At 65.2% G+C, this 51,966-nt stretch carries 50 protein-coding genes and 1 tRNA gene (1 of these 51 only partly in view); 21 read left to right on the top strand and 30 right to left on the bottom strand.

Annotation, left to right across the window (positions count from 1 at the left end):
• A partial coding sequence (locus B6V72_RS06130) for a biotin/lipoyl-containing protein (RefSeq protein WP_146696173.1) occupies window positions 1-1,371 on the top strand: 1,371 nt, incomplete at its 5' end.
• 377 nt (window positions 1,372-1,748) lie between these two features.
• Here the strand turns inward: B6V72_RS06130 and B6V72_RS06125 are convergent.
• The 4 genes from B6V72_RS06125 to B6V72_RS06110 all read right to left on the bottom strand — a co-directional run bounded on the left by B6V72_RS06125 (window position 1,749) and on the right by B6V72_RS06110 (window position 6,882).
• Window positions 1,749-2,300, bottom strand: a complete 552-nt coding sequence (locus B6V72_RS06125) for a sarcosine oxidase subunit gamma family protein (protein WP_088735078.1) — start codon at window positions 2,298-2,300, stop codon at window positions 1,749-1,751.
• Window positions 2,293-5,247 carry a sarcosine oxidase subunit alpha family protein gene (locus B6V72_RS06120; RefSeq protein WP_088735077.1) on the bottom strand — a complete coding sequence of 985 codons (2,955 nt, stop codon included), beginning with the start codon at window positions 5,245-5,247 and terminating at the stop codon, window positions 2,293-2,295. Before B6V72_RS06120 ends, B6V72_RS06125 begins: the two co-directional genes overlap by 8 nt.
• On the bottom strand, window positions 5,244-5,567 hold the full coding sequence (locus B6V72_RS06115; RefSeq protein WP_088720084.1) for a sarcosine oxidase subunit delta: 324 nt from the start codon (window positions 5,565-5,567) through the stop codon (window positions 5,244-5,246). Before B6V72_RS06115 ends, B6V72_RS06120 begins: the two co-directional genes overlap by 4 nt.
• A gap of 70 nt (window positions 5,568-5,637) precedes the next feature.
• On the bottom strand, window positions 5,638-6,882 hold the full coding sequence (locus B6V72_RS06110; protein WP_075776998.1) for a sarcosine oxidase subunit beta family protein: 1,245 nt from the start codon (window positions 6,880-6,882) through the stop codon (window positions 5,638-5,640).
• Window positions 6,883-7,074: 192 nt separating this feature from the next.
• Between B6V72_RS06110 and ccmI the strand changes: the two genes are divergently transcribed.
• The 3 genes from ccmI to B6V72_RS06095 are packed head-to-tail and all read left to right on the top strand — an operon-like array spanning window position 7,075 to window position 9,358.
• On the top strand, window positions 7,075-8,646 hold the full coding sequence (ccmI, locus tag B6V72_RS06105; protein WP_088724801.1) for a c-type cytochrome biogenesis protein CcmI: 1,572 nt from the start codon (window positions 7,075-7,077) through the stop codon (window positions 8,644-8,646).
• Window positions 8,643-9,116, top strand: coding sequence for a Holliday junction resolvase RuvX (gene ruvX, locus B6V72_RS06100; RefSeq protein ID WP_088720082.1), 474 nt, complete (start codon window positions 8,643-8,645; stop codon window positions 9,114-9,116). Before ccmI ends, ruvX begins: the two co-directional genes overlap by 4 nt.
• The gene (locus tag B6V72_RS06095) at window positions 9,113-9,358 is read left to right on the top strand and encodes a DUF1289 domain-containing protein (protein ID WP_078548071.1); all 246 of its coding nucleotides are present in this window, start codon (window positions 9,113-9,115) and stop codon (window positions 9,356-9,358) included. The genes ruvX and B6V72_RS06095 overlap by 4 nt, the downstream gene beginning before the upstream one ends.
• Window positions 9,359-9,362: 4 nt before the next feature.
• On the opposite strand, the gene B6V72_RS06090 is transcribed toward B6V72_RS06095, so the two are convergent.
• Together B6V72_RS06090 and B6V72_RS06085 are read right to left on the bottom strand one after the other, a co-directional pair.
• On the bottom strand, window positions 9,363-10,463 hold the full coding sequence (locus B6V72_RS06090) for an ABC transporter ATP-binding protein (RefSeq protein WP_088735075.1): 1,101 nt from the start codon (window positions 10,461-10,463) through the stop codon (window positions 9,363-9,365).
• A 99-nt stretch (window positions 10,464-10,562) separates the two neighbouring features.
• Window positions 10,563-11,342, bottom strand: a complete 780-nt coding sequence (locus B6V72_RS06085; RefSeq protein ID WP_088735074.1) for an SDR family oxidoreductase — start codon at window positions 11,340-11,342, stop codon at window positions 10,563-10,565.
• Between the two features lie 211 nt (window positions 11,343-11,553).
• Between B6V72_RS06085 and B6V72_RS06080 the strand changes: the two genes are divergently transcribed.
• Window positions 11,554-12,537: a Hint domain-containing protein gene (locus B6V72_RS06080; RefSeq protein ID WP_088735073.1), complete on the top strand. Its 984-nt coding sequence runs from the start codon at window positions 11,554-11,556 to the stop codon at window positions 12,535-12,537.
• Window positions 12,538-12,669: 132 nt separating this feature from the next.
• Here B6V72_RS06080 and B6V72_RS06075 read toward each other — a convergent pair whose 3' ends face one another.
• Window positions 12,670-13,488, bottom strand: coding sequence for an inositol monophosphatase family protein (locus tag B6V72_RS06075; RefSeq protein ID WP_088735072.1), 819 nt, complete (start codon window positions 13,486-13,488; stop codon window positions 12,670-12,672).
• Window positions 13,489-13,634: 146 nt separating this feature from the next.
• Window positions 13,635-13,997, bottom strand: coding sequence for a helix-turn-helix transcriptional regulator (locus B6V72_RS06070; RefSeq protein WP_075776971.1), 363 nt, complete (start codon window positions 13,995-13,997; stop codon window positions 13,635-13,637).
• Window positions 13,998-14,393: 396 nt separating this feature from the next.
• Here B6V72_RS06070 and B6V72_RS06065 point away from each other — a divergent pair, with 396 nt between their 5' ends.
• Entirely contained in the window at window positions 14,394-15,362 is a 969-nt protein-coding gene (locus tag B6V72_RS06065; RefSeq protein WP_088735070.1) for an NADPH:quinone oxidoreductase family protein, read from the top strand.
• On the opposite strand, the gene B6V72_RS06060 is transcribed toward B6V72_RS06065, so the two are convergent.
• The gene (locus tag B6V72_RS06060) at window positions 15,353-16,201 is read right to left on the bottom strand and encodes a LysR family transcriptional regulator (RefSeq protein ID WP_088735069.1); all 849 of its coding nucleotides are present in this window, start codon (window positions 16,199-16,201) and stop codon (window positions 15,353-15,355) included. The genes B6V72_RS06065 and B6V72_RS06060 overlap by 10 nt on opposite strands.
• A 114-nt stretch (window positions 16,202-16,315) precedes the next feature.
• On the opposite strand from B6V72_RS06060, the gene B6V72_RS06055 reads away from it, so the two are divergent.
• Complete coding sequence (locus tag B6V72_RS06055; RefSeq protein WP_088728066.1) at window positions 16,316-16,546, top strand: DUF1127 domain-containing protein; 231 nt, start codon at window positions 16,316-16,318, stop codon at window positions 16,544-16,546.
• A gap of 134 nt (window positions 16,547-16,680) precedes the next feature.
• Window positions 16,681-17,400, top strand: a complete 720-nt coding sequence (locus B6V72_RS06050) for a Bax inhibitor-1/YccA family protein (protein ID WP_075776975.1) — start codon at window positions 16,681-16,683, stop codon at window positions 17,398-17,400.
• Between the two features lie 56 nt (window positions 17,401-17,456).
• Here the strand turns inward: B6V72_RS06050 and B6V72_RS06045 are convergent, their stop codons facing one another.
• The 8 genes from B6V72_RS06045 to B6V72_RS06010 all read right to left on the bottom strand — a co-directional run bounded on the left by B6V72_RS06045 (window position 17,457) and on the right by B6V72_RS06010 (window position 26,512).
• Window positions 17,457-18,431: a glyceraldehyde 3-phosphate dehydrogenase NAD-binding domain-containing protein gene (locus B6V72_RS06045; RefSeq protein WP_088735067.1), complete on the bottom strand. Its 975-nt coding sequence runs from the start codon at window positions 18,429-18,431 to the stop codon at window positions 17,457-17,459.
• Window positions 18,432-18,515: 84 nt separating this feature from the next.
• Window positions 18,516-19,613: a transglutaminase domain-containing protein gene (locus B6V72_RS06040; RefSeq protein WP_088735065.1), complete on the bottom strand. Its 1,098-nt coding sequence runs from the start codon at window positions 19,611-19,613 to the stop codon at window positions 18,516-18,518.
• 69 nt (window positions 19,614-19,682) lie between these two features.
• The gene (gene pstB, locus B6V72_RS06035) at window positions 19,683-20,462 is read right to left on the bottom strand and encodes a phosphate ABC transporter ATP-binding protein PstB (RefSeq protein ID WP_075776999.1); all 780 of its coding nucleotides are present in this window, start codon (window positions 20,460-20,462) and stop codon (window positions 19,683-19,685) included.
• 29 nt (window positions 20,463-20,491) lie between these two features.
• Window positions 20,492-21,331 (bottom strand): phosphate ABC transporter permease PstA, encoded by an 840-nt coding sequence (pstA, locus tag B6V72_RS06030; protein WP_075776978.1) that lies wholly within the window; start codon window positions 21,329-21,331, stop codon window positions 20,492-20,494.
• 3 nt (window positions 21,332-21,334) lie between these two features.
• Window positions 21,335-22,303, bottom strand: coding sequence for a phosphate ABC transporter permease subunit PstC (pstC, locus tag B6V72_RS06025; protein WP_088735064.1), 969 nt, complete (start codon window positions 22,301-22,303; stop codon window positions 21,335-21,337).
• Window positions 22,304-22,380: 77 nt separating this feature from the next.
• Window positions 22,381-23,433 carry a phosphate ABC transporter substrate-binding protein PstS gene (gene pstS / locus B6V72_RS06020; protein WP_088720071.1) on the bottom strand — a complete coding sequence of 351 codons (1,053 nt, stop codon included), beginning with the start codon at window positions 23,431-23,433 and terminating at the stop codon, window positions 22,381-22,383.
• Window positions 23,434-23,908: 475 nt separating this feature from the next.
• Window positions 23,909-24,751: an SMP-30/gluconolactonase/LRE family protein gene (locus B6V72_RS06015; RefSeq protein WP_075776981.1), complete on the bottom strand. Its 843-nt coding sequence runs from the start codon at window positions 24,749-24,751 to the stop codon at window positions 23,909-23,911.
• 123 nt (window positions 24,752-24,874) lie between these two features.
• Window positions 24,875-26,512 carry a Na/Pi cotransporter family protein gene (locus tag B6V72_RS06010; protein ID WP_088720069.1) on the bottom strand — a complete coding sequence of 546 codons (1,638 nt, stop codon included), beginning with the start codon at window positions 26,510-26,512 and terminating at the stop codon, window positions 24,875-24,877.
• Window positions 26,513-26,683: 171 nt separating this feature from the next.
• On the opposite strand from B6V72_RS06010, the gene B6V72_RS06005 reads away from it, so the two are divergent.
• The 5 genes from B6V72_RS06005 (at window position 26,684) to B6V72_RS05985 (ending at window position 33,062) form a co-directional block, all read left to right on the top strand.
• On the top strand, window positions 26,684-27,478 hold the full coding sequence (locus B6V72_RS06005; RefSeq protein WP_088728060.1) for a DeoR/GlpR family DNA-binding transcription regulator: 795 nt from the start codon (window positions 26,684-26,686) through the stop codon (window positions 27,476-27,478).
• Window positions 27,479-27,576: 98 nt separating this feature from the next.
• Entirely contained in the window at window positions 27,577-28,476 is a 900-nt protein-coding gene (locus B6V72_RS06000; RefSeq protein ID WP_346394064.1) for an HAD hydrolase-like protein, read from the top strand.
• Window positions 28,477-28,692: 216 nt separating this feature from the next.
• Entirely contained in the window at window positions 28,693-29,682 is a 990-nt protein-coding gene (locus tag B6V72_RS05995) for a PAS domain S-box protein (protein ID WP_168173015.1), read from the top strand.
• Window positions 29,683-29,798: 116 nt separating this feature from the next.
• The gene (locus tag B6V72_RS05990; RefSeq protein ID WP_206185770.1) at window positions 29,799-31,094 is read left to right on the top strand and encodes an MFS transporter; all 1,296 of its coding nucleotides are present in this window, start codon (window positions 29,799-29,801) and stop codon (window positions 31,092-31,094) included.
• Window positions 31,095-31,223: 129 nt separating this feature from the next.
• The gene (locus tag B6V72_RS05985) at window positions 31,224-33,062 is read left to right on the top strand and encodes a heavy metal translocating P-type ATPase (protein WP_088735058.1); all 1,839 of its coding nucleotides are present in this window, start codon (window positions 31,224-31,226) and stop codon (window positions 33,060-33,062) included.
• 48 nt (window positions 33,063-33,110) lie between these two features.
• On the opposite strand, the gene B6V72_RS05980 is transcribed toward B6V72_RS05985, so the two are convergent.
• The 5 genes from B6V72_RS05980 to B6V72_RS05960 form a co-directional block, all read right to left on the bottom strand.
• Window positions 33,111-33,584 carry a glycine zipper 2TM domain-containing protein gene (locus B6V72_RS05980; RefSeq protein WP_088735056.1) on the bottom strand — a complete coding sequence of 158 codons (474 nt, stop codon included), beginning with the start codon at window positions 33,582-33,584 and terminating at the stop codon, window positions 33,111-33,113.
• A gap of 146 nt (window positions 33,585-33,730) precedes the next feature.
• Window positions 33,731-33,807, bottom strand: a tRNA-Arg gene (locus B6V72_RS05975).
• 41 nt (window positions 33,808-33,848) lie between these two features.
• Window positions 33,849-34,316 (bottom strand): GNAT family N-acetyltransferase, encoded by a 468-nt coding sequence (locus tag B6V72_RS05970; protein ID WP_075774298.1) that lies wholly within the window; start codon window positions 34,314-34,316, stop codon window positions 33,849-33,851.
• 68 nt (window positions 34,317-34,384) lie between these two features.
• Complete coding sequence (locus tag B6V72_RS05965) at window positions 34,385-35,206, bottom strand: lytic transglycosylase domain-containing protein (protein WP_088735107.1); 822 nt, start codon at window positions 35,204-35,206, stop codon at window positions 34,385-34,387.
• Between the two features lie 189 nt (window positions 35,207-35,395).
• The gene (locus B6V72_RS05960) at window positions 35,396-36,244 is read right to left on the bottom strand and encodes a hypothetical protein (RefSeq protein WP_088735054.1); all 849 of its coding nucleotides are present in this window, start codon (window positions 36,242-36,244) and stop codon (window positions 35,396-35,398) included.
• Window positions 36,245-36,404: 160 nt separating this feature from the next.
• Between B6V72_RS05960 and B6V72_RS05955 the strand changes: the two genes are divergently transcribed.
• The 4 genes from B6V72_RS05955 to B6V72_RS05940 all read left to right on the top strand — a co-directional run bounded on the left by B6V72_RS05955 (window position 36,405) and on the right by B6V72_RS05940 (window position 41,823).
• Window positions 36,405-38,477, top strand: coding sequence for a [FeFe] hydrogenase, group A (locus B6V72_RS05955; protein ID WP_088735053.1), 2,073 nt, complete (start codon window positions 36,405-36,407; stop codon window positions 38,475-38,477).
• A 189-nt stretch (window positions 38,478-38,666) separates the two neighbouring features.
• Entirely contained in the window at window positions 38,667-39,917 is a 1,251-nt protein-coding gene (locus tag B6V72_RS05950) for an efflux RND transporter periplasmic adaptor subunit (RefSeq protein ID WP_088735051.1), read from the top strand.
• The gene (locus tag B6V72_RS05945) at window positions 39,914-40,618 is read left to right on the top strand and encodes an ABC transporter ATP-binding protein (protein WP_088720062.1); all 705 of its coding nucleotides are present in this window, start codon (window positions 39,914-39,916) and stop codon (window positions 40,616-40,618) included. Before B6V72_RS05950 ends, B6V72_RS05945 begins: the two co-directional genes overlap by 4 nt.
• Window positions 40,618-41,823 (top strand): ABC transporter permease, encoded by a 1,206-nt coding sequence (locus B6V72_RS05940; protein WP_088735049.1) that lies wholly within the window; start codon window positions 40,618-40,620, stop codon window positions 41,821-41,823. The genes B6V72_RS05945 and B6V72_RS05940 overlap by 1 nt, the downstream gene beginning before the upstream one ends.
• 87 nt (window positions 41,824-41,910) lie before the next feature.
• Here B6V72_RS05940 and B6V72_RS05935 read toward each other — a convergent pair whose 3' ends face one another.
• On the bottom strand, window positions 41,911-42,222 hold the full coding sequence (locus B6V72_RS05935; RefSeq protein WP_075774291.1) for an ETC complex I subunit: 312 nt from the start codon (window positions 42,220-42,222) through the stop codon (window positions 41,911-41,913).
• Window positions 42,223-42,635: 413 nt separating this feature from the next.
• Between B6V72_RS05935 and uvrB the strand changes: the two genes are divergently transcribed.
• Window positions 42,636-44,819 (top strand): excinuclease ABC subunit UvrB, encoded by a 2,184-nt coding sequence (uvrB, locus tag B6V72_RS05930; protein WP_075774290.1) that lies wholly within the window; start codon window positions 42,636-42,638, stop codon window positions 44,817-44,819.
• A complete protein-coding gene (locus tag B6V72_RS05925; protein WP_146696172.1) occupies window positions 44,816-45,574 on the top strand; it encodes a DUF6782 family putative metallopeptidase in 759 nt (252 codons plus the stop codon). The genes uvrB and B6V72_RS05925 overlap by 4 nt, the downstream gene beginning before the upstream one ends.
• Before the next feature lie 3 nt (window positions 45,575-45,577).
• Here B6V72_RS05925 and B6V72_RS05920 read toward each other — a convergent pair whose 3' ends face one another.
• A complete protein-coding gene (locus B6V72_RS05920) occupies window positions 45,578-46,177 on the bottom strand; it encodes a rhodanese-like domain-containing protein (protein WP_075774288.1) in 600 nt (199 codons plus the stop codon).
• Window positions 46,178-46,253: 76 nt separating this feature from the next.
• Here B6V72_RS05920 and B6V72_RS05915 point away from each other — a divergent pair, with 76 nt between their 5' ends.
• Entirely contained in the window at window positions 46,254-46,718 is a 465-nt protein-coding gene (locus B6V72_RS05915; RefSeq protein ID WP_088722470.1) for a YdcF family protein, read from the top strand.
• Window positions 46,719-46,733: 15 nt separating this feature from the next.
• On the opposite strand, the gene B6V72_RS05910 is transcribed toward B6V72_RS05915, so the two are convergent.
• The 6 genes from B6V72_RS05910 to B6V72_RS05885 form a co-directional block, all read right to left on the bottom strand.
• A complete protein-coding gene (locus B6V72_RS05910) occupies window positions 46,734-47,006 on the bottom strand; it encodes a hypothetical protein (RefSeq protein ID WP_075774286.1) in 273 nt (90 codons plus the stop codon).
• 100 nt (window positions 47,007-47,106) lie between these two features.
• A complete protein-coding gene (locus tag B6V72_RS05905; protein ID WP_075774285.1) occupies window positions 47,107-47,424 on the bottom strand; it encodes an antibiotic biosynthesis monooxygenase in 318 nt (105 codons plus the stop codon).
• Window positions 47,425-47,493: 69 nt separating this feature from the next.
• The gene (locus tag B6V72_RS05900) at window positions 47,494-48,807 is read right to left on the bottom strand and encodes a TRAP transporter large permease (RefSeq protein WP_088735046.1); all 1,314 of its coding nucleotides are present in this window, start codon (window positions 48,805-48,807) and stop codon (window positions 47,494-47,496) included.
• The gene (locus B6V72_RS05895; RefSeq protein WP_088735044.1) at window positions 48,800-49,312 is read right to left on the bottom strand and encodes a TRAP transporter small permease; all 513 of its coding nucleotides are present in this window, start codon (window positions 49,310-49,312) and stop codon (window positions 48,800-48,802) included. The genes B6V72_RS05900 and B6V72_RS05895 overlap by 8 nt, the downstream gene beginning before the upstream one ends.
• A 2-nt stretch (window positions 49,313-49,314) precedes the next feature.
• Window positions 49,315-50,358 (bottom strand): TRAP transporter substrate-binding protein, encoded by a 1,044-nt coding sequence (locus tag B6V72_RS05890; RefSeq protein WP_075774282.1) that lies wholly within the window; start codon window positions 50,356-50,358, stop codon window positions 49,315-49,317.
• 271 nt (window positions 50,359-50,629) lie between these two features.
• The gene (locus B6V72_RS05885) at window positions 50,630-50,818 is read right to left on the bottom strand and encodes a hypothetical protein (protein ID WP_172976163.1); all 189 of its coding nucleotides are present in this window, start codon (window positions 50,816-50,818) and stop codon (window positions 50,630-50,632) included.
• Window positions 50,819-51,129: 311 nt separating this feature from the next.
• Between B6V72_RS05885 and B6V72_RS05880 the strand changes: the two genes are divergently transcribed.
• Window positions 51,130-51,966: the 5' portion of a UDP-glucose/GDP-mannose dehydrogenase family protein gene (locus tag B6V72_RS05880; RefSeq protein ID WP_075774281.1), read on the top strand. The gene runs 468 nt beyond the window's last position; only the first 837 of its 1,305 coding nucleotides appear in the window; it begins with the start codon at window positions 51,130-51,132; the stop codon falls past the right edge of the window.

The following is a 51,966-nucleotide window of genomic DNA, read 5'->3' as shown; positions in this document are numbered from 1 at the left end:
AAATACTATATCGGCATGGCGAAAGAGCTGGAAGCGGCGGGCGCCCATATCCTCGGCCTCAAGGACATGGCGGGCCTTCTGAAACCGGCCGCCGCGCGTCAGCTGATCTCGGCGCTCAAGGAAGAGGTCGATATCCCGATCCACTTCCACACCCATGACACCTCTGGCATCGCAGGCGCGACGATCCTTGCTGCCGCCGATGCGGGCGTCGATGCGGTGGACGCGGCGATGGACGCGTTCTCGGGCGGCACTTCGCAGCCCTGCCTCGGCTCCATCGTGGAGGCGCTGGCCCATACCGAGCGCGATACCGGCCTCGATATTCACGCGATCCGGATGATCTCGAACTACTGGGAGGCCGTGCGCCACCAATACGCGGCCTTCGAGAGCGGTCTCGAGGCTCCCGCCTCCGAGGTCTACCTGCACGAAATGCCCGGCGGCCAGTTCACCAACCTCAAGGCGCAGGCGCGCTCGCTGGGGCTGGAAGAGCGTTGGCACGAGGTGGCGCAGGCCTATGCCGATGCCAACCAGATCTTCGGCGATATCGTAAAGGTCACGCCGTCCTCGAAAGTCGTAGGCGACATGGCGCTGATGATGGTCGCGCAGGGCCTGTCCAAGGAAGACGTGCTCGATCCGGCCAAGGACGTCTCCTTCCCGGATTCGGTCATCGACATGATGCGCGGCAATCTCGGCCAACCGCCCGGCGGCTGGCCCGAGGGGATCGTGGCGAAGGTGCTCAAGGGCGAAACGCCTTCGACCGAGCGTCCCGGTAAAAACCTGCCCCCGGTGGATCTGGAAGCCGCCCGCAAGGAGGCCTCCGAACAGCTCGACGGGCGCGAGATCGATAACGAGGATCTGGCGGGTTACCTGATGTATCCCAAGGTCTTCACCGATTACGCAAGTCGCCACGAAGCCTATGGCCCGGTGCGCACCCTGCCGACCCCGGTCTTCTTCTACGGGATGGAGCCGCAGGACGAGATTTCCGCCGAGATCGACCCCGGCAAAACGCTGGAGATCCGCTATCTCACCACCGGCGACACCGACGAGCTGGGCGAGGTGAAAGTCTATTTCGAGCTCAACGGCCAGCCCCGCGCCGTGCGCGTTCCGAACCGCGCGGTGAAGGCGACGACCGCGGCGAAACCGAAGGCCGAGGCGGGTAACCCGGATCATATCGGTGCGCCTATGCCGGGTTCGATCGCCTCGATCGCGGTCAATGTCGGCCAGAAGGTGAAGCCGGGCGATATGCTCCTGACCATCGAGGCGATGAAGATGGAAACCGGCATCCACTCCGAGCGCGACGCCACCGTGAAAGCGATCCACGTTTCGCCGGGCGCCCAGATCGACGCGAAGGATTTGCTGATCGAGCTGGAGTAAACCGATCCTGATCGAGACCGAACCGCGCGCCAAGGCCCCGCCCCGGCGCGCGGTTTCATTTTCGGACCGACCGTGGAGTTCGAGGGGACTGCCCCGCGCCCGCACGGGATATTTAGGTTCATTGGAAGCGAAAAACGCCCGGCTCTAGCCTCAGAGGGGAGGGAAAGCCGGGCGTCTCGCACTGCGCGGCAATCGGCATCCCGCCTGCACCGCAGCGGCAGCATAGACGGACCGAGGTTTAGTAATTATTTCGGCCTTCCAATTGCTTGATATTCCCCTGGGGCGTGAGACGGAGTGAGAATTCGTCGTTTCAAACGACACGACCCCGAACACTGAATAGCCTGGACTGAGGGACGGCGGGCGCCAGTCCCCGCACCTCAGAACAATTCCGACCCGGGGCGCGAGGAGACCTCCAGAAGACCCATCACGTAGCCCGCGACGGAGCGGAAGGAGACCAGCGAGATCTCGTCTTCCCCCGATCGCCAGAACGCCGCCGCCACTTGTGCCGCACGGGAGCGGCGGATTTCGCCTTTGGGTAGAGTCGCGACATCGGCGGGGGAAAGCTTCATCACCACTTGGTCGGCCTTCTCGCCGCGGATGGTGAACATCGCGCGGGCGTCAGAGACGTTGACGACCAGCGCATGCTCTGCGGCAAGCGCCTCGGCCAGCCGGTCGGTAAGCGCGGGCGCCTCGTCATGGGCGCAGATCAGCAACAGCTCATCCGGGCTCATCCACGCGATGGAGCGCCCGTCGACGGTCTCGATCCGGCGCGGACCGGGGACGGGCAGCCCCTCGGCCTTGAGCGCCTTAGCCAGCGCCTTCGCGCCCAGATCGCAGCGGATGGAGATCATGCCCACCAGTCCGGCCTCGGACACGGTGACGAAACCTTCGTGGCTCTGCCCGGAAAGGGCGCTGACGGCCTCAGACATTCTGCTTCTCCCCGTCTTTGTCGTAGAAGACCGGATCGACGATCCGCGCCTTGACCATGTCCTCGCCCTCACCGGTGAACTCGATCACCTCGCCCATCCGGTCGGGCCCGTTCAGCACCAGCCCCATTGCGATGCCTTTGCCGATCGTCGGCGAGTAATAGGTCGAGGTGACGCGGCCTTGCGTGTTGCGCTGACCGTTGGCGTTGAACCCGTCCGCGGGCGCGTGGCTGCCATCGGGGATCACCGATCCGTCGAGCGTCTCGAGGCCGACGAGCTTCCAGCGGTTCGGGTCGGTCATGTGGGACCGCTCCTGCGCGCGCTTGCCCAGATAGTCGGTCTTCTTCTTCGAGATCGCCCAGTTGAGGCCCAGATCCTGCGGGATCACGGTGCCGTCGGTCTCGTCGCCGATCATGATGAAGCCCTTCTCGGCGCGCATCACGTGCAGCGCCTCGGTGCCGTAGGGCATCACGCCAAGCGCTTCGCCCTCGGTCATCAGTTTCTCCCACAGCGCGAGGCCCTGCGACGCGGGAACCGCGATCTCGTAGCTCAGCTCGCCCGAGAAGGAGATGCGGAAGATGCGCGCGTCGAAACCGCCCAGCGTGCCGTCCGCCCATTGCATGAAGGGCAGCGTCTCCTTGCTGACATCCATGCCACCCAGTCGCTCCAGCAGTTCGCGCGACTTCGGGCCGACGACGGCGATCTGGGCATATTGCTCGGTCAGGTTGGCGGTGTAGACCTTCCAGTCCCACCACTCGCATTGCAGCCAGTCTTCCATCCAGCCATGGATGTGATCCGCCCCGCCCGAGGTCGTGTGGCACAGCCACGTATCTTCGGACAGGCGCGCCACGACCCCGTCATCCATCAGGAAGCCGTTCTCGTTGCACATCAGCCCGTAGCGGCATTTGCCGACTTTCAGCGTCGACATCATGTTGGTGTAGAGCATGTCGAGGAATTTCCCCGCATCCGGCCCTTTCACCACGATCTTGCCCAGCGTCGAGGCGTCGAGCATGCCCACATTCTTGCGGGTATTGGTGATCTCGCGATTGACCGCCTCGCGGTGGCTCTCGCCCGATTTCGGGTAGCAATAGGGACGACGCCAATGGCCGACCGGCTCCCAATGCGCGCCCTTGGCTTCGTGCCAGGACTGGATCGGGGTGCGGCGCAGCGGCTGGAACAGCTCGCCCTTGGCTTCCGCCGTCACGGCGCCGAGCGAAATCGGCGTGTAGGGCGGGCGGAAGGTGGTCGTGCCAGTGGCCGGGATCGGTTGGCCAAGCGCATTCGAGAGAATAGCGAGTCCGTTGATATTGCTCAGCTTTCCCTGATCGGTCGCCATACCGAGCGTGGTGTAGCGCTTGGTATGTTCGACCGACTCGTAGCCCTCGCGGGCGGCCAGCTGCACATCGGAGACCTTCACGTCGTTCTGGTAGTCGAGGAAGCTCTTGAAGCGCAGCGCATCGGGCGCGCCCGCGGGCATCATCCAGACGGGGGCGAGCGGCGCTTCCTCCTCGGAAGCCGCGCCGATGCCCAGACCGCCCATCGCCTCGGAGAGCGTCAGATCGCCATTGGCGGCCCCCACGACCGTCGCCATGCCGGTCCCATCCGCGCCGGTCGGCGGACGGTTCGGATCGGGGCGGAACATCGCACGCGCATCGTCCCAGGTCAGCTTGCCGCCGCAATGCGACCACAGGTGCACGACCGGCGACCAGCCGCCCGACATCGCGACGCAATCGCAGTCGATCGTCTCGACCGCCCCGCCCTCGCCTGCCTGTGCGCAGATCTCGACGCCGGAGACGCGTTTGCGACCGAGCACTTTCGCGATGCCGCGGCCTTCAAGCACACGCACACCGCGCGCCTTCACGGCTTCGGGCAGCGCGCCATGGGTTTCCTCACGCGCATCGACGACGGCCGAGATCGTCAGCCCCGCATCGAGGATCGCGAGCGCCGTGCGATAGGCGTCGTCGTTGTTGGTCACGATCACCGTGCGATCGCCGGGCGAGACCGCCCAGTTCACGATGTAATCGCGCACCGCCGAGGCCAGCATCACGCCGGGCACGTCGTTGCCCGCGAAAGCAAGCGGGCGTTCGATCGCGCCGGTCGCGGTGATCGTGTGGCCTGCACGGATGCGCCAGAGCCGGTGGCGCGGACGGCCATCGCCGGGAGTGGTGTCGGCGAGGTTCTCGTAGCCGATGACATAGCCATGATCGTGCAGGCCCGCCGCCATCAGGCGGGTCCGCATCGTGACATTCTCCATCGAGGACAGTTCGACCAGCGCGCTGTCGATCCAATTCTGCGCGTCGTGACCGTCGATTTGACCGCCATCGACCGGCGTGCGCCCGCCCCAGTTGGGGGTCTGCTCGATCAGCCAGACGCGTTTACCGGCGCGGCCTTCCTTGAGCGCCGCGGCAAGACCCGCCACACCGCCGCCCACGACGAGCACGTCGCAATGGGCGTAGACCTGCTCGTAGCGATCCGGGTCGGCCTCTTTCGGCACGCCGCCCAAGCCCGCCGATTTGCGGATGATCGGCTCGAACAGGTGCTTCCACGCAGCCCGCGGTGCCATGAAGGTCTTGTAGTAGAAACCCGCAGGCAGGAATTTGTAGAAGGTGTTGTTGATCTCGCCGATGTCGAAGTCGAGCGACGGCCAGTGGTTCTGGCTGGTGGTCTCGGCCCCCTCGAACAGCTCGGTTGTGGTGGTCCGCTGATCGGGCTCGAACCGCGCGTTGCGGCCCAGACCGACGAGCGCGTTCGGCTCTTCCGCGCCCGAGGCCACGATGCCGCGCGGGCGGTGATATTTGAACGACCGGCCCACCATGACCTGACCGCCGCCCAGCAGTGCCGAGGCCAGCGTATCGCCCGCAAAGCCACGCATCGGCTTGCCGTTGAAGGTGAAGGCGAGCGGTTTCGCGCGGTCGATCAGACGACCACCCTTGGAAAGACGCGTGCTCATTTATAGCCCTCCCAGTCGGGGCGTTTCGCTTTGATCTTCGCGATCACATCGGCGGGGGGCTCGGTGGTCTGCGCCTTGTAGGTCGCAAATACCTCGAGCGTGCCCGTGTCTCGCGCCGCCAGGAACCACTTGCCGCAGCCATAGGCATGGCGCCAGCGCTCGAAATGGACACCTTTCGGGTTCTTGCGGGCGAACAGGTATCCCTCGAACTCGTCATCCGACGAGCCCGGCCCGAAGCGCTTGAGATGCGCCTCTCCGCCCGGGGCGAATTCGGTTTCCTCGGCGGTGACGCCGCAGCAGGGACAGGTGAGGGTCAGCATGTCGGATGCACCTCTTTACTGGAGAGCGCCGGGAGGGATTTGAAGCAGGTCGAAAGGGAGGTCGTCTTCATCAGTGCGCCACCCCTGCGGCGACGCTTTCGTCGATGAAGCGGCCTTCCTTGAAACGGTCGAGCCCGAATTGGTCGGTCAGCGGCGAGTGGCCGCGTGCGATCAGCTCGGCCATGCCATAGCCCGAGCCCGGGATCGCCTTGAACCCGCCCGTGCCCCAGCCGCAATTGACGAAGATGCCCTCGACCGGCGTTTTCGACAGGATGGGCGAGCGGTCGCCGGTCATGTCCACGATGCCGCCCCATTGGCGCAACATCTTGAGGCGCGAGATGATCGGGAAGGTCTCGACCAGCGCGCGGGTGGTTTCCTCGACATGGTGCCACGAGCCGCGTTGGGTGTAGTTATTGAACCCGTCCGTGCCGCCGCCGATCACCATCTCGCCCTTGTCGGATTGCGACATGTAGCCGTGCACGGTGTTGGCCATCACGACCACATCCATGCAGGGTTTGATCGGCTCGGACACCCACGCCTGCAGCGCCACGCTCTCGATCGGCAGACGGAAGCCCGCCATTTCGGCCAGGACCGAGGAATGCCCCGCGACGATGATGGCGAGCTGTTCGCAGTCGATCTCGCCCTTGGTGGTCGAGATGCCCTGCACCTTGCCGCCTTCGGTGCGCACACCGGTCACTTCGCATTTCTGGATGATGTCCATGCCCATGTCCGAGCACGCCCGCGCATAGCCCCAGGCTACCGCGTCGTGCCGCGCCGTGCCGCCGCGCTTTTGCAGCAGAGCGCCCAACACCGGGTAACGCGGCCCGTCGATATTGATGATCGGCACCAGCTCCTTGACCTGCTCCGGTCCGATCCATTCGGTGTCGATGCCCTGCAGGCGGTTGGCGTGCACCGTGCGCTTGTAGCCGCGCACCTCGTGCTCGGTCTGGCCCAGCATCAAAAGACCGCGCGGCGAGAACATCACGTTGTAGTTCAGATCCTGGCTCAGATCCTCGTACAGCGCGCGGGCTTTCTCGTAGATCGCCGCCGACGGATCCTGCAGGTAGTTCGAGCGGATGATCGTGGTGTTGCGGCCGGTATTGCCGCCGCCCAGCCAGCCCTTCTCGATCACCGCGACATCGGTGATCCCATGCACCTTGCCAAGGTAATAGGCGGTGGCGAGGCCATGCCCCCCTGCCCCCACGACAATGACCTTGTAGCGTTTCTTCGGCTCGGGCGAGCGCCAGGCCCGCTCCCAACCGCGATGGAAGCGCATCGCCTCACGCGCAACGGCAAACATCGAATAGCGTTTCATGAGCGCGCCTCCGAGCAGTCTCGACTCTTTCGCCTTTGTGATGGACCGGGGCGGCGGGCGAAAGCCCCCCTGTTGCGGCATCGCAGGGAAAAAAGCGACATGGGCCTGCGACATCGGGTTCCATTCACGCGCTAGACCCTTTCGGCGCGGCGTCATCTCGCCTAAATGGGAGGCGAAGGATGAGGAGACGCCATGCTGTTCTGGATTATCGCCGCCGCGCTCGTTGCGGTCATTGCGCTTCTGTTTGCGCTTGCCCTGTTGCGCGGACGTGGGGAAGACGAGATGGCACCGGCGGCCTCGTATGACGTGCAGGTCTATCGCGACCAGCTGCGCGATCTGGAACGCGACGTCGAGCGTGGAGTCACATCGCGCGAGGAAGCCGACCGGGCAAAGCTGGAAATTTCGCGCCGGATGCTCGAGGCGGACCGCAAGGCGCAGGCAGGCTCCGATCTGGGCCGGGCACCGAAAGGGCCGACCATCGCGCTGGTGATCGGTGGCGTCGTGATCTTCGGCGCGGCGTTCTGGCTCTATACCCGGATGGGCGCGGAGGGCTATCAGGACCAGCCGATCGCGCAGCGTTTCGCGGATGCCGACAAGCTCTATGACAGCCGCCCCTCGCAGGCCGAGGCCGAGAAGATGCAGAAGGCCCGTGCGACCCCCCCGGCCAATCCGGACCCGAAATTCCTCGAACTGATGAAGAAGCTGCGCGAAGCGGTGGCGAAGAAGCCCGACGATCCGAAGGGCCTCGAACTGCTTGCACGCAACGAGGCGGCGCTGGGCAATTTCGACGCCGCATGGAAAGCGCAGCAGCGGCTCGTCGCGACAAAGGGCGATGCCGCCACCGCTCAGGATTACGCCGAGCTGGGTGAGATGATGGCCGTGGCCGCTGGCGGGCTGATCACGCCCGAGGCGGAGAAAGTCTTCGCGACCGCGCTGAAGATGGACCAGAATAACGGGCTCGCGCTCTATTACGTTGGCCTGATGATGGCGCAGAACGGGCGCGGCGACCGGGCGTTCCGCCTCTGGGACAACCTGCTGCGCAACTCGGAAAGCAGCGATCCGTGGGTGCCGCTGGTGCAGCAGAACATCGAGGAGCTGGCATGGCTCGCGGGCGAGAAGGATTACACCCCGCCGAGACCGCGCGGCGCGCCCGGCCCGTCGCAGGCAGATGTCGCGGCGGCGGCGGACATGTCGCCCGAGGCGCGTCAGCAGATGATCCGCTCGATGGTGGAGCGCCTGAACGACCGGCTGGCGCAGGAAGGCGGCAGCGCAGATGACTGGGCACGCCTGATTTCGTCGCTGCGCATGATCGGTGAGGTCGACCGCGCAGATGCGGTCTATGGCGAAGCGAAGGGCAAATTCGGCTCGCGCCCGGACGACATGGCGAAGATCGACGCGGCCCATCAGGCCCCGGCCGGTCAGGCGCTGCAGGACATGGGTGGCGCGCAGGCGGGGCAAAGCGCCCCGCAGGCGGCCCCCGCCCTGCCCGGTCCGAGCGCGCAGCAGATGAAGGACGCGGCCTCGATGACGCCCGAGGAGCGCCAGCAGATGATCCAGGGCATGGTCGATGGTCTCTTTGACCGCCTGACCACCGAGGGTGGCACGCCGCAGGAATGGGCGCGGGTGATCTCGTCCCTCGCCACGTTGGGCCAAACCGACCGCGCCAAGGAAGCCTGGGGCGAGGCGCAGAAGGCGTTGGCCGACAAACCGGATGCGCTGGCTCAGGTCGAGGCGGCGGCGAAATCGGCAGGTGTGGCGCAATGATCTGCGAGACGATCGAAGAATTCGCCGATGCGATCCCGCGCATGGGCGGCGTCGCAGGGCTCGATCTGGGCACCAAGACCATCGGCGTCGCGGTGTCCGACGGGCTGCGCTCGGTCGCGACGCCGCTATCGACGATCAAGCGCAGGAAGTTCGGCCTAGATGCCGAGGCGCTTCTGAAGATCGTGGCGGAGCGTGATTTGAAGGGGCTGATCCTCGGCCTGCCGAAGAACATGGACGGGACCGAAGGAGCGCGCTGCCAATCAACCCGCGCCTTCGCTCGCAACCTCAGCCGCCTCACCGATCTGCCGATCAGCTACTGGGACGAGCGGCTGAGCACGGTCGCCGCCGAACGCGCGATGCTGGAGGCCGATATGTCGCGCGCCAAACGCGCAGAGGCGATCGACCACGTCGCGGCAAGCTTCATTCTGCAAGGCGCGCTGGATCGGCTGCGCTATCTGGGGGCGGCATGAACGATCCGCAAAACACCGACGACATCTGGAAACGCGCCGAGATCGAGAGCCCCTGCGTCAAGCTCTGCCAGATTCACCCCGAGGCGCGGATCTGCATCGGCTGCTACCGCACGATGGAAGAAATCGGCGCGTGGTCTCGGATGACGCCCGAGGCGCGCCGCGAGGTGATGGCGGAGCTGCCCGAGCGAGCGCCGCAACTGCGCAAGCGCCGGGGCGGACGTGCGGGGCGACAGGACCGCTGAGCGCTTAAGCGCCGCCCCCTTTCGCCGGGAAGACAAAGCAGCGATCGCGCCGGATCATCAGCCACATCGGCGTGCCGGGCTTCGGCAGGAATACGTTCGGGACGCTGGCGCGCAGGATCGTGCCGTCGAAATCCATCCGGAACTCGACGAGGCTCTCGCGGCCCAAGAAGCGTGCGCGTTCGACGACGCCCCGCGCGGGCGTGCCGTCCTGCGGCGTCGGGGACGGGCCGAGCCCTGCCCGGTCGAAATCGATCTTCAGATGCTGCGGGCGGATCACGATGTCGATCTCGGTCCCGTCCGCATGGCCCGGCGTCAGGAAATCGCCGAACGCAGTCTCGGTCAGCGCGTCCTTCACACGGCCCTTGAGCACATTCACATCCGAGAAGAACGCCGCCGCCGCCCGGTCCACAGGCGCGTTATAGAGGTTATAGGGCGCGCCGCGCTGCACGATCTTCCCGCCGCGCATCAGCAGGATCTCATCGGCCATCCGCATCGCCTCATGCGGCTCATGCGTGACCAGCAGAACGGCGGTGTTTTCCTCTTTCAGAAGCGCCAGAGTCTCGTCGCGGATATCGTCGCGCAGGCGTTCGTCCAGTCCCGAGAAAGGCTCGTCCATCAAGAGGATACGCGGTCGGGGTGCAAGCGCACGTGCCAGCGCCACGCGCTGCTGCTCGCCGCCCGAAAGCCCGTGCGGATAGCTGTCGCGATGGCGCAGCAGGCGGACCTTCTCGAGCAATTCCGTCACGCGGGCGCGCTTTGCCGCCGCATCGCCCTTGAGGCCGAAGGCGATATTTTCGGCAACCGTCAGATGCGGAAACAGCGCAAAATCCTGAAACATCAGCCCGATCGCGCGTTGCTCGGGCGGGACGTGAACGGAGCCGTCGCTGATCGCGGCTCCGTCGACGTAGATCTCGCCCGCATCCTGCGTATCGACTCCCGCGATCAGCCGGAGCGTCGTCGATTTGCCGCAGCCCGAGGGGCCCAGCAGACAGGTCACCTGCCCCGCTGGGATCGCAAAGGACACGTCGTCGACCACGGCCAACCCGTCGAACACGCGGCCAAGCGCGCGAACTTCGAGGCGCGGAGGGGGTAATTGTGCGCTCATGCAGCGAAATCTCGACCGAAAGTGTCAGGCAATGCAGGGCGGGAGATAACAGCCCCCCGCCCCCCAAGCAAGCCCGGTAGGTCGTCCGGCAGATCCGGCTCAGATCGAGATGTTGTTCAGCCCGCCGTCGAGCATCACGTTCTGCCCGACCATGAACCCGGCGTGAACCGAACACATGAAGGCACAGGTCGCACCGAACTCCTCGGGCGTGCCGTAGCGACGCACCGGGATCGATGCCTCGCGCTGCGCTTTGGCTTCCTCTACCGAGATGCCCTTCGCCTTCGCCGCCGCCGTATCGAGCGACACCGCGCGGTCGGTCGCATGCAGGCCCGGCAACAGGTTGTTAATGTTCACGCCATATTCCGCGACCTGCCGCGAAGTGCCGGCGACGAAGCCGGTCAGGCCGGAACGTGCAGAGTTCGACAGGCCGAGCTGCGCGATCGGCGCGCGCACGGATTGCGAGGTGATATTGACCACCCGCCCCCAGCGCTGCTCGATCATGGCCGGCAGCACCGCCTGCATCATCGCGATCGGGGCCAGCATGTTCGCATCGAGCGCCGCGATGAAATCGTCGCGCGACCAGTCGCGCCAGTTGCCCGGAGGCGGCCCGCCCGCATTGGTCACCAGAATGTCGACCTCGCCCGCTTCGCCCAGCACCGCCGCGCGTCCCTCGGGCGTGGTGATGTCGGCGGCCACGGGCGTCACGGTGACCCCGGTCGCGGCCATGATCTCGTTCGCCGTCGCGGCCAGCGTGTCGGCGCCGCGCGCATTCAGCACGATGTTGACACCTGCCTGCGCGAGCGCCATCGCGCAGCCCCGTCCAAGCCCTTTCGAGCCCGCACATACGATCGCCTTGCGGCCCCTGATACCAAGATCCATCGCGCCCTCTCCTTTGCTTTCATTCTCCGGCGTGATCCGGCGAGCCCATCGCGCGAAACATCGCGCGCGGCCCTGCCAGCTACGCCTCGCACAGTAGCTTGCCCGAATGGGAGGACAAGCGCGCTGTGGCCGCTTGACCATCACGAGCGGCCCGCGGTAAGCCGATGCGATCCAGCAGTTTCAGACGGCCCGACAGGGCTAGGGAGAGCGCGTGTCAAACCCGAGCCAGATCGTTCACGTCTTCGAGGCAGAGGATATCTGGGTCACTTCCGGGGCCAATCAGGGCGACGCGCTCGGCCTTGCCGAAGATTGCGAACCCGGCGACATTTATCAGCTCCATCGCGCCGCCAAACCGCGCCGCCTCGTGCTGGCCCAGCAAGGCGCCGCGCCGACCGTTGCTGAAGGCTCCGAGATCGGCGCGCCGGGGGATGCGCTCGAGCTGATCGCGCGGCACCTGCTGATCACGCCCGAGGGCGACACGGTCGACATCCTGATGATCTGCCACGAGGCCACGGGCGCGCATTACGCGTTGCCGCTCTCACCGATGGCAGCGCGCTTCGACTACACGTTGCTGGAGGCGCGCGACGATCCCGGCGAGGTGCGGCTGTCGGACCTCGTCTGCGTGGCCTTCACCACCGGCACGATGATCACGCTGGCCGGCGGCGCGCAGATGCCGATCGAGCAGCTGACGCCCGGCGCGCGGGTGCTGACCCGCGACAATGGCCCGCAGCCGGTGAAGCTGGTGGCGAAGGCGACGATGCGCGCGCTGGGGTCTTTCGCGCCGGTCGTGATTTCGGCGGGCGTACTGGGCAATGAAGGCGACCTGGTGATCTCGCCCCATCACCGCGTGTTCCTCTATCGCCGCGGCGCGCAGAAGTTGGGCGACACGTCGGAAATCCTCGTGCAGGCGAAGCATCTCGTCGATGGCGAGAATGTCTGGCAGCGCGAGGGCGGGTTCGTCGATTACTTCGCGCTGGTCTTCGACCGGCATGAGATCATCTATGCCGAAGGCGTTCCGGTCGAGAGCCTGATGGTGTCCGAGGCGACGCTGTCACTTCTACCCGAAGAATTGGGCCGCGAGATATCCGAGCGTTTGCCCGACCTCGCCCACCGCCAGCATTTCGGCACCGAGGCGACGCGCGATCTTCTCGATCGGATCGGGCGCGAGAAACTGTTCCGCAAGCGCAAGGATTGAAGCACGAGGGGGCGCGGCCCCCGCTCTTTTCTGCCCTCCGCTTGCGCTTCGGGCGTTCGGCGGGGCGTCCTTCCACTGAAAGGCCGCTGTTCTCGCCTCATCCGGCGGGATCTTTTCAGAAAGAGGAAGAGATTAGCCGTTCAGCGCTTCGAGCGCGGCGGCATGAATCTCCGGCGAGGCGGCGGCGAGCACCTGCCCGCCGCGATGCGCCGGACCACCCTGCCAGTTGGTGACAAGGCCTCCCGCCGCTTCGATCACCGCGATCGGAGCCGCCACGTCATAGGGCTGCAGGCCGGCTTCGACCACCAGATCGATCTGGCCGGCGGCAAGCAGCGCATAGGCGTAGCAATCCATGCCGTAACGCGTCAGCCGCACCTGCTTCGACAGCCGAGCGAAGGCCGCGCCCTCTTCCGCCGTGCCGACTTCGGGGAAGGTGGTGAAAAGCGTCGCGCTGTCGATCCCGCGCCCGGTCCGCACGCCAAGCTGGCGCGCGCCATGCGGACCGTCGAGCGTCGCGCGTCCGAAGCCGCCGGTAAAACGTTCGCCGATATAAGGTTGGTCGATCACGCCCATGAGCGGCGCGCCGGGGCCGTCCGGTTCCTCGGCGCACAAGGCGATTAGCACGCCCCAGGTCGGCGTTCCCGACAGGTAGCCGCGGGTGCCGTCGATCGGGTCGAGTACCCAGGTCAGTCCGCTTTGCCCGCGGGTGACGCCATGCTCTTCGCCGTAGATGCCGTCTTGCGGACGACGCTCCATGATCAGGGCACGCATCGCGGCCTCGGCGGCACGGTCGGCCTCGGTCACCGGATCGAACCCACCTTCGAGCTTGTTATCCGCGCCGATCCCGCCCACGGGACGGAACTGCGCCAAGGTCTCCCGCCGCGCGCAATCGGCAAGCTCAGCGGCCAAGGCCGAAAGCTCCGCGCGGGTATCGGTGTCGAGATCAAGCATCAGTGTCCTCCCCGGGCCGCGCCGTCACCGCAACCGACCCCCAGAAATGAGATAAGGGGAGCGGTAACCGCCCCCCTTCTCCGGGTCAAGCTGCCGACCGCCCCACATTCGGTCGCCAGTTGCGCCTAAAGGCGTCCGCGTAGCGCTCAGGCCGCGTCGGAGAGCACCTTGGCCAGTTCGAACAGCCGGCGGCGCTGCGCCTCCGGGATCGAGTAATAGGAGCGCACGAGCGCGAGCGCCTCCTTGTCGGACAGAATATCTCCCGCCACTTCCGGTTGCATCCCGCTATCTTCCGCGAGCCCTTCGAAGAAGAAGGAGATCGGAACTTCGAGCGCATCCGCGATATCCCAGAGTCGAGATGCCGAAACCCGGTTCATCCCGGTTTCGTATTTCTGGATCTGCTGGAATTTGATCCCAACTTTGTCCGCGAGCTGTTGTTGGGTCATCCCAATCATCCAGCGGCGATGCCGGATCCGCTTGCCTACATGGACATCAACCGGATGCTTCATACTCTTTCCCCTTCAAGCCAATTTCACCCACAAACTACCGTGCGCTGAGTGTGGCCCGCGCGGGTAAAATCGCAAACCTGTCTAAAAAGACAGGGAAATTGCGGCTTTCCGCAGCACACCTAACCTAAAGGATAGGTGCCCCCCTATTCGCCTTCCGCGTGTTTTGCGATTTGCAACTCGAAGAATTGGGTTCCGCTACGGAAACCTATGGTGCCAACCGCCCTCTCACGGAGGATTGATTCGCCGGTCAATGCCCGGCGGCGACCCTGCCGCGACGTCCCGCTCCGGGCTCTGGCAGGCGGGCTGGCCCTGATCGGCTGCGCGGTCTATCACGGGCGACGTAGGGTCCGCTTTGCTGGCCAACCAACCCCGCGACACAACTTGCCGGAGCATTCGATGCGCGCCTATGTTCAAGCCGCCCCCGGGCAAAACCCCGAGCTGACCGAAATCCCCCTTCCCGCCCCGGCAGCGGGCGAGGTGCAGGTGGCCATCCGAGCCTGCGGTCTGAACTTTGCCGACCTGCTGATGATCGAGGGGAAATATCAGGACACCCCCACCCCGCCCTTCACCCTCGGCATGGAGCTCGCGGGAGAGGTCATCGCAGCAGGCGAGGGCTGCACCCTCGCCACGGGCACCCGCGTCGCCGTCTTCTCAGGTCAAGGCGGGCTGGCCGAGGCGGGCAATTTCCCCGAAAGCCGCTGCACGCCGATGCCGGACGCGATGAGCTACGCGCAGGCGGCGGCCTTCCAGATCGCCTATGGCACCAGCCATGTGGCCTTGGGGACGCGTGCAGGCCTCGCCGAGGGCGAGACGCTGGTGGTTCTGGGCGCGGCCGGTGGAGTCGGCCTCACGGCGGTCGAGATCGGCAAGAAGATGGGCGCGCGGGTGATTGCCTGTGCGCGCGGCGAGGCGAAGCAGCAGATCGCGCGCGCCGCCGGGGCCGATGAGACGCTCGATAGCGAGAGCGACGATCTGAAAAGCGCGATCAAGGCCCTTGGCGGTTGCGACGTAGTTTACGACGCGATCGGCGGCCCCGCAGGCGAAGCCGCCTTCCGCGCCCTGAAACCCGGCGGGCGCTATCTGATGATCGGGTTCGCCAGCGGCAGCCAGCCGAAGTTGCCCCTCAACCACGCGTTGGTGAAGAATATCGCGATCCACGGGCTTTACTGGGGTGGCTATCTCAAGCTCGATCCGCAGGTTCTGACCGGGTCGATGGCGCGGCTCTTCGACTGGTTCGCGCAGGGCGGCCTTAGCCCCCATATCGGCGCGACCTATCCGATGGAGCAGATCCCGGACGCGCTGGAAGATCTGCGCGCGCGCCGCTCCACCGGCAAGCTGGTCATCGAGATCGACGCTCAGGCATAGGCCTCCCGGATCAGCGCACGCAGCCCCTCGACCGGATCGCCGGTCAGCCGGCCTGTGTCGTAGAAGCAGATCCGCGAGCGGCCGAGCGGCGGCAGACCGCTTTCCGGTCCTAGCGCCACGCAGCCCGGCGGGATGTCACGCGACAGCCGCACCGCGACGCCCATATCGGCGGCCACCGCCGCGCTCGCCATCTCGTCTGATTGCCCGTCGAAAGCCGGTTTGGACTCGATCTCGACCGCCTCGAGCGCCGCCAAGGCCGCGCCGTAGAACGCGCATCCTTCCTCGATCGACAGCATCAGAGGGCGCGCGCAAAAGGCGCGCCCGAGCTGCGCGCCGATCCAAACCAGTTGATCGGCAGAGAGCACCTCGGCCTCCGGACCGGGCGTCTCCTCCGTTGTCAGGATCATGTCCAGCTCGCCCGCATCCAGCATTCGCCGCAGGGTCTGCGAGCGGCGCGAGGCGAGTTGCAGCCGGACCATCGGCCATTGCTCTGAGAGCGCGCGCAACAGATGCGGCATCTGCGGGCTGACCAGATCATGCGGCAGACCGAACCGCACGGTCACCTCGGCATCCGCCGCGCGCAGCCGCGCCAGAGCCGCGTCATTCTCGGCGCAGATCCGGCGCGCATGGTCCAGAAGAGAGCGCCCCGCACGGGTCAGCGCCATCTTCCGGTTCGCCCGATCGAAGAGCACCTTGTCAAGCGCCTCCTCCAAGCGGCGGATCTGCATCGAGACTGCCGATTGGGTCAGGTTCAGAAGCCGCGCCGCCTGCGTCACCGAGCCGGTTTCCGAAACGGTCAGAAGCGCACGCAGCGCTGCGATATCGAGGTTTTGTGCCATGTCGGCCTATCCATCACGTTTCGTGATACTCATTAGCACAATCATTCGTTTTCATCATTAAAAAACTTGCGTCATCCTTCCGGGCAGAAACGATCACCCACGGAGGATAAGACGATGACCTTCCTGACCCAGCGCAACGCCGCCTGCTGCGCCCCTGCCCGCCCCGCCCGGCGGAGCGTCCTTGCCACGCTCGCCGCGATTGTCACCCATTACCGCTCGCGCCGGGCGTTGGCGCGGCTCGATGCAAGGCTTCTTGAGGATATCGGGCTGACCGAGTCCGAAGCCGCGTTCGAAGTCCGGCGCCGGATTTGGGACGCCCCCGACCACTGGCGCGCGGGTCGCTGAGGCACAACCTGTGAAAACCATGTGAAACGACGCATTTTCCGGCAGCCCCAAATCTTGAATTCCGGGGCTGCTCTGCCAATATCGGTCGGGAAACCGGTCCGAGGGACGACCGGACGACATAGTTGGAGGTGCTGATGGCTGATTTCGAAACGATGCGGACCCCTCGCGCGGGCACGCGTCAGGCTGCGATTGACGAGGGTCTTCGCGCACATATGAACAAGGTCTACGGGCTTATGTCGCTGGCGATGCTGGTGACCGGGGCCGTGGCGTTTGGTGTGGGTACGAACCCGGCGCTCGTTGCCGCGATCTTCGGCTCGGGCCTCAAATGGGTTGTCATGCTGGCCCCGCTGGCGATCGTCTTCGCCTTCGGCGCGATGATCAACAAGATGTCGACCAGCACGGCGCAGATCGTGTTCTTCGTCTATGCCGCGCTGATGGGCCTGTCGATCAGCTTCATCTTCGCCGCCTATACCGGCATCTCGATCGCGCAGACCTTCCTCGTGACGGCGATCTCCTTCGCGGGTCTCTCGCTTTACGGCTACACCACGAAGCGTAACCTTTCCGCGATGGGCTCGTTCCTGATGATGGGTCTGATCGGCCTGATCGTCGCCTCGATCGTGAACATCTTCCTCGCCTCCTCGGCGATGGCCTTCGCGATCTCGGTGATCGGCGTTCTGATCTTCGCGGGCCTCACGGCTTACGACACGCAGAACATCAAGAACACCTACCTGCAGCTCGCTGCCAGCGACTCGGAGTTCATGGGCAAGGCCGCCATCATCGGCGCGCTGCAGCTCTACCTGGACTTCCTGAACCTGTTCATGTTCCTGCTGCAATTCATGGGCAACCGCCAGTAATCGGCACGCTCACGAGACATTCGAAAGCCCCGCCCTTCCGGCGGGGCTTTTTCATGTCAGCCCATCCGTAGCGCCATATCCAGCATCCGGTTGGAGAAGCCCCACTCATTGTCATACCAGCCGAAGACCCGGATCAGCCCGTGCGCGGTCGCCCGCGTCTCGGGCAGCGCCATGACGACGCTCTCGGGGCGCGCGCGCAGATCGGTGGAGACGAGCGGCTTCCCGGTCGTGCCGATCACCCCGCCTGCGTCCCGCAGCATCGCGTTGACCTGTTCGACCGTGGCGGGATTTTTCACCGTCACCGCCAGATCAACCGCCGAGACGGAGGCCGTGGGCACCCGCACCGCCTGCGCGATCAGGCGACCGGCGAGATCGGGCAGCACCTCTTCCATCAGCTTGCCCGCAGAGGTCGTCGTCGGCACCATCGACAACGCCGCCGCGCGCGAGCGTTCCATCGGGCCGCGCGGCTTGTCGACCGTGGGCTGCGAGCCGGTATAGCAATGCACCGTCGTCATCGAGCCGGTGACGATCCCGAATTCCACATCGATCAGCCGCGCAAGCGGCGCCAGCGCATTCGTCGTGCAACTGGCGTTGGAGACGATCTTCTGCCCGTTCAGCGCCGCGTCATTCGCGCCCAGAACCACCGTGATCTCCGCCGCTTTCGCAGGTCCCGAGATCAGCACGCGAGACGCGCCGCCCGCGATCCCCTGCCCCGCAATCTGCGGGCTGTCGGCCCGACCGGTGCATTCCATCACCAGATCGACATCCGACAGATCGAGCGTGGAGATATCATCCGCGCGGTGCAGCGCGATCCGGGTGCCGTTGATCACCAGCGCGCCCTCTTCCAGCGCGACCGTGCCGCGCCACGGGCCGAAGACGCTGTCATATTCGAAGAGGTAAGCCAGCATCTCGGGCGCTTCGATATCGTTCACGCCCACGATCTCCAGCCCCGGCCAGCGCGCAGGCGCCTCCGCCCAGGCGCGCAGCACCGAGCGACCGATCCGTCCGAACCCGTTTATGAAAACACGCATCTGGCGCACCTCCTGCAACCGCCCTTAGCGCCGCAAGGCGCCAAGGGAAAGCGCGCGATTGTCACCGATACGGCAGAGACCGCCTCAGGCGGACAATTCGCGCGCGGTGATCTGGTAGGTGAAGTCCTTGGCGTCGAGATAGTCGCGGCGTTTGCCGTCGATCTCGGCCTGCGGATACATAAGATAGGGCAGCTCCGGCCCGTCCGAACCCGGCAGATCCACGTCATGCGCATAGTTATAGGCGACCCAGTTGCCTTCCCATGCGCCGAAGAGCTTCGCACGCACATCGACCACTTTGGGGTCTTTGAGGCCCAGATGCCCCTTGCCTTCCTGCAGCATCACCTTGCGCACATCGGCGGCGTCGGCAGGCACCCAGCCGAAGCCGCTCAGCCAAACCTCCGAGCGGCAATGCTGCGCGCCGGTGGCGTCGTCGGATTTCAGACCGAGGCTCTTATAGCCGAAACGCGAGGGCGCGACGCGGATGCCATAGACATCGCGCGCAGGGAGCCCGGCGGCACGCGCCAGACCCACGAAGAGCGCGTTGAGGTCGGCGCATTTGCCCGACAGATCGCCCGAGGTCAGCATGAAGGCGATATCGCCCAAGCCGCAGCCCGGCGTCTTCGGGTTGCGCACGGTGTTCTCGACGATCCACTCGTAGATCGCGCGGGCTTTCTCCAGATCGCCGGTCTTTCCACGGGTGATCGAGTCGGCGGTCTGCTTCACGATCCCGTCGGTCGGCAGCAGCTTGGTCGCGGCGGTGAAACGCGCACGCTCGACCTCGTCCAGCGGCTCGACATCGCCCGGCTTGCTCAGATCGACCACGAAGTCCTGCGTCTGGGCCTGTGCGGTCACGGTCAGCTTGCGCGGGCCCTCGGAAGCGCCCCAGACCGCGTGCACCATCGGAGTGCCGCTATCGGGCGCGTTCACGATCTGCACCTCGTCCGCATCGCTTTCCCAGTTCACCGCGCCGGGCTTCATCCAGCCGTCGCCATGCACGGAGGGTACCGGCACCCAGAGCTGCGCCGTCTCGCCGCCGCCGGGCAGGCTGACTTTGGTGACCAGCCCGAAGTTGCGCCAGCCCGTGGGCTTGGGATCGAACGCCGCCATCGCGCCGCGCGGGCTGGCCGCCAGCGCCACCGAAGCCGCGCCGAGTTGCAGAAGACGCCGTCTGTTCAAAGCCATGTCACCACTCCGCTGAATTCTGGCCGCGTTCTACGCCCGCGTCCCTGCAAGAACAAGGCATCCGTGCGCTCAGCCGAAACGGCCAGTGATGTAATCCGACGTGCGTTCGACCCGCGGGCGGGTGAAAATCTGAGCGGTCTCGCCCTCTTCGATCAGCTCGCCCAGATACATGAAGGCGGTACGGTCGCTGACGCGGCTCGCCTGCTGCATGTTGTGGGTGACGATGGCGATGGTGAACTGCTCCTTGAGCTGGTGGATCGTCTCCTCCAGCTTGCCGGTCGAGATCGGGTCGAGCGCGGAAGCCGGTTCGTCGAGCAGGATCACCTCCGGTTCCACCGCGATGGTACGCGCGACGCACAGGCGCTGCTGCTGACCACCCGAGAGCGACTGGCCCGAGCTTTGCAGCTTGTCCTTCACCTCGTCCCAGAGCGCCGCGCCTTTCAGCGCCGCCTGCACCCGGTCGTCGATCTCGGATTTCGCGTAATTCGCGAGGCGCAGGCCGAAAGCGATATTCTCGTGGATCGTCATCGGGAAGGGCGTGGGTTTCTGGAACACCATGCCCACCTTCGCGCGCAGCCGGTTCAGATCAACCTTCTTGCCGAGGATATTCTCGCCATCGAGCAGCACTTCCCCCGTCGCGGTCTGCTTCGGATAGAGGTCATACATCCGGTTGAGCACGCGCAGGAGCGTGGACTTGCCGCAACCCGACGGGCCGATGAAGGCCGTCACGCGGTTCTCGGGCAGGTCCAGATTGATCGACTTCAGGGCTTTGAAATCACCGTAGAAGAAATCGAGATTCTTGATCGAGATGCGCGGTTTCGGCGCGGGATCGACCCCGTCGAAGGTCATCGGCGAGCGTTCTCGGGTGAGGGTATCCATCAGTGTTTCTCCTTCTTGGAGGTGACGAGGCGGGCGACAATCGACAGCGCCAGCACCGCGACGGTGATGAGAAGCGCGCCTGCCCAGGCAAGGGCCTGCCAGTTATCGTAGGGCGAGAGCGCGAATTGGAAGATGGTGATCGGTAGCGAGGCCATCGGCTGCGTCAGATCGAGGCTGAAGAAATTGTTGCTGAGCGCCGTGAACAGAAGCGGCGCTGTCTCGCCCGAAATCCGGGCGATGGCCAGCAGCACGCCGGTCACGATCCCCGCCATCGCCGCCTTGTAAGCGACCGTGCGGATCACGATCCAGCGCGGCCAGCCCATCGCAAGCCCCGCTTCGCGCAGCTGATCGGGCACGAGGCGCAGCATGTCCTCTGTGGTGCGCACGACGATCGGGATCACGAGGATCGCCAGCGCGACCGAGCCCGCAAGCGCGGAGAAATGCCCAAGGCTGACGACGAGCACCTGATAGACGAAGAGGCCGACGATGATCGAGGGCGCCGACAGCAGGATGTCGTTCACGAAACGGATCACTTTGGACAGCTTCGCATAGCGCCCGTATTCCGCCATGTAGGTTCCGGCTAGGATGCCAATCGGCGTCCCGATCGCCACCGCGATCACCGACATGATCACCGAGCCGAGGATCGCGTTGCGCAAGCCGCCCGGCTCCATCGGCGAGGGCGTGTCTTGCGTGAAGACGGCTAGGTTCAGCGCGCTCGCTCCCTTGTAGAGCAGGTAGAGCAGGATCACGGCCAGCACGAAGAGGCCGAGCGCCGCCGCCCCCGTGGACAGCGTCATCATCACCGCGTTGACGGTCTTTCTGCGGGTCATCGAAGCCATGCGTTACGCTCCCGACTTTTGCTTCATGCGCTTGAGCATCCACTGGGCAGCGGCGAGCACGATGAAGGTGAGGATGAACAGAACGAGGCCCAGCGCGATAAGCGACGAGGTGTAGATCGGCGTCGTGGCCTCGGTGAATTCGTTGGCGATGGCCGCCGAGATTGTCGTGCCCGGCGCGAGGATCGAGCCCGAGATGCGATGCGCGTTGCCGATCACGAAGGTCACGGCCATCGTCTCGCCCAGCGCGCGGCCGAGCGACAGCATGATACCGCCCACCAGCGCGGTGCGCACATGCGGGATCACGATGTGGCGGTTCACCTCCCAACGGGTCATGCCCATGCCATAGGCGCTTTCACGCAGCATCGGCGGCACCGTCTGGAAGATGTCGCGCGCGAGCGAGGCGATGAAGGGCAGGATCATCATCGCGAGGATCAGCCCCGCCGTCAGCATCCCGATCCCGTAGGGCGGGCCTGCGAAGAGGCCACCGATCACCGGGACATTGCCCAGCGTGTCGATCAGGAAGGGCTGGATATAGCTCTGCATGAAGGGCGCAAAGACGAAGAGGCCCCAGATGCCGTAAATGATAGAGGGGATGCCCGCGAGCAGCTCGATCGCGATCCCCAACGGGCGACGCAACATGCGCGGGCAGGTCTCCGTCAGGAAGATCGCGATGCCAAGCCCGACCGGCACCGCTATGACCATCGCGATGATCGAGGTGACGACCGTGCCGTAGAGCGGTGCCAGCGCGCCGAACTTTTCGGTCACCGGGTTCCATTTCTCGGTCCACAGGAACGGCAGCCCGTATTCCTTGAGTGCAGGCCACGCCCCCATTATGAGCGAGACGAACACGCCCAGAAGGACCAGCAGCACCACCACCGCGGCGGCCAGCGTCAAGGTTCCGAAAATCCGATCGGACTGGGCTACCGGGCGCGCGCTCTTCACGCCTCTCTCGTAATCGCTTGTCGCCGTCATCGCGCACTCCACTCAAAATCGCAGAAAGGGAGGGCCGCAGTCACGGCCCTCCCCCGAAGGTGTTTATGAAGGAAGGATCAGTTGTTCATGGCCCAGACGGGGTTGCCGTCCTTGCCCTTGATCTGGCCCCATTCCTTCTTGATCTGGGCCACGACATTGTCGGGCATCGGGATGTAGTCCAGCTTCGCCGCGGCGTCGTCGCCGTTGGCGTAGGCCCAGTCGAAGAACTTCAGCGCCTCTTTCGACGCTGCGCCGTCCTTGGCATCCTTGTGCATCAGGATGAAGGTCGCCGCGGTCATCGGCCAGGTCTTGTCGCCCGGCTGGTTGGCGAGGATCACGCCGAAGCCCGGCTGGCTCGACCAGTCGGCATTGGCGGCGGCAGCGGCGAAGGCTTCGGCCTTCGGCGCGACTTTCTTGCCTGCTTTGTTGATCATGTCCGTGTAGGTCATGTTGTTCTGCAGCGCGTAGGCATATTCGACATAGCCGATCGAGTTCTTCGTCTGATCGACATTCGCGGCCACGCCCTGGTTACCCTTGGCGCCAAGACCCACCGGCCATTCGACCGAGGTCGAGACGCCGATATCGTTCTTCCAGGTCTCGTCGACCGAGGCGAGGTAATAGGTGTAGTTGAAGGTGGTGCCCGAGCCGTCCGAACGGTGGACAACGGCGATCGCCGCGTCGGGGAGCTTCACGCCGTCATTGAGCTTCGCGATGGCCGGATCGTTCCACTTGGTGATCTTGCCTTCGTAGATTTTCGCCAGCGTCTCGCCGTCGAGAACCAGCTCGCCCGGCTTGATGCCTTCGACGTTCACGACCGGAACGATGCCGCCCATGACGGTCGGGAACTGAACCAGCGTGTTCTTCTCCAGCTCGTCGCCGCCCAGCGGCTTGTCGGACGCGCCGAAGGTCACGGTGCGGGACTCGATCTGCTTGATGCCGCCGCCCGAGCCGATGGCCTGGTAGTTGAGACCGGTGCCGGTCTTCTCTTTGTAGGTTTTCGCCCAGTCCGAGTAGATCGGGTAGGGGAAGGTCGCGCCGGCGCCGGAGATATCGGCGGCCTGAACGGCGGCGGCCGAAGCCAGCGTCGCACCGGCGATCGCGGCGGAGAGGGTGAGGCGGGTGATGAACATTGAACAGTCCTCGCTGTCAGAATTCGGATACTGTGAACGCGGTAACGAAACTCGTCCCGTCCGCTGGGGGGACTAATGACGGGGCTTCTTGACAGCTATGTAACAGTCGCGACTGCGTGAAGGGCCGTGATATCCGGACGTTTTCGCGGACTTCGGGATCACGAGGCGCGGCGCACGGACGCCCCGAAAATGACGACCTGCAAGACGCTTTCGCGTGCTGCTGGCGATCACGAAAAAATCGCAAGGTCGCGAGGCACGCGCGTTTTGGGCCACCCCTCGTGTAAATTTCCCCGAGAAAATGACAGGTGGCAGGCGTTTTTTGTGACGGTTTCTCTCTCAAGCAGCGTCCGTGAGGGCCGGATTGTTCATCTCCGGCGACCCCGAGTCGCGGCGCCACAGCCCTGCGGCGACCGGCTGAATCGCCATGCCCGGCCTCCGCAGGCCAACTACGCGACCTGCCGGGCCGCCGGGCCGCTCACAAGATCACGCACGGCTCGGGAATGCCCACGAACGGCGCGCGCAGAAGATAGGTCAACCCTTGCGCCGCATCCGGGTCGGTCATGCCCTCCAGCGCGCTCGTAACCAGCAGGTCGCGCATATCCGCGCCGCCGAAGGCCGGACAGGTGCTGTTCTTCCCGGGCAGATCGAGATGGTGGGTCATACGACCTTCCGCATCGAAGCGGGCCACGCGCCCGGAACTCCACAGCGCACACCAGAGGCCACCCTCGGCATCGACCACCGCGCCGTCGGGATAGAGGCCCTCGGCCGAGAGGTCGAGAAAAGGTCTCCGCTCCCCCTCGGGCCAGCCATCCGCATCCAGCGGCTGACGCCAGACCTTGTGGCTGGGCGTATCCGCGAAATAGGCAGTCCGGCCATCCGGCGTGAAGCAGATCGCGTTGGGGATCGAAATCTCCGTGACCAGACGACGTAGCTCGCCGCGGTAATAGCGGTAGATCGCACCGCGCCGTCGCTCGGCCTTTTTGCCCATCGTGCCGAACCAGAAGCCGCCCTGCCGATCCGCGCGCCCGTCATTCGAGCGGGTGCCGGGATCGTCGCCTTCCACCTCGATGAGCGGCTCGAGCGTCCCCTCGGCAATGTTGAACAGAGACAGCCCGATCTCGGTCGCGAGGATCATCCGCTCGCGGTCCACCCAGCCCGCCGCCGAGGCCATACCCTCGAACTGCCATTCGCTCGGCCCGTTGGCATCGCGCGTCAGCAGCCGGCGGTTCAGGATGTCGAACCAGAAGAACTGGCTACGCTCGGGATGCCAGAACGGCCCCTCGCCCAGTTCGCAAACCCTGTCGTCAAACACGCTCATCTATTTCCTCCCGCAATTTGCGGAACCCTCTCACTCCTGCAAGTCCTCGGGCAAGAGGGTCCAGGACTTGTTCCGGCAATCGACCCTCCGCAAGGCGCGACGGGTCTCCAGGCTGCGCTAGGCTCACCCGGTCAGCCGCGTCGCCCGCAGATCGCCCGCCTGTTCGAGGATCGGGTAGGCGACATAGGTCATGTCCGTGTTGATCTGCTTCAGCGCGCGCACGGTTTCCTGATGGATATTCGTGGTCTCGATGGAGGCGCTGTTATTCGCACGCAGCCGGGCGAGGTGTGCGGCCTGCAATTCGGCCTCGGCGGCGCGGGTGCGGTCTTTCTCCTCCACGAGCTGTCGCGCGTCGTCGATCTCGCCCGACATCAGGACGTTCAGCGCAACCCGCGCATTCGACGCGACTCGGTCGTGGAAATCGGTCAGCTCACGCAGCCCCTCTTCGGAGAAGGTCAGGCCGCGTTCGTGGATACGCTGCGCGAGATCCACGAGATTGGTCGAGATCTGGTCGCCCGCATCCTCGAGATGGTTCGCGACCATCGCGATCTCCATCGCGCGCCGGGATTGCTCGGTGCTCAGCCGTGTCTCGTTGAGCCGCGCGACATAGAGCTTGATCTCGTAATGCATCCGGTCGACTTCGTTCTCGGTGCGCTTGATGCGGGCGGCGATTTCCGGATCCCAATGCACGAAGAGCCCCAAGGCGGGTTGCAGCATCTCGAAGACCGACTCGCCCATGCGCAACAGCTCGCGTGCCGCATTGCCGAGCGCATGCCCCGGATCGCCGAGCCCCTTTTGATCGAGGGCGCTGATCCGAGTGGGCGACATCTCCTTGCGGTCCGCCACGACCGCTCCGGCAAGGCGCAGCACCGACGGGATCAGCGGAAGCGAGAGGATTGCGACGCCGAGGTTGAAGACGAGGTGCAGATTGATCACCCGCCGCGCCATCGTGCCACCCAAGAAGTCGAGCGCTTGCGGATAGAAAATCAGGCCGAGCAGCACAAGCATGGCCCCGCCCCCGCGCAGGACGAAATTCGACACCATGATCCGGCGCGGGATCGGATCGGCCGAGAGGGTCAGCATCACCGGGATGATCGCCCCGCCGAGATTGGCGCCGAGCACCATCGCCGCAGCGCCCGGCCCCGGCAGCAGGCCTTGCCCGGCGAAGGTCACGAACATCAGCACCGCCGCAATCGAGGAATGCATCGCCCAGGTCAGCAGGGCTCCGAGGACGAAGGCCGAGACCAGATCGCTGCCCAACCGCGTCAGCACCGCATTGACGAGCGCGCTTTCGCGCAGGGGCGCCGTCGCCTCGCCGATCAGACCGAGCGAGAGCAGCACCAGCGCCAGCCCCACGAAGATACGCCCCGCCTGCCGCGGCCGCCGGGCTTTCGATTTGAGAAACAGCGTCACCCCGATCACCAGCAGCGCGGGCACCAGCACATGGATCGGCGAGAGCAGGATCTGGGCCACGATCGACGAGCCCAGATCGGCGCCCAGCACGAGCGCCACGCCAGAGATCGCCGCCAATGTTCCGCTCGCGGCAAAACCTGCAGTCAGGATCGCGACGGCGGTCGAACTTTGCAGCAGCATCGCCGCCCCCGTCCCCGCCGCCATCGCGCTGATCCGCGTCCCGGCCGTGCGGCGCAGGAACTGTCGCAGCGACGCCATGAAAGCGCGCTCGACCCCGGTGCGGATCAGCCGAACCGCCCAGAGAAGCAGCGCCACCGCGCCCGCCAGATCGATCAGGAAATAGATCATGCGCTCTCCCAAATCCCGCACGCCGCCCGGGTTACCTCCGACGGCGCGCGGACCTTTTCAGGATAAACTGCATCAAAATGTGGCATTAGCAACATTTTTCTTGAAATTACGAGGCATAGCCCACATCAATTTTTAGGAACGCGGTGAAAGGATCACCTTTCGGGAGAGGCAATGGACGCGAGCGCGAAACAAGAGGGAACGCGGCTCCGCAAACGCGACCGGCGGGAACAGATCCTGTTCGAGTTGAAGCTGCGCCCGCACTTGCGCATCTCGGAACTCGCGGCGCGGTTCGGGGTCTCGACAGAGACGATCCGGCGAGATTTCGATGCGCTCGAAGAAAAGGGGCTGATCGACCGCGCGCATGGCGGCGCATCGCGGCCCCATCCTGGCCACTATCCCACGCTGGACGAGCGCGAACGCGACCAGTTTCAGGAGCGCGAGCGGATCGGCCGCATGGCCGCCGCGCAGGTCGTCGCTGGCGAGACGCTGATGATCGACTCCGGCTCGACCACGCAGCAGATGGCCAGATTTCTCGCCATGGCAGGAACGCCCTGTCGTGTGATCACCAATTCCCTGCCCATCGCCATGCTTCTCGGCGGTAGCGAGGGGGCGGACGTGATCCTCGCGCCGGGGAATTACCTGCCCACGGAGTCGGCGGTCGTGGGCGAAGAGACGCTCGATTTCCTGTCACGCCATCACGTCGACCGGGCGGTGATCGGCGCCACGGCGCTTTCGCTCGAGGGCGTGTCCGAGTCCATTCCGGGCTTCGCTGCGGTCAAACGCGCGATGCTCGCGCAGGCGCAGGCGGGGATGCTGCTGATCCTCGGCTCGAAATTCGGCATTCACGGTTTCACGCGCGCCGCGACGCTCGGGGCGCTGGCCTCGGTGGTGGTGGACCGCGCACCGCCCGCCGATCTGGAAGAGGCGCTGCGAAAGAACGGCGTGGACGTGCTGCTCGCGAAGTGAAGGCAAGGTCACAGGCGCGCCCGAACCGGCTGGTGATCGCGACCGCAGTGGTGATAAGCGCATGGCCATCAACGAAAGTGCTTAGGGACGACCTTCTGATGACAATGACAGCGCAGGAAGCGCTTGTGGCCTATGAGCGCGCGCGCCACAGACTGCCCTCCCCCGGGCTGGCCAAGACGAGCCGGATGGCCCGCGACCTCTCGGAGCTTGCCGATCTGTTCGACGTCTTTCTGCTCGATGCTTTCGGCGTGCTCAATATCGGCGAGACCGCCATCGAGGGCACGCCCGAGCGCGTCGCGGCGCTGCAAGCGGCGGGCAAGCGGGTAATGGTCGTGTCGAACGCGGCGGGCTTCCCGCACGACACCCTGATGCAAAAATACACAAGGCTCGGCTACAGCTTCGCGCCCGAGGATGTCGTCACCAGCCGTGCCGCCCTCGTCTCCGCCCTGCGCACCGCCCCTCCGCGCGCCTGGGGTCTGATGGCGAGCCGCGCGGCCGGGATCGGCGAGTTGGACGCGTTCGATGTCACATGGCTCGCCGAAGACCGTGCCGCCTACGACGCGGTCGAGGGCTTCCTTCTGATCGGCGCGGCGGAATGGACCGAGGAGCGGCACGCCCTGCTCGAAGCCTCTCTGCGCGACAACCCGCGCCCGGTCTGGGTCGGCAATCCCGACATCGTCGCCCCGCGCGAGATCGGTTTCACGCAGGAACCGGGGCACTTTGCCCACCGGCTCGCCGATGCGACGGGCATCGCGCCGGAGTTCTTCGGCAAGCCCTTCACCAATATCTACGATCTCACCTTCGCGCGTCTCGGCCCGGTCGACCCCGCGCGCGTGCTGATGGTCGGCGACAGCCTGCACACCGACATTCTCGGCGCGCAGGCCGCCGGTATTCGCTCTGCCCTGATCGCGGGACACGGGTTCTTCGGCGGCGAGGACGCGCAAGCGGCAATCGCGACCTGCGGCATCTGTCCGGACTTCGTGCTGCAACGCCCGTGAGCCCGCGGCGACCAGTATAGTTCGACGCCCTCAGCGCGAGACTTGAGCCGTGCGCCGCGTCCTTGCTGCCATGCGGCATGCGGCGTCGCGCCGTCTCGGCGACAACGGGTGGCCGGACAATGCCCTCGGGCAGCCTTACGCCGCCGGGCTAAAGGGTATACTTCATATGCATCTTTTAGTATCTGTTGCCGGAAAAGCATGGAGACCAGACCTGTCATGGACTCACCAGAGAGCATCCAACAGCATTTGGCCGCTATCGTGGAAAGCTCGGAAGATGCGATCGTCACCAAGGACCTCAACAGCATCATCCTGAGCTGGAACCGCGGCGCGGAGAACCTGTTTGGCTACACTGCGGAAGAAGCCATCGGCCGGCCGATCACGATCATCTTTCCCGACGACCGGATGGACGAGGAGGTCGACTTCATCGCCCGCCTGAGGCGCGGCGAGCGGATCGCGAATTACGAAACGGTCCGTCAACGCAAAGATGGAAGCTCTGTCCCGGTGTCGCTGACCGTCTCGCCCGTGCGCGATGCCGAGGGACATGTCGTCGGCGCATCTAAGATCGCGCGCGACATCACCTTGCAGCATCAACTGGCAGAGCAGCAGCGGCTGCTTCTGTCAGAGATGCGCCACAGGGTCGGGAACGCCTTCGCCGTCGCGGCCTCCCTGATTGCCGTGGCCGCGCGACAGGCGGAAAGCGTCGAGCAGCTCAGTTCCGAAATGCGCTGCCGTCTCCACGCCATCGCGTCGCTCAACTCGATGACGGTGAACGACCCATCCGGCGACGAAGCGGAAGGCATGCCGCTCTCCTATCTCGTGAGCACCATCCTGAAACCTTTCAGCGAAGGGGCGACGGTCCAGACCTCGCTTCCCGATATTCAGGTGCGACCCGCCGCGATCACGCCCCTGACGCTCGTTCTGTTCGAACTCGCGACGAACTCGGTGAAGTACGGTGGCCTTTCGCGGGACGGCCACGGCCTCGAGATAAACGCCGAGATAGAAGACGGGCGCTTCGGGCTCACGTGGAAAGAACCCGGCATCACCGAAGCGGGGTCGGGCCAAGCAGAAAGCAAGGGGTTTGGCACGTCCCTGTGCCGGCTGACCGTATCAACCTCGCTCGGAGGTAGCTTCTCGCGCGAATTCACGCCAGAGGGTCTGGTCGCGACCTTGGACCTCGATCTGGCCGCCGTATCGGAAATGTCGTGAGAGCGACCGGCATCGAGATGCCTGCGACCTGAAGGTCTGGCCTGCCGATTTGCGTCCGGGCCGGAGTAAGGGCTACGTATACCCCAAAGATGGCGTCAAAATCACGAGGCTCGGCAATGACGCGGGACGACAGCGCATCCAAACCGGCAGAGCTTCGGCACCGGATCATGGCCGGCTTCATCGGCAACGTGGTCGAATGGTATGACTTCGCGCTCTATGGCTATCTGGCGGGCGTCATCGCCCCGGTCTTCTTCCCCTCGAACGACCCGACCGCGGGCCTGATTGCAACCTACGGGATTTTCGCGGCCGGGTTCCTGATGCGTCCTCTAGGCGCGGCGGTGTTCGGGTGGTTCGGCGACCGCTACGGGCGCGCCCGAACGATGCAGATCTCGGTCGTGATGATGGCGATGCCGACGCTGTTTCTGGGCATATTACCAACCTATGCGCAGGTCGGCGTGCTGGCGCCGGCACTTCTGGTTCTGGTGCGGCTGCTGCAGGGCCTGTCGGTCGGTGGGGAGTTCTCGTCCTCGGCGACCTATCTTGTCGAAACCGCGCCCCTGAAGAAACGCGGCCTGACGGGGAGCTGGGCCAATATCGGCTCCATGTCGGGATCACTTCTCGGGGTCGGGGCGGCGGCGCTGGTGACGAACCTGTTCGACGCGCAGACGCTCGCCGATTGGGCGTGGCGCCTGCCCTTCCTTGGGGGCGCACTCCTCGGGACGGTGGCGATCCTGATCCGCCGCAACCTGCACATGTCCGAGCATTTCCGGCAGCATCTGGAGGATCGCGACGAGACGTCTCCCCTTCTCGAAGCCTTCACGACGAACCGTAAAGAGACGCTTCTGGCGGTGGCCTTCGCGGCCAGTTACGGCACCTGCTACTACATCGCCTTCGTCTATCTTCCGGAATGGCTGTCCGGCCAGGGCTTGATGGCGCGAGACACGGCGCTTCTGATCAACACCGCGATGACGGTCCTCGTGATCCCCGCGATGCCACTGGCGGCGATCGTGGGCGACCGGTGGCTGCCGCGCAGGGTCTGGATCGCTCTGGCGATCGGGTCGTTGGCGCTGGCCGCGTGGCCCTTGCACGAATGGATGCTCACGTCAGGCGGCGCGATTCTGCCCGTGGTGGTGGCGCATGCGGTGAGCTTCCTGCTCTTGGCCGTACCGCTGGGATCGGGGCCCGCCCTGTTCGCGGAGATGTTCCCCGAGCGGGACCGGCTCTCGGGCTATTCCGTGGCCTTCAACATCGGCCTCGGCATCTTCGGAGGTCTCACCCCGATGATCGCAACGAGCCTCATCGCCGCGACGGACCTCGTCACCGCCCCCGCGCTCTACATGCTCGTGGCGGGCTTGATCGCTGTGGTCGCACTCGTCTTCACCCCGGATCGCAGCCGCGCGCCCTTGCGCTGAACGGATCGCCTGGTGAAACCCGATTGAAGGCTGGACCGATCGCCGGGATGCGCTATCACGGTATCGGCGCGATCCTCTGCGGACTGACGCGCGATCGACCGTGAACCGTGCAGAAGGAACGCAGACCGGATGGAACAGCGCGGAACCGACCGTTTCAAGCTCGCTCTTCTCGCGCTCGCCGCAGCGGCCCTGATCGTGGGGCTCGCCTTCTGGTTCGCGGGCGCCGAGGCCATGGCAAAAGCGAGCTGGGTCGTCGGCGTCGTGCCCACCCTCGCCGCGCTGGTTTACGAAATCTCGCGCAGCCTGCGGCGCGGCGAAGTCGGCCTTGATATCGTGGCCGCGCTCTCGATGACCGCCGCGCTTGTCTTTGACGAAACACTCGCGGCGGCAGTCGTGGCGGTGATGTATTCCGGCGGCACGTTCCTCGAAAGCTTCGCCGAAGGCCGCGCCCGGCGGGAGATGCACGACCTGCTTTCCCGCGTCCCTCGGACCGCGACGCGTCACCGCGACGGCGAGCTGGAAGATATCTCCCTCGACGAGATCGCCCCCGGGGACCGCTTGCTGATCCATCAGGGCAACGTGGTGCCCGTGGACGGGACCTTGGCGTCCGAGACGGCTTTTCTGGACACATCGGCGCTGACCGGGGAGTCCTTGCCTGTGCGTATTGCGCACGGGGGCGACATCATGAGCGGCTCGACCAACGCGGGCGAAGCCTTCGACCTTATCGCGGTGCGGCCCGCGAAGGACAGCACCTATGCCGGGATCGTCCGGCTGGTCGAAGAAGCGCAGGCCTCGAAGGCGCCGATGTCGCGGCTGGCGGATCGCTGGTCTCTGGGCTTTCTCGTGGTCACCGTCGCCATCGCCTTCGCCGCGTGGTGGTTCACCGGAGACCCGATCCGGGCCGTTGCCGTTCTGGTGGTCGCGACGCCCTGCCCGCTCATCCTCGCCGTACCGGTCGCGCTGGTCGCGGGCCTCTCGCGCGCGGCGCATTACGGCGTGCTCATCAAGGGTGCGGGCCCGCTTGAGACGATGGCGCGTATACGCACGCTGATCCTCGACAAGACCGGGACTCTGACCGACGGCCGCCCGCAGATCGTGTCCATCGACAGCCATGACGGGATGGAGGAGGACGAGATCCTGCGCCTCGCCGCAGCGCTCGATCAGGCGTCGAAACACCCCGTAGCACAGGCGATCGTCGCTGAGGCGAAAGAGCGCGGCTTTACCCTGCCCGTCCCGTCGGATGTGGCTGAAATCGCCGGCGAGGGAGTCGTCGGTCATGTCGAGGGGCGCAAGGTCTTCGTCGGCGGCGACGATTTCGTAGCGGCGCGGGTCGGGCGCAAACCGGGCGATCACCCAGCGATGGCCGCCGGGGCGGTTCTCGTCGCCGTCGCAGTGGATGGCAGGATGGCCGGGCATCTGGTGATGGCCGATCCGCTGCGCGAAGGTGCGGGCGCGATGCTCGACGGGCTGCGTCAGGAGGGGATCGCCCGCATCCTGCTCGCCACCGGCGACCGGACGGACGTCGCCGAGCGTGTGACCGAGGGCCTCGGCCTCGACGGGTTGCGCGCGGGCCTCACACCGGACCAGAAAGTTCTCCTCGTGCTCTCCGAGCGCAAGAACGGGCCGGTCATGATGGTGGGCGACGGCGTGAACGACGCGCCCGCCCTCGCCGCGGCAGATGTCGGCGTCGCCATGGGCGCACGCGGGGCCGCCGCCTCGGCCGAAGCGGCGGATGTGGTGCTTCTCGTCGACCGGATCGATCAACTGCGCGCGGGCATCGAAATCGCCGCGTCCTCGCGGCGGATCGCCTTCGAGAGCGTCGCCGCCGGGATCGGGCTCTCCGTGCTCGGTATGATCGCGGCCGCCTACGGCTACCTGACCCCGGTCGAGGGGGCGATTTTGCAGGAGGTGATCGACGTCGCCGTCATCCTCAACGCCTTGCGCGCCCTCCGGATCAGGCCCGAGTGAGACCGCATCGCAATCGCGCGCCCTCACCCGGCCCTGCGCCGAACGATGCTATCGCAGGTAGACCTGGTTGCCGCTGCGCACGACGCTCACCCTGTCGCCGACGCGGAACTGGTTCGACATCTGGATCACGGTGATCGAGCCGCCATTGTCGAGCCGCACGGTCCACGCATAGGAGGTGTAGGTGCCGCCCTGGCTGGCGATGTTGCTGCCGACGATCGTGCCCGCGATCGCGCCGACGCCGGTCATCACGTCCTTGCCTTTCCCTGAGCCGAGCTGATGGCCAATCACGGCACCGACGAGACCGCCCGTGACCGCGCCGACGATCTGGTCGCCGTCACTGGTCCGGCGCATCGTGACCGGCTGCACCGCGACGATGCGGCCGTATTCCACACTTTCGTAATTGTAGGTGGTGCGCGTGCCGGGGGCCGGGCCGTTATAGGGCCCGGTCGCATAGGGACCGGGCGTCGGATTGCACGCAGCGACGCTCAGCGCCGCCGGCAGGACAAGAAGAAAGAAACGCATTTAAACCTCCATGGTAGCTCCGCCGCATGTCGTCGACATCGGGGCGTAGGAAGAGCTTGCCGCGACTCAGAGAGCGTTTCCTTGTTTTCGGACAATACGCGCGAAGAAGTCGCAGGCGGAGGCTGCATGGAGGGGAGAAAGTTTCTTGGCGATCCCTGAAGGACTCGAACCCTCAACCTGCTGATTAGAAGTCAGCTGCTCTATCCAGTTGAGCTAAGGGACCGCGTGGCCCCTAAATGCGCGATCGGGGCGCGCGGCGCAAGTTCAGATCGCGCGCATCAGGAAGACGGAATTCGGATCGGGTTGATAGCCGACATAGGGCCCGCATTCCGTAAATCCCGCGCGCAGGTAAAGCTGGCGCGCCGGAGCGAAGGAATCCTGCGATCCGGTCTCGAGATAGAGGCGCGCCATGCCCTCGGCGCGGGCGGCTTCGACCAACTGCTCGAGCATCCGCTGCGCCAGCCCCTGCCCGCGCATTTCGGAAAGGATGTGCATCGACTTGATCTCGCCCTCATCGGGCGCGATGCGCTTCAGCGCCCCCATGCCGACCGGGCGTCCCGCCTGCCGCATAACGAAAAACGAGATGCCGGGAGCGGCGAGCGCATCGGGCGGCAGCATATGGATCGATTCCGGCGGCGTATCGGCGTGCATCGCCGCCGCGTGGCGGGCGTGAAGCTCGGCGAGATCGCCCCCCAGCGGGGTCTCGCGCGCGATTTCGATCGTGTCTTGCATTGGGCATCCTCATTCGTGTCGGCGGCAGATTAGGCATGGCGCGCGCCGGCCTCCAGCGCGAAAACGCATCAGTTGCGAATGACTTTGCAGAAGCCGCCCCCATCGCGGATTTTCTCGCAGGTCGCCAGCGCCTCCTTGCGCGAACCCGCCGGAACCTGCGCGGTGTATTGCGCGCGTCGTCCGAAGGCCGGCATGACCGCACGTACGAAGCGCAGCTTCGTGTCGCCGATAACCCCGGAGTGGCGCGCGGCAGCCTTTTTCCCAAAAGTCTCGGCCGATCTCTGGGTGCGCCCGGCGGCCACGATGACGCCCCAGGGCGGGACCGGATCGCGGAAGTCGCGGATCGCCTGACCCTCCGCCAATGTGGTGCAGGCGACGAGGAAAGGCGTATCGCCATCGAGCCTGTAATCCACCCTATCTGGCGGCGTGTCGCGCCAGTCTTCTGCCGAGTGGCCGGTGATCGCGCGGACATAGGCCCGGGTTTCTCCCGCGAGGCCGCCGGTCTTCGCAATGAAGCCCGCCGCGCGATCCTCGCCGCCGTTATAGCCGATCGCTGCGAGGCCGGGATTGCCGAAGCGTCTGGCCATCTCGCCGAGGTAACGCGCCGAGGCCTCGATCGCTTGCGCCGGGTTGAACGGGTCGGCAAGCGCGCGCAGCCGCGCCGTGCCCGGCATGAATTGCGCGATACCCTGCGCGCCCGCCGGGCTGATCGCCGCCGGATCGAACCGGCTTTCGCGCCACAAAAGCCGCGCGAAATAGCCCGGATCGAGCCCAGCTTCGTCGGCCGCGCTTTGAATGAGCCTGCAGGTGTCGGCGAAATAATCCGTCAGTCCGATACATCGCCGCCCGTCCGCGGTGCAGCGCAGATCGGGCGCGGGCGGACCGATCATCGCCCGCGCCGGTTGCGCGTTCGGCGCCCCCGCGAGGGCACAGAGGATCAGGGCGGAAAGGACGGCTCGCATTGCGGAAAATTACCGGGATTCCCGGCGTGGGGCCAGCGCGAGTTCAAGGACGAAGTCACCAGACATCGTGCGGCTGCATGGACGAATGGGCTGGCGTCAAGCAGGGGTCGCGCAGCCCTAGTTGCGCAGCACCCCGGCGGCGGTCAGCGCGTGGCGGTCAGGCCGCCAGATATCGGCATGCGGTGTCGCGAAGGCCCGCGCGGCGAAGCGCGCCGTCACGCCACGCTCGCGCAGGAAAGCGCGGTCGATCTCCTCCTCTTTTCCGATGTCGATCGGCAACGGGTAAGCTTCCAGGCTGTAGCCGTGAAAACCCAGCTCCCCTTCGGGGCCAAGATCGCGATGCGCGCCTGCCATGAAAATCAGCGTGCAGGCCGAGTAGCATCGCTTCGTCACCCGCGTCTTCAGCCCCCGCCTCATCACGCGCTGCGCCAGCGCGCGGGCGGCAAAGACGTGCCCACCGGCGCTGTCGAGATCGATCGCCGAGACGCCCTGCGTCGGGGTCGCCTCGAACCGAGCCAGAAGATCGTAGCTGATATCGCCGGTGAGATAGGCGATTCCGTTTCGCACCTCCAGCGGCATCGGCCCGGCATGAGCGATCGGCGCCAAGGCCATCGTTTGCCGCGCCGATTGGTCGAGCGCATGCGTCGCGCTCACCACCGCGACGGCCCCGATCGCCACACGCGCGGCGAACAGCACATCGCCCCGTGCCCGCGCATCGACCCAATGCGAGACGCTGCGCCACGCCCCCACCACCTGCCATACCGCCAGCGCGATGTCCGCGAGGATGAGCATTGAGAAGAGTGGCATTGGCACCGGCGGCGACACGACCTGCCAAAGCCGAGCCACGGCGAACCGCCCGCCGATCAGCACGACTATAAGCGCGATCCACGGCGGGTACGCGCCGCGCCAATATGCGCCGATGCCCCAGAGCGGGGCTGGTTGCGATGTCCGGGTGGCTCGGGCCATTCACGCCATCCTTTCGAGCACTATCAAGTGTCAGTGTAGCACGACCGAGCCGAAAACCGGGAATCCGCCTTTCCGACCGGGCTGCGAGGCAGACCTAAGGTGGACCTTCTGCGACGACGGGAGCCTCTGTTATACTTATCGGATAGGGAGGTTTCTTCGCATGATCACGCTGACGATCAATGGGCGACATATCGACGTCGAGGACGGCACCAGCTTGCTGGAGGCGGCGAAGACAGCCGGCATCCACATCCCGACCCTGTGCCATTATCCCGGCCTGCCCGCCCATGCCGTGTGCCGCATGTGCCTCGTGGAGATCGAGGGCACGCAGAACCCGCAACCGGCCTGTCGCACTCTGGCGAAGGATGGGGACGTGGTGACGACGGACAGCGAAGCGCTGACTGCCTTTCGGAAAGCCGATGCGGAATGGCTGCTCGCGCGGCATCCGAACGACTGCATGCGCTGCGAAGTGAACGGGGCGTGCCAGCTCCAGCGTCTCGTCCATGAGAACCAGTGGGAAGAGCGTTGGCCGAAGACGCCGGCCGGGGCCGTCACCGCGTCGGAAGAACTCTCCTGCGATCACACCTCCCCCAGCATCTGGCGGGACTTGTCGAAATGTATCGAATGCGGGCTTTGCGCGGAGGTCTGCGGCGACAGCGTGCAGAACCAGAACGTGATCGGCTTCGCCAATCGGGGCTTCGACCGGCGCCCCGTCACCGTCTTCGACGTGCCGCTGTCGCAGACCAACTGCATTTCCTGCGGCCAGTGCACGCTTGTCTGCCCGGTTGGCGCGCTGATCGAGGCCCCGCATTGGCACGAGGTGCTGCGCACGCTCGATGCCCATCGGCGCGTCTCCGTGGTTCAGGTCGCCCCGGCGACCCGCATCGCCATCAGCGAGGAATTCGGTCTGGAGTCGGGAACTGTCAGCACAGGGCGCCTGATCAATGCGCTGCGGCTCCTGGGGTTCGATTATGTGTTCGACACGAATTTCGCTGCCGATCTCACGATCATGGAGGAAGGCACTGAATTGCTGTCGCGCCTCGAGGCCGGGACGGAGCTGCCGCTGTACACCTCCTGCTGTCCGGGCTGGGTGAATTGGGTCGAGTTGAACCGCCCCGATCTTCTGCCGCATCTGAGCACGACCAAATCGCCACAGCAGATGCATGGCGCGATCGCCAAACGGGGCCGCTTCGCGCGGTCTCTGGGCCCTGATTTCGCAGACGGCAAGGCCGAACCCTACGTGGTGAGCGTGATGCCCTGCACCGCCAAGAAGGACGAGGCTCAGCGGCCCGGCGTCTCGGGCGACGTGGATCATGTGCTCACCACCCGAGAGCTGGCGCGGATGATCCGGTCGCGCGGGATCCCGTTCGGGGCGCTCTCCGAGGACGGGCAATTCGACAGTCCGCTGGGCGAGAGCACCGGGGCCGCACAGATATTCGGCGCCTCGGGCGGCGTCATGGAGGCGATGGTCCGCACGGCTGCGCATTTCAAAGGGGTCGAGCACGATCTGCCGCTGGAATGGGAGGCATTGCGCGGTGTGCGCGAGGGCGTGAAGACCGCGACCATTCCCGGCGTCGGCACGGTGGCCGTGTGCAACGGGATCGCGTCCGCCCAGCGCATGCTAGAGGATGAGACGTGGCGCGAGGACTATGTCGCGATCGAGGTCATGGCCTGCGTCGGTGGCTGCCTCGGCGGCGGCGGCGAGCCGAAATCCATGGACCCGCAAATTCTGCAAAAACGCGCCAAGGCGATCTACAGCGTCGATGCAAAGGCACCGCGCCGCCGTTCCTATGAGAATGCGGATGTGCAGGCGCTCTATGCCTCGGAACTGGGCGCGCCGAACTCCCCGACCGCGCACCATCTGCTCCACACCCATTACGCCGCCAGACATTCCAAGCGCTCGCTGCTGATGCGCTTTCTGGATTGCGTGGACCGGCGCGACGGTGCAGCGGCTGCAAAGCTGTTTCATCCCGACGGGATCTGGTCGACTGCCTCTCCCTTCGGCGTGCTAACCGGCGCGGACGAGATCGCGGGGCTCATCAACGCGAAGCTTCCGCCGAACCTGCGCGGCGCGAAATATGGGCGCCACCAGATGGAGCGCTCCTCGGATATCGACGATCTCACGGTCCTCGCCCCCGACGGGAGCCGCAGCCGCTTCGATCTGGAGCTGAGCACCGTGGAGGAGGACGGATATTCGCAGATGGCGATCAAGACCCTCACGCGCACGGTCCTTTGATGCGGTGATGTGCAAGCATTGCCCGCAGCGGCCGACGACAGATCGCGAATTGATCAACTCGCCGACCCCACGCGCGTTTCTTCTACCCTTCTTGTTCTAGAGCAAAGCCATAGCGGGCGACGGGGTTCATCCTTTGCGACGTATCACACCTGCCCTCCCTGCGGGACGAGAAACCGGAACGGATTCATCATGCCGAGTCAGAGCCGCGACGAGATCGAACACGTATTGTCCAGCGCGAAAAGCCGCCGACCTTGGCGGCTCTGGGCCCTCGGCGCGGGGGCCCTCGTGATCGCGGTCGGCGCTTGGGTCTGGTTGGCGCCGTCCCGCGACAGCACCGGCACAAGCTACATCACGCAGGCCGTCACCCGGGGCGATTTGACCGTCACGGTCACCGCGACCGGCACGGTGCAGCCCACGACGGAAGTCGAGGTCTCCTCGGAGCTGTCGGGTACGCTGGCAAGCATCGACGTCGACTATAACGACGAGGTCAAAGTGGGTCAGGTCCTCGCGCGGCTCGACGATACGAAATTCAAGGCGCAGGTCGCCAATGCCGAAGCCGCGCTCGCGGCCGCCAAGGCGCAGCTCGCACAGGCCGAAGCCACCCAGAAGGAAGCGACGGCACTCTACGAGACACAGGCGGAACTGGACCGGCGTGGCGTCTCGACCCATAGCACCTTCGTCACCTATATCGCGCAGCGCGATCGCGCGGTGGCGGCCGTTCAGGCCGCGAAAGCGTCGCTGACTTTGGCCGAGGCGAACCTTGCTTTGGAGAAGGACGATCTGCAGAAATCGGTCATCCGGTCCCCGATCAACGGCGTCGTTCTGGACCGCAATGTCTCGGCCGGTCAGATCGTGGCCGCCTCGCTATCCGCGCCCACCTTGTTCACGCTCGCCGAAGACCTGCGCCGCATGCAGTTGCTCGTCGATATCGACGAGGCGGATATCGGTCAGGTCGCGGTCGGCAATGACGCGACATTCACCGTCGACGCCTATTCCGGTCGCTCTTTCCCGGCGACGATCACGCAGGTGCGCTACGCCCCCGAGACAACCGACGATGTCGTGACCTACAAGGGTGTGCTGGCGGTCGACAATGCCGACCTGCTGTTGCGCCCCGGCATGACCGCGACGGCGACGATCACCGTGGACGAGGCCAAGGACGCGCTCCTGATCCCGAATGCGGCGCTGCGCTATGCGCCCCCGCAACAGGTCGAAGACGCAGGCAATGGCGCGAGCGGGCTCATCGGCCTCGTGATACCGAGCCGACCGGGTTCGGAGAGCGGTACCGCGAGCGGGAAATCCGTCTGGGTTCTTCGCGACGGCACCCCTGTCGAGGTTGCGGTCACGCCGGGGGCGACGAATGGCAAGTTCACGATCGTCACCGAAGGCGACCTGGTCGTCGGCGATCAGGTCATCACCGATCAGCGGGACACGTCGCGATGAGTGAGCCGCTCCTCGAGCTGCGCGGAATCGAGCGCCACTACGGCCACGGGGAGACCCTCGTGCGTGCACTCGACGGCGTGGATCTTCGCGTCGAACCGGGGGAATTCCTTGCGATCATGGGCCCCTCGGGGTCGGGAAAGTCGACCGCAATGAATATCATCGGCTGCCTCGACCGGCCGACCGCGGGGAATTACCTGTTCAACGGCGTCGAGGTCGCGACCCTGAACCGCGATCAACGGGCCCTGCTGCGCAGGCATTACCTCGGCTTCGTCTTTCAGGGCTACAACCTTCTGCCCCGCACCACCGCGCTGGAGAACGTCGAGCTTCCGCTGATCTACAAAGGGATGCGGAAGGCCGAACGCGTGGCGCGCGCCCAGCTGGCTCTGGCACGCGTCGGGCTTGAGGGGCGCGAGGATCACACGCCGTCGCAGCTCTCGGGCGGTCAGCAGCAACGGGTCGCGATCGCGCGGGCGCTTGCGGGAGAACCGATGGTTATGCTCGCCGACGAGCCCACGGGCAATCTCGACACCAAACGCAGCGTCGAGATCATGGACCTGATGCAGGATCTCAACCGCGAGTCCGGCCTGACCATCGTCATGGTCACGCATGAGGAGGATATGGCCGCCTACGCTTCGCGCCTCGTCGTCTTCACCGACGGCCGGGTCGTGCGTGACGAGAAGATGCGCGAGGGGGCCCTGTGATGCTCTGGGAAACCATCCGGCTCGCACTCACCGCGATCATCCGAAACGCGCTTCGCTCCTTTCTCACCGTGCTGGGCGTCGTGATCGGGGTGGCGGCCGTCATCGCGATGATGACCGTCGGCCAAGGCTCCTCGGAACAGGTCTCGGCGAATGTCGCCGCGCTCGGCACGAATGTTCTCGTCCTGCGATCCGGTGCGCGGATGATGGGGCCCGGATCGCGCGAGGCCGCCCCGCCCTTCAAGCTGTCGGACGCCGAGGCGCTGAAAGACCTGAGCAGCCTCTCCGCCGTCGCGCCGGTCGTCTCGACCGCGGCCACGGCCGTGTTCGGCAATAATAACCGCATGACTTCGATCACCGGGACGACCTCCGCCTATCTCGATATCGGTGGCTGGTCTCTCGCACTCGGGCGCAGCTTCACCCCGGCCGAGGATCGCAGCGGCGCCAATCTTTGCATCATCGGCGAGACCGTGCGGACGACCCTGTTCGGCGCGACCGATCCGACCGGCGAGAAGGTCCGCATCAAGGCGATTTCCTGCGAGGTGATCGGCTTGCTGAAAGCGAAAGGCGCAGGCTCGTTCGGGCAGGATCAGGACGATCTCGTCATCATGCCCATCCGAACGGTGCAAAGACGGCTGATGGGCAGTCAGGACGTTTCCACGATCTCGGTTCAGGTCGCGCCGAACGTGTCGACGGCCCGGGCGACCTCCGACATTGAGACCCTGATGCGCGAGCGGCGTCGCATCGCCATCGGCGAAGAGGACGATTTCTCGGTCTTCGACATGGCCGAGCTGAGTTCGATGCTCAATTCCGTCAACTCGGTGCTCACCGGCCTGCTCTCCTCCGTCGCGGCGGTCAGCCTGCTGGTGGGCGGCATCGGCATCATGAACATCATGCTCGTCTCGGTGACCGAGCGTACCCGCGAGATCGGCATCCGCCTCTCGGTCGGCGCGCAGGCGCATCAGGTGCTGATGCAGTTTCTGGTGGAGGCGGTGGTGCTCTCGGTTCTGGGCGGGATCATCGGCATCCTCTTCGGCCTCGGCCTCGCCTATGTCGCGTCGCGGATCATGGCGATCCCCTTCTCGCCACGCCCGGATATCATTCTTCTCGCCTTCGGCTTCTCGGCGGTAGTGGGAATGGTCTTCGGCTACTTCCCGGCGCGACGCGCGGCACGGCTCGACTCGATCGATGCGCTTCATTACCAGTAGAGGCGGTGGCCGGGTGGCCCCTGAAACGCAAAACGGCGCTGCCACCGCAACGCCGTTCTCGTCATTCGTTGGTGATGACCTGGCCCCTCAATGCGTCCAGTTCGCGCGGCGGTCGGTGGCGAAGTTCTCGCCGTAGCCGCGAGCGCGGACATTCGGCGCGCGCTTATGCGGCTCGGTCACGACGTAATCGATGCCCTTTTCCTTGGCATAGGCTTCCGCCGCTTCGCGTGTCTCGAAGCGCAGCCGTACCTGCGCCTGCGTGTCGTTCGAGCTGGTCCAGCCCATCAGCGGGTCGATTTCGCGAGCGTCGGCAGCGACGTAGTCGAGATACCAGAACCGCGTCTTCGCGTTGCCCGATTGCATGGCGTTGCGGGCGGGTTGGTAGATGCGCGCGCGCATGGGCAAACTCCTCTGCGATACCTCTGGCTTTTCTTAGTGCATCTGCAACAAATCGCAAGCCCCGGAGCGCAATGGCGACGGATGCGCGGCGATTATGCAGGGTGCAGCGGGAAGGAAGGAAGATCGCCCGCCGCTGTTGCCCGGGCATCCGCTTTGCACAAATAAATTAGCGGACCTGCGAACCGACGGGAGGGCAAGCTCAGAGTGACGCGCCGCTCGGCGGTCGGATACGCCCCAAGAGGCAAAAGATGCTCTCCCGGACCGTCGCGCCCCTTGGTCGAACTCCGCCACAAGCCTCTGTTAAATATGGACAATCCGACAGCAAGCATTAAGCTTCCCGCAACCTCCCTCGCAAACCCTTGAATGCGAACGAAAAGAGGACAAATCTGGGGAGCAAGCAAAAGGTCTGCCCGATGCCCCACAACAATACCAATCTGCCCACCGAACGCCCCGATGTGCTTACCCGCCCCAAGCTGGAAGGCGGCAAGCGGTTCGTGATGCACACTCAGTACGCTCCGGCCGGCGACCAGCCCACCGCGATTGCAGAGCTGTCTTCCGGGGTCGAGGCGATGGAGCGCGATCAGGTGCTGCTCGGGGCGACCGGGACCGGCAAGACCTTCACCATGGCAAAGGTGATCGAGGAAACTCAGCGCCCCGCGATCATCCTCGCGCCCAACAAGACCCTGGCCGCGCAGCTCTACGGCGAGTTCAAGAGCTTCTTCCCCGAAAACTCGGTGGAATATTTCGTCTCATATTACGACTACTACCAGCCCGAAGCCTACGTGCCGCGCTCGGACACCTATATCGAGAAGGAATCACAGATCAACGAGCAGATCGACCGGATGCGCCACTCGGCCACCCGGGCGCTTCTGGAACGTGACGACGTGATCATCGTGGCCTCGGTCTCGTGCATCTACGGCATCGGCTCGGTCGAGACCTATTCGGCGATGACGCAGGATCTCAAGACCGGCGACCTGATCGAGCAGCGCAAGTTCATCAACGAGCTGGTGGCGCAACAGTACAAACGCCTCGACGCGGCCTTCCAGCGCGGCGCGTTCCGGGTGAAGGGCGACACGGTCGATCTGTGGCCCGCCCACTTGGAGGACCGCGCCTGGCGGTTCTCCTTCTTCGGCGAAGAGCTGGAGGCGATCACGGAGTTCGACCCGCTGACGGGCGCGAAGACCGACAGTTTCGACCAGATCCGCATCTACGCGAACAGCCACTACGTCACACCACGCCCGACCCTGCAGCAAGCGGCCAAGGGCATCCGCAAGGAGCTGGCGCTCCGGCTGAAGCAACTGGAAGAGGAAGGCAAGCTGCTGGAGGCGCAGCGCCTCGAACAACGCACGAATTTCGATCTGGAGATGCTGGAGGCGACCGGCGTCTGCAACGGGATCGAGAACTACTCGCGCTATCTCACCGGCCGCGCACCGGGTGAGCCGCCGCCCACCCTCTTCGAATTCATCCCCGACAACGCGATCGTCTTCGCCGACGAGAGCCACGTCACCGTGCCCCAGATCGGCGGCATGTATCGCGGGGACTATCGGCGCAAGTTCACGCTGGCAGAACACGGCTTCCGCCTGCCGTCTTGCATGGATAACCGCCCCCTCAAGTTCGAAGAATGGGATGCGATGCGGCCGCAGTCGGTTTTCGTCTCGGCGACGCCCGCCGCATGGGAGCTGGAACAGACCGGTGGCGTCTTCACCGAACAGGTCATTCGCCCCACGGGCCTCCTCGACCCGGTCGTGGAGATCCGCCCGGTCGAGACGCAGGTAGACGACGTGCTTGATGAAATCCGCACCGTCGCGGCGCGCGGCTATCGCACGCTGGTCACCACGCTGACCAAACGCATGGCCGAGGATCTGACCGAATACCTGCACGAGCAGGGCGTTCGCGTGCGCTACATGCACTCCGACATCGACACGATCGAGCGGATCGAGATCTTGCGCGACCTGCGCCTGGGCGCGTTCGACGTGCTGATCGGGATCAACCTGCTGCGCGAGGGTCTGGACATTCCCGAATGCGGGCTGGTCGCGATCCTCGATGCCGACAAGGAGGGCTTCCTGCGTTCGGAAACCTCGCTGATCCAGACCATCGGCCGCGCCGCACGGAACTCCGAGGGCCGCGTCATCATGTATGCCGACAGGATCACCGGCTCGATGCAGCGCGCGATGGACGAAACCGACCGCCGCCGCGCCAAGCAGATCGCCTATAACGAGGAACACGGCATCACGCCCGAGACGATCAAGAAGAATGTCGATGACGTTCTGGCGGGCCTCTATCAGGGCGACACCGACATGTCGCGCGTGACCGCCAAGGTCGATGCGGTGAAGCCGGGGGCCAACCTTCAGGCCCATCTGGATGACATGCGTGCGAAGATGCGCAAGGCCGCCGAAGATCTGGAATTCGAGGAAGCCGCCCGCCTGCGCGACGAGGTGAAACGTCTCGAAGCGGTGGACCTCGCCGTCCACGACGACCCGCTCGCACGACAGTCCGCAGTGGAAGCGGCAAGCGAGGCTGCGGTCAAGGCGACGGGCCGGTCCACTGCGGGTCGCCCGGGCCAGCGCGGGGGTGTGAAGCGGCGGAAGGGTCGGTGAGGCTTGTCCGGCGCCTCTTGCTGAGCCTCTGGCTCGGTGCGCTCGCCGTGCCCGCGCAGGCCCAGATACTAACCTGCGCCGCACCGCCATTCGACGATCCCCCCGAGGTCGCAACCATCGTCGATCAGCTGCGTCCCGCTCTCGACCGCTGGCCGAGCCTGCATGTTGCGCTCTTTCGAGACGCTAGAGAGCTGTGTGTTGCCGACACGCTGCACGATGCGCGGGGATATTTCGAGCCGCGCTCCTCCCGGCTCGTGATCGCCACCGATATGGCACCCGCCTTGCAAAAGGCAGTTCTGATTCACGAATTGCGTCATCTGGAGCAGAAATTCCACGGCTCCTGCCCCGAGCCGAACCTGTCGATGAAGGAAAACGCCCGCGCGATCTTCGCGATGGAGGCCGATGCCACCACCTACAGTCTCGCTGTCGCCTGGGATTTGCGCAAAGCCGGGATGCCCGACACCTGGAACGCGCTGGCGACCTGGCCAATGCAGGCCGATATCGCGACCGCGTTCGAGGCGGAAATGGGCCGCTCGGGCGATCTCATCAGCGCGGCCAGCGCCGCGTTCACCCAATGGTACGCGAAAGACGAACGACGCGAGCTGTACTACCTCGCGTCGTGCAGCGATTATCTCGAGTCCCGCGACCGGGACCACAGAATGCTCAGCTATGATCGACTTTCCAGCGGCTTCTTCAACGCGCTTTGTCGGCTTCCCGATGGCGAAGCCTACCCTTGCGCAGAATCCGGAGGATGAGGCTCAGCCGCCGCTGACCGTCAAGCCCAGCAGCCGCCATTGCTGCATCCCGCCGCGGTAGTAATAGATCTTTTCCGCCGGGAAACCGGCTTCGATCATCCGGCGCGCGGCTGTCGGCGACTGGCCGCACCACGGACCGTTGCAGTAAAGCGCGACCGATTTCACGTCCGGACCATCGCAGATGAAGCCCTCGAAATCGGGCTGACAACCAAGCTCGCCCAGACGGTCGGGGGCTTCCATATAGGGAATATTGATCGCACCGGGGATTGCACCGCCCTCAAAATCGCGGGTCACCCGCCCGTCGACGACCACCACGTTGGGATCCTTGAGAAACTCCATCATCTCCAGTTCACCCACCGGGGTCACACCCGGCGCCGGGATCATCGGCTGGATGCAGAAATTCGGACAGGGGCGCGAGGTCTTGGCCCACTCGCCTTCCAGCTTGTTCTCGTTATCCTGAATCCGCTTGATCTCGACCGGCCCCTTGGCAGTCTCCACGGTCACGGACATAACGTCCGGGCGAATATTCACCGGCTCGGCGAAAGCGGGCGCGGTCAGAACAGGCGCGGCAACAAGCAGCGCGGCAAGAAACATGAAACGCATGATAACCTCCCTTTTTCGTGATCTTAACATAAATCCCGGCCTTGTCGCCGGACGTGCGGATCTTTAGCTCAACGAAATGAGAGCGATTTTGATCCTCGGTGCGGCGGTCTGGGCGGAGGGCGCCCCGTCCCCCACCTTGCTACGGCGCACGCGGCACGCGGCTGCGCTATGGCACGCGGGCGCGGCGGAGCGGGTGATCTGCTGCGGGGGTGTCGGGCGGTATCCACCGAGCGAGGCGGAAGTGATGGCCCGGATATTGCGCGCGGAAGGTGTGGATTCTGAGGCGATCCTTCTCGAAGATCGCTCGACCAGCACTTACGAGAATATCGGCTTCGCGCAGGCGCATCTGGATGGCGACGAGGTAACCATCGTGACCGATCCCTACCACGCACCGCGCGCGGTGATGATCGCGCGCCGGATGGGGCTGCGGGCACGCGCGGATTGCCCCACGCACCGCGCAAGCGCGAAGGCCCGCGCCCGCGAAGGCTTCGCCTACCTGAAGCTGGGATGGTGGATAGCGCGGGGCGGGCCCTTGCCCTGACCCGCGCCGCATGCGTCAGTCGAGGATCATCTTGCCGATGATCAGCACGATCACCGCCCCGACAAGCGCGATGGCGATTATCGCAAGCAGGCCGCCCGCCGCAAGCACCGCCCCGCCCAGAAGGGCCACGATGAACGGGGTGATGAGGGCGCCGACGACGCCGATCGCCAGATAGGCGGCTTTGTGACGTCCGCCCGAGACGACGCTCGCGATCCAGCCCGCCAGAAGACCAGCGAGCACGAGAAGGATCAGGCCGACCGTGCCGATTGCTTGCAGAACGCTTTCCATGATTTCACTCCGATATGTCTTTTCACATCAACGCGAGGCGCGCTCTGAAGTTCCCTCTTCGCGCGCCTATTTCGGCAGCGCAGCGCCCCGTGCGTGCCAGTCAGAAATCGGCGGAAACTTCGTACATCACCGGCTCGAAATTGCGGCAGAGCGTGTAGATGACCCGGTTGCGCTCGATCATCTCGGGGCTGCGCAGCATCGCCTGATAGTCGCCGCGCTCGTGCCATTTGGAATAGGTCGCGATCCGCGTGCGCGCGTCGTTCATATGCAGCCCCGCGCCGATGAAACCGGGCGCTTTCGAGATCACCTCGGCATAGGCGGCTTGCAGCTTCTCCATCAATTCGTCGGCTGTGGCGGGCGTCATCTCGAAGGTGCAGATCACGGTCTGCCCTTTGAAATCGCTGGTAATCTCGGTCATGGGCGGTCCTCCTCCGGGTCATGCTCGCACAGAAGCGCGCAGAAATCACCGCTCTTTTGTTCTCCCGTATCAGAGCGGCAGAAGCGCCAGCGCCGGGATCGCTACGATCAGCGCGATCCGGATCAGATCGGCGCAGACGAACCAGCTGACCGCGCCCCAGCTCGCGCGGCCCGGCCCCTGCCCTTCGATGGCGGAAATGACGAAGAGGTTCATGCCCACGGGCGGCGTGATCAGCCCGACCTCGACCACGATCAGCACCAGCACCCCGAACCAGATCGCGAGTGCCTGCGGGTCGAGGCCGAAATCGAGCCCCGCGACGATCGGCCAGAAGGTCGGCACAGTCAGCAGGATCATCGAGAGGCTGTCCATGAAGCAACCGAGGACGAGATAAAGAACCAGCATCGCGATCAGCACAGCCCACGGAGACACCCCCGCGCCGGTGATCATCTGCGCGAGTTCCTGCGGGAAGCGCGCGAAGCCGAGGAACCCGTTATAGACCGCCGCGCCAAGGATGATGAAGAACACCATCCCGGTCGTCTGCGCGGTCTCCAAAAGGGCGCGCACCAGCCCGCCTCCGCGCAAGCCCCCCGAGGCCCAGGCGGCGATCCCGGTCAGCGCCGCGCCGATGGCCGCACCTTCGGTGGGCGAGACGATGCCGCCATAGATGCCACCTACGACGAGCGCGAAGATCGCGACCACTGGCCAGATTCCAATCAGCGCCCGCACACGTTGGGTCAAATTGAGCGCAGCGCGCGGAGCGCCGGCGGCGTCAGGATGCCGGATCAGGTAGGCGCGCGTCGCGATCACGTAGCCCAGAACCGCCAGCAGCCCCGGCAGCACGGCGGCGGCGAAGAGCGTCGCGATGTTCTGCTCGGTGAGGATCGCGAAGATCACCAGTACGATCGAGGGCGGGATCAGGATGCCGAGCGTGCCGCCCGCCGCGAGCGTCGCGGTGGCGAGCGCGCTCGAATAGCCCGCCGCCCGCATCTCGGGCAGTGCCACACGCCCCATCGTCGCCGCCGTCGCGAGCGAGGAGCCGCAGATCGCACCAAAGCCCGCGCAGGCTGCGATCGCTGACATCGCCAGCCCGCCCCGCCGGTGCCCGATCAGCGCGTCCGCGGCGCGAAACAGCGCCCGGCTCATCCCCCCCTGGGTCGCGAATTGCCCCATCAGCAGGAACATCGGGATCACAGACAGCTCGTAATGGGCGAAGGTCGAAAACCCCTCGTTCTTCATCTTGGCGAGCCAGATCTGCGGGCTTCCGGTCAGCGCCCAGAGCCCGCCTGCGCCCAAGATCAGCATGGCCAGCCCGATCGGCGCGCGCAGGGCGATCATCAGCAGCAATAGCGGAAAAGAGGTCAATGCGAGGGCGAAATCACTCATCGTATCCCCCGCCAGCCGCAAGCCGCCAGCCGTTCCACGCGGCCACCACGGCTGAGCCCCATGCGCCGGGCAAGCAGGCCGCATAGCCCCACCAGAGCGGCAGCCCCAGCAGGAAGGTCGTGGTGCCCGAGCGCATCTTCGCCCCCATACCCAATCCGATCCGCCACGCGATCACAGCGAACAACACCGCCGCCACCAACTGCCAGAACAGGTCAAGCCAGCGCGCCGAACGGCCACGCAGGATCTCGACCCGCGCATGGGCGTGGCGCAGTTGCACCAAGGGGATCATAGCGTAGACGATGGCAGGCAGGCTCAGTTCGACGATCTCGAAACCTGCCTTGAACGGGCCTATCCCAACGCCCCCGGGGAGCCAGCCGCCTTGCGCGCCCTTCAAGCCGAGCGCGCCGAGGCTGGAGAGACAGGCCATCACGACCAGCGCCAATAGCACCAGCCCGCCGAGCAGCGCGAGCCCCTGCGCCGCCCTCTCGATCGCGCCGCGAGCCATGCTCAGAACAAGTGTTTCTCGATCAGGGCGCGCGCGGTTTCCAGTAGCTCATCGCCCGGCACGCCGTTCTCTTTCATCTCGGCGACCCATGCGTCGATCACGGGCTGCGAGGCGTCTCTCCACATAGGTGTATCCTCGGCCGGGATCGTGATGATCTCGTTGCCCAGATCCATCGCGGCCTGACGCGAGGGGATATCCTCGGCCTGCTGCAAACGGCCCGCCTGCGCCGAGAAGTCGGCGCCGGAGACGCTGTCGATCGCGGCTTGCAATTCGGGATCGAGCGCGGCGTAGCGCTCCTTGTTCATCGCGAGGATGAAGCTCGCGGTGTAGATCGACGGCCCGGCGAATTGCGTGTGATGGTGGACCAGCTCGCCGATATGCAGCGAGGCGGACACCTCCCAGGGCAAAAGCGCCCCATCGATCGTCCCGCGGGAAAGCGCCTCGGGCACAGAAGGCACCGGCATCCCGACTGCCGTCGCGCCGAAATGCTCCAGCAGCTTCGTCGTCACCCGCGAAGGCCCGCGCAGTTTCAGCCCCTCGAAATCGGGAATGTTCCGCACCGCCTTGTTCGCGTGGATCACGCCCGGCCCGTGCACCCAGGTGCCCAGAAGATGGAAGTCGCGAAAATCCGTGTCGATCATCTTCGCTTGCGCCAATTCCCACAGCGCTGCGGAGGCCGCCTCGGCCTCGGCGACCATGAAGGGCAGCTCCATCACCTCGGTGCGCGGGAACCGTCCCGGCGTGTAGCCCGGCAGTGTCCAGACGATGTCGACCACCCCATCGGTGACCTGATCGACGAGATCGGTCGGTTTCCCGCCCAACTGCATCGAGGGGTAGTGCTGGATGCGAACCCGGCCCTGCGTCGCCTCCTCGACCGCCTTGATCCACGGTGTGAGGATATGGGCGGGCACGAAGCTGGTCAGCGGCAGGAACTGGTGGAGTCGCAGAGTGACTTCCGGCTCGTCGGCCAACACGGGCGGCGCGGCCAGGGCGGCGGCGCCTGCGGCAAGGGCGAAACTCTCACGGCGGGTGAATCTCTGGCTCATGCGGGGCTCCCTCTCACGCAGTCCAGAGCGGATTTACCCGGCGGATGCCCCGACGTCCAGTTTTGCTTTTCCCGAGAGGACGGGATCTGTCATGCGGCGCGCGATCCGGTGCCCCGCTCGGGCGGATCCCTCCTCTTTCCGCAAAAGAAAAACCCGCGCCAAGCGCGGGCTTTTCCTGTCCCCGGAGCGTCAGGCCCTACCCCGTATCTCCGGAAATGAAAGAGGCCGGAACGCTAACGTCCGGCCTCTTCCAATTCGGTGTTAACCGAAATTAGTTGTTCGAGGCTGCGACAGCAACGCCGAGCAGCAGCAGAACCGGGATGATGATGCCGGCGTTCGAGGACGACGACTGCTCAACCACGACGGGCTCGGGCTCGACGACCGGAGCGGTGTAGCCACCGGCGAAAGCGGTCGAACCGGTGAGGCCGAGGGCCAGGGCGATGGTAGCGATCTTTTTCATAGTAATCTCCGTCATTACCGTAGGGAGCCGCCGGGTTTTCTGGCAGCTTCCCGGCGAGACTTACACAGCTTCCCGGGATTGCAAAGAGTGAATTACACGGCCCATTCACGCAGAGGCGAAGACTGTTGCACTTTGGCACGTTTATTGCATGAAATGCCCACAATTCGTGTCTAACGCGGCACATGGCACCATTCTGCGCTTCTTGAGCGGCGCGGATTCTGAGAAGAATTACCAGAACTTGCCGGGAAATGGCTTGCATCTTCGCCGCCCGGGAATCAAGGCATCGACATAGCACAGGCAAGGACGAGAATATGAAAATCGCGATGATCGGCACGGGCTATGTTGGCCTGGTTTCGGGGGTGTGTTTCTCGGATTTCGGCCATGAGGTCGTTTGCGTCGACAAGAACCCCGCGAAGATCGAAATGCTCGAGGGCGGCCGCGTGCCGATCTACGAGCCGGGCCTCGACGATTTGATGGTGAAGAACGTCGAAGGCGGGCGTCTTTCCTTCACCACCGACCTGAAGAAAGCCGTTGCAGGCGCCGATGCGGTCTTCATCGCGGTGGGCACGCCGACGCGGCGCGGCGATGGCCATGCGGACCTGACCTATGTGATGGCCGCCGCCGAGGAGATCGCCAATGCGATGACCGGCTATGCGGTGATCGTGACGAAATCGACCGTGCCGGTGGGCACCAACCGTCAGGTCGCGGAGGTCGTGCGCAAGACCCGTCCCGACATCGAGTTCGACGTCGCCTCGAACCCCGAATTCCTGCGCGAAGGCGCGGCGATAGACGATTTCATGCGTCCCGACCGGGTCGTCGTCGGCACCACCTCCGAGAAGGCCGAGGCGGTGATGGGTGAGATCTACCGCCCGCTCTTCCTGCGCGAATTCCCGATCCTCTATACCGACCTGGAAACCGCCGAGATGATCAAATACGCGGCCAACGCGTTTCTCGCGACGAAGATCACCTTCATCAACGAGATCGCGCGGCTCTGCGAGAAGACCGGCGCCGATATCAAGCAGGTCTCGCGCGGCATGGGTCTCGACGGCCGGATCGGCAACAAGTTCCTCCATGCGGGGCCGGGCTATGGCGGCTCGTGTTTCCCGAAGGACACGGCGGCGCTCGCGCGGATCGGTCAGGACTATTCC

Origin of the sequence: Thioclava sp. F34-6 (assembly GCF_002213235.1) — a bacterium.
In the GTDB taxonomy this organism is placed as follows: domain Bacteria; phylum Pseudomonadota; class Alphaproteobacteria; order Rhodobacterales; family Rhodobacteraceae; genus Thioclava; species Thioclava nitratireducens.
This window is presented reverse-complemented; position numbering and strand designations above follow the sequence as displayed.

Coding starts and splice junctions, on each gene's coding strand:
- B6V72_RS06005 (WP_088728060.1), top strand. CDS start 26,684: ATGGACGCGAGCGCGAAACAAGAGGGAACGCGGCTCCGCAAACGCGAC.
- B6V72_RS06015 (WP_075776981.1), bottom strand. CDS start 24,751: ATGAGCGTGTTTGACGACAGGGTTTGCGAACTGGGCGAGGGGCCGTTC.
- B6V72_RS05960 (WP_088735054.1), bottom strand. CDS start 36,244: ATGGCCCGAGCCACCCGGACATCGCAACCAGCCCCGCTCTGGGGCATC.
- B6V72_RS05970 (WP_075774298.1), bottom strand. CDS start 34,316: ATGCAAGACACGATCGAAATCGCGCGCGAGACCCCGCTGGGGGGCGAT.
- B6V72_RS05935 (WP_075774291.1), bottom strand. CDS start 42,222: ATGCGCGCGCGCATCTACCAACCCGCCCGCAACGCCATGCAATCGGGC.
- pstA (WP_075776978.1), bottom strand. CDS start 21,331: ATGGCTTCGATGACCCGCAGAAAGACCGTCAACGCGGTGATGATGACG.
- B6V72_RS05915 (WP_088722470.1), top strand. CDS start 46,254: ATGAGAGCGATTTTGATCCTCGGTGCGGCGGTCTGGGCGGAGGGCGCC.
- B6V72_RS06040 (WP_088735065.1), bottom strand. CDS start 19,613: ATGGCTTTGAACAGACGGCGTCTTCTGCAACTCGGCGCGGCTTCGGTG.
- B6V72_RS05965 (WP_088735107.1), bottom strand. CDS start 35,206: ATGATCGGTCCGCCCGCGCCCGATCTGCGCTGCACCGCGGACGGGCGG.
- B6V72_RS06050 (WP_075776975.1), top strand. CDS start 16,681: ATGGCTGATTTCGAAACGATGCGGACCCCTCGCGCGGGCACGCGTCAG.
- B6V72_RS06055 (WP_088728066.1), top strand. CDS start 16,316: ATGACCTTCCTGACCCAGCGCAACGCCGCCTGCTGCGCCCCTGCCCGC.
- B6V72_RS05995 (WP_168173015.1), top strand. CDS start 28,693: ATGGACTCACCAGAGAGCATCCAACAGCATTTGGCCGCTATCGTGGAA.
- B6V72_RS05920 (WP_075774288.1), bottom strand. CDS start 46,177: ATGCGTTTCATGTTTCTTGCCGCGCTGCTTGTTGCCGCGCCTGTTCTG.
- B6V72_RS06000 (WP_346394064.1), top strand. CDS start 27,577: ATGACAATGACAGCGCAGGAAGCGCTTGTGGCCTATGAGCGCGCGCGC.
- B6V72_RS06065 (WP_088735070.1), top strand. CDS start 14,394: ATGCGCGCCTATGTTCAAGCCGCCCCCGGGCAAAACCCCGAGCTGACC.
- pstB (WP_075776999.1), bottom strand. CDS start 20,462: ATGACCTTCGACGGGGTCGATCCCGCGCCGAAACCGCGCATCTCGATC.
- B6V72_RS05985 (WP_088735058.1), top strand. CDS start 31,224: ATGGAACAGCGCGGAACCGACCGTTTCAAGCTCGCTCTTCTCGCGCTC.
- B6V72_RS06060 (WP_088735069.1), bottom strand. CDS start 16,201: ATGGCACAAAACCTCGATATCGCAGCGCTGCGTGCGCTTCTGACCGTT.
- pstC (WP_088735064.1), bottom strand. CDS start 22,303: ATGACGGCGACAAGCGATTACGAGAGAGGCGTGAAGAGCGCGCGCCCG.
- B6V72_RS06045 (WP_088735067.1), bottom strand. CDS start 18,431: ATGCGTGTTTTCATAAACGGGTTCGGACGGATCGGTCGCTCGGTGCTG.
- B6V72_RS05890 (WP_075774282.1), bottom strand. CDS start 50,358: ATGAGCCAGAGATTCACCCGCCGTGAGAGTTTCGCCCTTGCCGCAGGC.
- B6V72_RS06075 (WP_088735072.1), bottom strand. CDS start 13,488: ATGCTTGATCTCGACACCGATACCCGCGCGGAGCTTTCGGCCTTGGCC.
- uvrB (WP_075774290.1), top strand. CDS start 42,636: ATGCCCCACAACAATACCAATCTGCCCACCGAACGCCCCGATGTGCTT.
- B6V72_RS06090 (WP_088735075.1), bottom strand. CDS start 10,463: ATGAGCGCACAATTACCCCCTCCGCGCCTCGAAGTTCGCGCGCTTGGC.
- ruvX (WP_088720082.1), top strand. CDS start 8,643: ATGATCTGCGAGACGATCGAAGAATTCGCCGATGCGATCCCGCGCATG.
- B6V72_RS05945 (WP_088720062.1), top strand. CDS start 39,914: ATGAGTGAGCCGCTCCTCGAGCTGCGCGGAATCGAGCGCCACTACGGC.
- B6V72_RS05900 (WP_088735046.1), bottom strand. CDS start 48,807: ATGAGTGATTTCGCCCTCGCATTGACCTCTTTTCCGCTATTGCTGCTG.
- B6V72_RS05895 (WP_088735044.1), bottom strand. CDS start 49,312: ATGGCTCGCGGCGCGATCGAGAGGGCGGCGCAGGGGCTCGCGCTGCTC.
- B6V72_RS05885 (WP_172976163.1), bottom strand. CDS start 50,818: ATGAAAAAGATCGCTACCATCGCCCTGGCCCTCGGCCTCACCGGTTCG.
- B6V72_RS05955 (WP_088735053.1), top strand. CDS start 36,405: ATGATCACGCTGACGATCAATGGGCGACATATCGACGTCGAGGACGGC.
- B6V72_RS06120 (WP_088735077.1), bottom strand. CDS start 5,247: ATGAGCACGCGTCTTTCCAAGGGTGGTCGTCTGATCGACCGCGCGAAA.
- B6V72_RS06010 (WP_088720069.1), bottom strand. CDS start 26,512: ATGATCTATTTCCTGATCGATCTGGCGGGCGCGGTGGCGCTGCTTCTC.
- B6V72_RS06115 (WP_088720084.1), bottom strand. CDS start 5,567: ATGCTGACCCTCACCTGTCCCTGCTGCGGCGTCACCGCCGAGGAAACC.
- B6V72_RS05905 (WP_075774285.1), bottom strand. CDS start 47,424: ATGACCGAGATTACCAGCGATTTCAAAGGGCAGACCGTGATCTGCACC.
- B6V72_RS06070 (WP_075776971.1), bottom strand. CDS start 13,997: ATGAAGCATCCGGTTGATGTCCATGTAGGCAAGCGGATCCGGCATCGC.
- B6V72_RS06095 (WP_078548071.1), top strand. CDS start 9,113: ATGAACGATCCGCAAAACACCGACGACATCTGGAAACGCGCCGAGATC.
- B6V72_RS05910 (WP_075774286.1), bottom strand. CDS start 47,006: ATGGAAAGCGTTCTGCAAGCAATCGGCACGGTCGGCCTGATCCTTCTC.
- B6V72_RS05940 (WP_088735049.1), top strand. CDS start 40,618: ATGCTCTGGGAAACCATCCGGCTCGCACTCACCGCGATCATCCGAAAC.
- B6V72_RS06125 (WP_088735078.1), bottom strand. CDS start 2,300: ATGTCTGAGGCCGTCAGCGCCCTTTCCGGGCAGAGCCACGAAGGTTTC.
- B6V72_RS06110 (WP_075776998.1), bottom strand. CDS start 6,882: ATGAAACGCTATTCGATGTTTGCCGTTGCGCGTGAGGCGATGCGCTTC.
- B6V72_RS05950 (WP_088735051.1), top strand. CDS start 38,667: ATGCCGAGTCAGAGCCGCGACGAGATCGAACACGTATTGTCCAGCGCG.
- B6V72_RS05990 (WP_206185770.1), top strand. CDS start 29,799: ATGACGCGGGACGACAGCGCATCCAAACCGGCAGAGCTTCGGCACCGG.
- pstS (WP_088720071.1), bottom strand. CDS start 23,433: ATGTTCATCACCCGCCTCACCCTCTCCGCCGCGATCGCCGGTGCGACG.
- ccmI (WP_088724801.1), top strand. CDS start 7,075: ATGCTGTTCTGGATTATCGCCGCCGCGCTCGTTGCGGTCATTGCGCTT.
- B6V72_RS06085 (WP_088735074.1), bottom strand. CDS start 11,342: ATGGATCTTGGTATCAGGGGCCGCAAGGCGATCGTATGTGCGGGCTCG.
- B6V72_RS05980 (WP_088735056.1), bottom strand. CDS start 33,584: ATGCGTTTCTTTCTTCTTGTCCTGCCGGCGGCGCTGAGCGTCGCTGCG.